The organism is Brevibacterium siliguriense (assembly GCF_900105315.1).
GTDB classification, from domain to species: domain Bacteria; phylum Actinomycetota; class Actinomycetes; order Actinomycetales; family Brevibacteriaceae; genus Brevibacterium; species Brevibacterium siliguriense.
This window is the reverse complement of record NZ_LT629766.1, coordinates 518,679-575,255: the sequence shown is the minus strand read 5'-3', so window position 1 is coordinate 575,255 and position 56,577 is coordinate 518,679. Positions and strand designations below refer to the sequence as shown.

Sequence of the window (56,577 nt, the reverse complement as noted above, 5' to 3'; positions counted from 1 at the left end):
AAGTGCTCGCGGACGAACTCACTCAGGACTGGGCGAACCAGGATCCGAACGAACTGCCCGACGATCCGGACGAACCTGTGGTCTCCGAACCCGTGGGCAAGAACGAGGCCTTCGGCATCTTCTACATTCCGCGCTTCGGGGACGACTACTACCGCACCGTCGCCGAGGGCGTCGACCTCGAACCCGTGCTCAACCGGATGGGCGTGGGCCGCTACCCGAACTCGGCGATGCCCGGCGAGGTCGGGAACTTCTCCGTCGCCGGCCACCGCGTGACCTACGGCAAACCGTTCAACCAGATCGCGAACCTGCGTCCGGGCGACGAGATCATCGTCCAGACGAAGGACGGCTTCTACACCTACACCTTCCGCAACTTCGACATCATCCTCCCTGATGCCGTCGAAGTGCTCTCACCCGTTCCCAATGAGCCCGACTTTAAGGGCAAGGACCGGATCCTGACGATGACGGCGTGCAACCCGATGTTCTCTGCCCGGGAACGTTACGTCGCCTACGCCGAATTCACGGACTGGACGCCCGCCGGCGACGGAGCGCCCGACAGCATCAAGGACTCGAAGGCCTACGACAAGGTCAGCAAGAACGGCGGTGCCTGATATGTACGCATTCATCTGGCGGATCCTCCCGGGCAACTGGGTCGTCAAACTCATCCTCGCCCTCATCCTCATCGCGGCCGTCGTGCTGCTGCTCATGCAGTACGTCTTCCCCGTGATCGCCCCCTACATGCCCTTCAACAACGCCACCGTCACCGATACCGGACAGCAATGACCTCAATCCTCGTCATCGACAACTACGACAGCTTCGTCTACACGCTCGTGTCCTACCTGCGTGAGCTCGGCGCGGACGTCGACGTCGTCCGCAACGACGACATCCCCGCCACTGCGATCGCCGAGACCGTGGCCGCCTACGACGGCGTGCTCCTGTCCCCGGGGCCCGGCGTACCCGCCGAATCCGGCGTCTGCCCGCCCCTGCTGTCCTGGGCGGAGACCTCGGGAATGCCCGTGTTCGGCGTCTGCCTGGGCCATCAGGCCCTCGGCGAGGTGTTCGGCGCCGAGGTGACCCACTCACCCGTGCTCATGCACGGCAAGACCTCGGTCATCACCCATGACGGCGAAGGCATCTTCTTCGGCTGTCCCAGCCCGCTGACCGTCACCCGCTACCATTCGCTGGCGATCGTCGACGAGACCCTCGACCTCGAGAAGTTCACCGTCACCGCCCGCACCGACGACGGCATCGTCATGGCTATCGAACATCGCGAGAAGCCCCTGTTCGGTGTCCAGTTCCACCCTGAATCCGTGCTCACCGAATGCGGATACCTCATGCTCGGCAATTGGCTCGAGGTGTGCGGCCTCGAAGGTGCCGCCCAGGCGGCTGTGGGGATGTCCCCGTTGGCGACCGCGATCGCCTGAGAATTCCCGCCGATCCCCGGTTACAGGGTTCTCGCCGAGGTGGCCGATCGTTATGATCGTGAGCACAGTGATCCCTGTGCTCAGTTGATCCGAAACCGCGCCGGGATCCGTGCACGCACACAGTTTCGTGCGCGACCGAGGAACAGGAGACAGCGACGATGTCAGAACCGACCTATCTGCGCGAAGAACCGTTCACCGAACTCACCGTCATCGAGGTCCCTGCCACTCCGGCAGCGGTCGTCGAGGCTCGCGAGATGCACATGTCAGACCTGCCGGAACTCTTCGACTCCGCGTTCTCCGGGCTCTTCCCCGTCCTCTCCGAAGCGGGAATCGAACCCGCCGGTCCGGCATTCGCCCTCTACACGCGGCAGCCGAGCGAAACGGTGGATCTGCAGGTGGGGATCCCCACCTCGACGGGGCTGAAGAATGCGCAGCCGATCGCCGGCGGTCATATCGTCATCCCCGCGGAGCTGCCCGGCGGATCCATGGCTGTGCGCAGCCACCTCGGTGGATATGACGTGCTCGGGGAATCCTGGGCGCAGCTGCTCAAGGACGCGGTGGCGGCCGGGCATCGTCCGGGACTGCCGTTCATCGAACTCTATGTCACCGAGCCCAGCCCTGAGGCGGATCCCGCCGATCTGCGCACTGATCTGTTCCTCACCTTGGACTGAGGGACGGCGTCTGAGAGACGGCGTCACAGACGCACGCAGATCTTTTCGGGAGACGAAAGCGGCCGGGCCAGTCGATGACCGACCCGACCGCTGTGCGTCGAGGGACCGAAGACCTCAGTTGCCGATGATGCCGTCGGACCAGTTGTCGAAGAGTCCTCCGCCGACTGAGTCCTTGTCCTTGTCCTTGTTGTCTTTGCCCTTGTCCTTCTTGTCTTTGTCGTCGTTTCCGCCGTCGTCGCCAGGGGCGGTCGGGATGCCGCCTGGGACTGACGGAATCGAAGGCGAGGGCTCCGGCGGCTTCTTGGCCACCTTCACGGTGATCTCCGAACCCTGCTTGACCTCGCTGCCGCCGGTCGCGGACTGTTCGAAGACCTTCTTGTCGGCGTGGTCGGCGGTCTCGACCTCTTCGGTCTTGCACGTGAGCTGGTACTCATCGCCCTCGAGGGTCTGGCAGGCCTCCTCGGCGGTCTGACCGGTGACATCGGGGACCTCGACCATGCCCGAGGACACGACGAGATCGACATTCGAATCGACGTCGACTTCCTGACCGTCGCCGGGCTTGGTCTCGATGACCACGCCCTTCTCCACATCCGGAGAATTCTGGGAGATATGGGTGCCGGCCTGCAGCTTCGCGTCGTTGATGATCTGCCGCGCCTCTTCTTCGGTCTTGCCGGAGACATCGGGGACCTTTACGGACTCGGGGCCCGACGAGATGACCAGCTTGACCACGCTGTCCTTCTCCACTCGCTGACCGCCGGGAGGATCCGTCTCGATCGCCTTGCCCTCATCGACTTCGGCACTGTACTTCTCGTCGCGGTCGACCCGCAGGCCCTGTTGGATGAGCGCGGCCTCGGCTTCATCGGCGTCCATGTTCGCCACATCCGTGACCTCGACCTGGACGATCGGCTCGGGCTTGTTGATCTCATATACCCACAGGGCCACGGCGGCCAGGGCGAGGAGGACGAAGATGCTGCCGATCCACACCCAGGCGCGTGAGCGCTTCTGCGGCGGCCGCTCCTCCTGGTTGGTCATGATCGTCGAGACGGGCCCGGTCTCCGGAGCCGCCTCGGCCTCGGAGGCATGGGCCATCGGAGCGGTCATGGGCGGCGCCATCATCGGATACGCCTGCGTGGCCTCGACGTCGTCCTCAAAGCTCATGGGACGGCCGTCGCGGGCGGCGAGGACGTCCTCACGGAAGGTGTAGGCGTCCTGGTAGCGGGCGTCGCGATCCTTTAGAAGAGCGTGGAGGAGGAGCCGATCGACGGCCGGTGGGATGTTCTGGTTGTAGAAACTCGGCGGCTGCGGGGTCTCTCCGACGTGTTGGTAGGCCACGGCCAGCTGGGAGTCGCCGACGAACGGGGGACGACCGGCCAGCAGCTCGTAGAGCAGGCAGGCGGTCGAGTACAGGTCAGAGCGGGCGTCGACGACTTCGCCCCGGGCCTGTTCGGGGGAGAGGTACTGGGCGGTGCCGACCACCGACTGGGTCTGGGTCAGTCCCGAATTGTCCTTCAGCGCTCGGGCGATCCCGAAGTCCATGACCTTGATGTCGCCCTCGGGGGTGAGCATGACGTTCGCAGGCTTGATGTCGCGGTGGACGATGCCGTTGCGGTGGGAGTACTCGAGCGGAGCGAGGACCCCGGCGATGACGTTGAGGGCTTCGTCGACGGTGAGTGTGCCGTGCTCGTTGAGGACCTCGCGCAGCGTCTGACCTTCGACGTATTCCATGACGATGAACGGCACGGACACGGACGAGCCGCCGGATTCGACGAACTCCTCTTCGCCCGAATCGTAGACGGAGACGATTCCGGGATGATTGAGACCTGCCGCGGACTGGGCCTCGCGTTTGAGCCTGGTGTGGAACGAAGGATCGCGGGCAAGATCGGAGCGCAGAAGCTTGATGGCTACGCGACGTCCGAGACGGTTGTCGACGCCCTCATGCACCTCTGCCATGCCCCCACGGCCGAGGAGCGCACGAACTTCGTAACGCCCCGACAGCACCTTGGGTTCACTCATGTATGTCCTCCGCTTGTCTCACCCGGTCTGTGGGTTCATTCTCACCTGAACCGGGTCGAATTTCAGTATCTCAAACTCGTCGTTTCGTCTGATCGCTGCTCTGAAATGATCAATGTCTATTCATTGCTGTTGTTTCCGTTCGGGTTGCCGCTGGCATCCGAGCCGCTCGCTGAGCCCGGATTGTCGCCTGACCCGTCGTTGCCGGTGTTCGGGTTCGAGCTACCCGAGGTGTCGGCCGAATCAGTCGATCCCGAGGTATCCGACTCGCCTGACGTGTCCGTCGAACTCGAGGAATCCGATTCGCTTGAGGTCTCGGAGCCCGAAGAGGAGTCCGTCGAACTCGAGGAATCCGAGCTCGTCTCGCTGTCCTTCGAATCGGATCCGGAATCCGAACCCTGATCCTGAGAATCCGACGAGGAACCGGAGCCCGAGCTCGACTCCGAATCGTTGCCCAGACCCGAGTCGGAACCGGAATCAGAGGCCGGTTCCTCGGGCTGCTCGGCGGGACCCGCGGAGACGTAGAGGGTCACGGTGTCGCCTTCTTCGAAGGTGAATCCGTTCTCGCCCTCGCCGACGTCCGCGACGGTTCCGGCGGCACGTTCCGAGTTGATATCGGTCGTTTCGACTTCGAGGCCCTTGTTCTCGAGGTTCTGCGTCGCCGAGGATTCCGTGAGTCCGATGTAATCGTTCTTATCGATCTCGATCGTCTTCGCGGCCTCCGAGGTGGGGGCGGACGTGGACGGTTCCGGTTCGGGTTCGGCATTGCCTCCGCCGAGGAAGAACCACAGCAGGGAGCCGACGGCGATGAGAGCGATGATCGCAAGGATCCAGATGAGGACGCGGCCCTTGTTCGACTGCTTGTCCTTCTCCAGATTCTGGTTCTGCGGGTCATTGGGGTCGATCTGTCCCGTGTTCGCAGCGGCGGCACCCGCTCCTGCAGCTCCGGCGCCGCCGATTCCGGCTGCGGCACCGTTCGGGTACACCTGGGTGGCGTCGTTCGACGAGGTGACGGGCAGGGTCTTCGTCGTGGCTGCCGGCTCCGGATTGTTGAAGACCTGGGTGAGTGCTTCGGACGCGGCGGCACCGTGACGCATCTGCGGCACGAGCTCCTCGGCTCCGGCGATGTCTCCGGCCGAGAGCGCCTCGGCGGCCTTGGCGACCTTGAACGCATCCGAGGGACGACGTTCGGGCTTCTTCTCCAGCAGGCAGTCGACGAAGCGGCGCAGCGGTTCGGAGACCGTGTCCGGCAGCGGCGGGTGCTGCTGGTTGACCTGGGCGATGGCGATGGCCACCTGCGAGTCACCGGTGAAGGGACGCTGACCGGCCAGGGCCTCGTAGGCGATGATGCCCAGGGCGTAGAGGTCGGAACCGGGCCCCGAACCCTTGCCGGTGGCCTGTTCCGGAGCGAGGTACTGGGCGGTGCCCATGACCTGCCCGGTCTTCGTCAGCGGTGCCTGGTCGGTGACCCGGGCGATGCCGAAGTCCGTGATCTTGACGCGGAAGTCCGGCGTCATGAGGATATTGCCGGGCTTGATGTCACGGTGGATGACGCCCACCTTGTGCGCGGCGCCGAGGGCTTGAGCGGCCTGGGTGACGATGGAGAGCGTATCGGTCTCGGACAGGGGCGCACTGCGTTCGATGATGGCCGACAGGGCCTCACCGGGCACGTATTCCATGACGAGGTAGGGCGAGCCCTGCTCGTCGCCGTAGTCGTAGACGCCGGCGATTCCCGGATCGGAGACCCGACCCATGTTCTGGGCCTCGGCACGGAACCGGGCGAGGAAGGTCGATTCGGAGAGGTACTCGTCCTTGAGGATCTTCGCGGCGACCTCACGGCCGAGCACGGAGTCCACACCCTTCCAGACCTCGCCCATGCCGCCGACGGCGATGCGGGAGGTGAGTTTGTAACGGTTGCCCAACAGGGTGCCTTCGACGGGTCTCATTTCTCGACCACCGCTTCCATCATGTTCTTCGCGATCGGTCCTGCGACCGTCGCACCATAAGCTTCATTGCCCGCGTTGCCGCCGTTCTCGACCACGACTGCGACCGCGACCTGAGGGTCATCGGCCGGGGCGAAGGAGATGAACCAGGCATGGGGTGCCGCGCCCTTGACGTGCTGGGCGGTGCCGGTCTTCGCAGCGACCTTCGTGTCGCCCATCTTCGCCACCGAGGCGGTGCCGTTCTCGACCACACCGGTCATCATGTCGGTGAGCTTGTCGGCCGTATCTCCGGACACGGGACGCGACATCTGCTTGGGACGGGTCTCGGAGATCGGTTCGAGGGTGTTTGCATTGAGCACCCTGTCGACGAGCTGAGGCTGCATCATCTTTCCGCCGTTGGCGATTCCCGCGGTCATCATCGCCATCTGCAGCGGAGTCGAACGGACCTCGTACTGGCCGAGCGAGGACTGAGCCAGCTGCGGCGGGTTGAGGTCGGACGGGAACGAGGACGGGGTGACGTTGAGCGGGATCTCGAGATCCTCGCCGAAGCCGAACTTCTCGGCCTGCTTCGCGATTGCGTCCTCTCCGAGGTCCATGCCGAGGGAGGCGAACGAGGTGTTGCAGGATTCGGCAAGCGAATCGGCCAGGGTCGGCTTGCCCCCGTTGCGGCAGGCTCCCGGATGCGAGTTGCCGATCGTCGCGGTCGTCTGCGGCAGGTCGAGCGTTGCGGGTCCGTTGAGCTGCGAATCGGGTTCGTAGTCACCGGATTCCAGGGCGGCCGCTGCGACGAGGACCTTGAACGTCGATCCTGGCGGGTACAGGTTGCCGCCGATCGCACGGTTGTAGGCGGGCTTGCCCTCGGCGGCTTCGAGGTTCTTGAAGGCCTGGCTGGCTTCGGTCGAGTCGTGGCTGGCCAGGGCATTGGGGTCCCAGCCCGGGGTCGAGGCCATGGCCAGGATCTTCCCGGTCTTCGGGTCGAGTGCCACGGCCGCACCGTTCTGGTTGCCCAGTCCGTCCCACGCAGCCTGCTGCACCTTCGGGTCGATCGTCAGCTCGACTGCGGCGCCGCGGGGCTGTTCACCGGTGAAGAAGCTGCCGACCTTGTCATAGAACAGGGCGTCGGAGTCGCCGGAGAGGTAGTCGCCGGCGGCGCGTTCCATGCCCGAGGCCCCGGACACGACGGAGTAGTAGCCGGTCAGCGAGGCATAGGCGCGCGGATCGAGGTTCTCAGAACCGTATTTGCGCTGGTACTTGTACTTGTCGTCGACAGGCTCCGAATACGCGATCGGGGTGCCGTCGACGAGGATCGGACCGCGATCGCGGGCCAGCTGGTCGAGGATCCGACGGTTGTTCAGCGGATTGTTGTTCAGCGAATCCGCGGTCACGTACTGCACCCAGCTCGTCGACCCGAACAGGAGCGCGAACATGACGAATCCGACGACGGCGATATGCGTCAATGGCTTCTTCATCGTTCACCTCCGGTGGGTCGTTGGTCGCTGGCATCGGTGTCGTTCTGTGTCCGGCCGCGTGGCCGTGCACGGTCACCTGCGGGCGGCAGGTTCGTCGTCGGGGCTTCGCCGTCGAACTCACGGGAGCCTGTTGGTGGCAGATTCGTCGTGGGGGCATCCTCGTCGACGGTGGGCCCCGAGGCGGCGGTGTCCCTGTCGCGGGCACCCGCGGAAACGCGTTCCGGATCCTCGGTGATGGTGAGGACTCCGGTGTGGAACTCCTCCACGGGGCGCCTGGCGTTGTCCGAGATCCGCAGCAGCAGGGCGATGATCATCCAGTTCGCGATGAGCGAGGAACCGCCCTGTGCGAGGAACGGCGTGGTCAGACCCGTCAGCGGGATGAGGCGCGTGACGCCGCCGACGACGACGAAGACCTGCAGGGCGATCGTGAACGACAGGCCCGTGGCCAGCAGAGTGCCGAAGCCGTCGCGCAGCTGCTGAGCGGTGCGGATTCCGCGCTGGAAGATGAAGAGGTAGCACAGCAGGATGACGAAGAGTCCGGCCAGGCCGATCTCCTCGCCGAAGCTGGCGTAGATGAAGTCGGATTCGGCGTAGGGGACCATATTCGGTCGCCCCTCACCGAAGCCGGTGCCGATGAGTCCGCCGTTGGACATGCCGAACAGGCCCTGCACGAGCTGGTAGGAACCACCGGGAGTCTTGTTGTACTCCTCGGCGGTCAGCGCATTGAGCCAACCGGACACACGCTGCCCCACATGGGAGAAGAGGAACGTCGCGGCAACCGCGCCGGCGGAGAAGAAGCCGAGGCCGAGGATGATCCACGAGACCTTCGAGGTGGCTACGTAGAGCATGGCGACGAAGAGACCGAAGAAGAGCAGCGAGGTGCCGAGGTCGCGTTCGAAGACGAGGACGCCGACGCTGGCGACCCAGGCGACGACGATGGGACCGAAGTCGCGCAGACGGGGGAAGCGGATGCCGAGGATCTTCGGCCCGGCGGCGACGAGCTGGTCCTTGTAGGTGACGAGGTAGCCGGCGAAGAAGATGGCGAGCAGGATCTTCGCGATCTCACCGGGCTGGAAGGACAGGGGGCCGACGCCGATCCAGATGCGGGCACCGTTGATGGTCTTGCCGATGCCCGGGATGAGCGGAAGCAGCAAGAAGACCAGAGCGCCGAACCCCGAGACGTAGGTATAGCGGCGCAGCCAGCGGTGGTCGCGGACGACGAAGATCACGACGATGGCCAGACCCACGCCGAGCGACATCCACACCAGCTGGGTCATCGCCGAACCGAGGTATTCGTCGCGGCCGAGGTCGACGCGGTAGATCATGGCCAGGCCGAGCCCGTTGAGCAGCACCGCGATCGGCACGAGAACCGGATCGGCGTATTTCGCCTTGATCCACACGATGATGTGGAGGACGACGCCCAGAGCCGCCAGCCATGCGGCATAGCCGTAGACATTGGCCGGGATGGTATCTTCGACACCGAGGCCGACCAGGGCATAAGCGCTGGTGGCGACGGCGATTGCCAGGATCAGGAGACCGAGCTCGGCCAGACGGTAGGTTCTGGGGCGCGCGGTCTGCGAGGGAGCCTGGTTCATCACTGCGACTCCCGGGTGATGGCGTCACTGGGGTCAGCGGACGTCGAATCCGGAGGCGAAGGGGCCGGGTCACTCGGACTCGTCGAGTCCTGTACGTCTCCGGACATGCCCGAAGAGCGATCGGATTCCTTGCGCAGATTGTCGATGATGCGATCGGCTTCATCGCGTGAACCGGCGGGAATCGAACCGCGGAGCCGGTCCTGGGAGTAGCTGTTGAGGCTGCCGACCTCGATGTCCGTGGTGTCGACGAGGCGGCTGAGTTCGATGGGCCCGAGCGTCGTGTCGAGGCCGCGGTAGAGGGAGACCTTGCCGTCGTCGTTGGCGACATAGTACTGGTGGCTGACGTAGTTATAGGCGAAGAATCCGCCGACGGCCAGCGCGACGATCACGATGGCGGTGATGATCCACCCGAGGTAGGACCTTTTCTCGACCTCGTCGTCGAGGTCGGCCTCCTCGTCTGCAGCGGTGTTGGTCCGCAGCTGCTGAGTGGTGCCGTCTTGAGCTTCGACGTCCTCGCCGTCCAGGGTCTGGATCGGTGCGGTGTCGGCGGACACGTCGCCGCCTTCGAAGGTCTCATGGGCTTCGGTGTCGACGGCCGCCTCGGCGTCGGGATTCGCACCGATCGCCGCGTAGCGTGGGTTGAGGTGGACGGAGCCGACGGACACGCCTTCGGCGGTCTCCACTTCGCCTTCGAGAACATCGCCGACGACGACGGTGACGTTGTCGGCGCCGCCGCCGGCCAGGGCCAGGTCGATGAGCTGACGGCAGGCCTCGTCGGGGTCGGCCACCTCTTTGAGCACTCGGGTGATGTCGTCGATGTCGGCGAAGCCGGTCAGACCGTCCGAGCACAGCATCCAGCGGTCGCCGACCTGAGCCTCGCGCAGGGACAGGTCGAGGTCGGGGGAGGCCCCGACGTCGCCCAGGACCTTCATCACGACCGAGCGCTGCGGATGGGTCTCGGCCTCCTCGGGGGTGATCCGGCCTTCGTCGACGAGCATCTGCACGAACGTGTGGTCGTGGGTGATCGGCTGGAGCTTGTCGTCGCGCAGCACATAGCCGCGGGAGTCTCCGATGTGGGCGAGAGCGAAGCGGTTGCCGGGGGCGCGCAGAACGGCGGTGACGGTGGTGCCCATTCCGGCGAGTTCGGGCTGTTCGCCGACACCGCGGCAGATGCGGTCATTGGCTTCGAGAATCGAGGTGCGCAGGATCTCCAGGGCGTCCTCGCCGCCGGGCTCGTGGTCGAGTTCGGCGAGGCGGGAGACGGTGATCGCCGAGGCGACATCTCCGCCGGCGTGGCCGCCCATTCCGTCGGCGATGAGCAGGAAATTGGGTCCCGCATAGCCGGAGTCCTGGTTGTTCTTACGCACCAGCCCGGTGTGAGACCGGGCTGCCGAACGGAGAGTGATGGTACCGCCGGTCGTCACGATTGGGTCTCCAGGGTCGTATGTCCGATGGTGATCCGGGTGCCGATGGCCAGCTGAATGGGCCCGGTCATGAGTGAGCCGTCGACGATGGTGCCGTTGGTCGAACCGAGGTCTTCGAGCATCCATGCTCCGTTCTTCGCCGAGATCCGCGCGTGGTGGCTGGAGGCGAAGTCGTCATTGATGATGATCGTGTTGTCGGGAGCCCGACCGAAGGTCACAGGAGCCCCGAGAGCATGAGCGTCTGCCCGGCCAGAGGGCCGTCGGTGACGCGGATGGTGCCCGGATGGGCGTGGGCGACCGGGGCCGCAGCCGGACGAGGTGCGGGAGCCGGACGGGACGGAGGCGTCGGGACGGACTTGGAGCCGCCTCGGCGGGATTTCCTTCCGGCGCGGGTCTTCCGGGGGCCGAAGATGTCGCGCCGGAGGACTCCGGCGACTCCGAAGACGAAGAGCCAGAGGATGATGAAGAATGCCAACCGGAAGACGGTGACGGTGAATTCGCTCACTGGGCGTCCCGCTCGTTGTAGTGGACCTCGGCCTCGCCGGCGAGGAGGACATCGCCGGCGGACAGGGTCGCCGATGTCAGTTTGCGACCGTGCAGCAGGGTGCCGTTCGTCGAACCGAGGTCATTGGCCACGGCGCGGTCGCCTTCGACGACGATCTCGAAGTGACGACGTGAGACGCCGGGATCGTCGATGACGAAGTCCGAGCTCGAGGAGGAACGGCCGAAGGTGTTCGTGCCCTGGCGCAGCATCTGCGTGCGACCGTCGATGGTCACGCTGGCTTCGATGGCGCGGGCGGGAGCGGGTGCCGGTGCGGGACGGGCGGCAGGGTTCGCGCGCGGTGCCGCGGCCGAACGCGCGGGTTCGGGGGTGCGGCGCGGGGTCACGGGTCGGGCGCCGGAGTTCGGTGACTCGCCGACGATCGGATTCGCACGCGAGATCGGATCGTAGCCGCCGCGGTTGGCCGGCTGAGCGGCGGGAGAGCCGTCGGGACGCTGGGTCGAGGACACGACGCGGTACATTCCCGTATCGAGGTCGTCGGCGAGAGCGAATTCGACGGAGACAGGGCCGACGAAGCTGTAGGCCTGTTCGACGGCGTGGTCTCCGACGATCTGGCGCAGATCGGAACGCAGCTCGGACTCGAGGCCGGAGAGGCGGTCGTGGTCGGTCGGTGAGAGCTCGATGACGTAGTGGTTGGCTGTCAGAGTGCGACCGCGGGAGACCACGGCAGCTTTGTTGTCGGCCTCACGACGCAGGGCCCCGGCGAGTTCGACGGGTTCGACCTGGGATCGGAAAGCCTTGGCGAAGGCGCCGTTGACGACGTTCTCCAGCCCCTTCTCGAAGCGATCGAGTAACCCCATGGCACCTCCTCATCAGGTGTTGCCGTAGCCGGACGAACTCTTCGCCAAGCGTATTTGAGTGCTCTGACCAGGTGGTCCTGATCACGTGCACTCTGGGCACATCAACACCCAATCCTAACGCGGTGTAGCTCTCAACTCACGTTACGCGAGTTCGCGGGGGAAGCTGTGCCGGGATTCCCTGCGCGCGTCCAGGGAAGAGTGAAGGTCGCCGGGGCTCGGACGGAGGGGCGAAAATGTGAAGGTGGACACGTTTAGGCTGTTTCGGCTTCCTCGGTTTTATGTTTCACCGTCTCCGATGCTAGAGTTTTACCTTGTTCGCGCGAGTGGCGGAATTGGTAGACGCGCTGGCTTCAGGTGCCAGTGGCCGCAAGGTCGTGGGGGTTCAAGTCCCCCCTCGCGCACAGCGAATGAGAAGCCCCTCACCGGGATCCGACAGGGTCAGGGTGAGGGGCTTGTTCGTGTCCTCCGATGAATGCGAAACGGTACAGGTTTCTCTGAACTGCACATGGAGGAACGTGTGCAGTTCAGAGAAACCTGTACCGTAACCGGCCCGAGGCGGTCGCGAGGCGGGCTCAGCCGCTGTGCGGGCGTCAGGCGCGCTCGTAGAGGCGGGCGCGGTCCCTGACTCCGGCGAAGCGGAACGGTCCTGCGGTCACCTTCGGAGTCGAGACGTCCTCGGTGCTGGAGAGCTCGGCGGCGTGGAGCGCACGATACGCGTCGATGGACAGCGGAACCCGGGCGTCGAGTGCGTCCGTGACGGACTGCCGGCGCGAATGCTGCTCGTAGCCGGGGACGACGCGGGCGGTGAAGAACTCGCCGACGCTGCCCGATCCGTAGCTGAAGAAACCGATGCGCCTGCCCGCGAGATCCTCATCGTGATCGAGCAGCGAGCACAGACCCGCATAGAGAGAAGCGGTATAGGAGTTGCCGAGGCGACGGTTGTACAGAGTGCTTGTGGCCAGTCCCGTGTCGCGCGGCCCGGCGGAATCTGCACCGGACGTACCGGCACCCGTGCCGTCACCCGTGCCGGAGGCCCCCGCGACGATCTCCGTATCGAGATCCTCACCGGTGAGTCCGGCGAGATGGACCTGCGCCTTCTTCGCCATCTTCGTGAACGGCTGGTGGTAGAGCACACGGTCGATCTCGGACATCGCCGGTCCGCTCTGTGCGGCCAGATCAGTCCAGGCTCCGGTGAGCGCATCGAGGTAGGCGGTCACCGACAGGGCCCCGTCGACGATCGCGGTCGTCGAATCGTTCGGGCGCCAGAAGTCATCGACATCGGCCGAGTTGAGACCCGAGACCGGCTCGATCTCCAGCAGCTTCGGATCTGCGGAGACGAGCATCGCTACGGCACCAGCGCCCTGAGTGGGCTCACCGGGGGTGTCGAGCTCATAGCGAGCGACATCCGAGGCGATGACGAGCACCCGCTGACCGGGAGAACGGGTGACGATGCCGACGGCGGCCTGCAGAGCGGCCGTCGCCGAATAGCACGCTTCCTTGAACTCGACCACGCGCATCTGCGACGGCAGGTCGAGCAGCGAGTGCACGGCCATTCCGGCAGCTTTCGACTGGTCGATGCCCGATTCGGTGGCGAACAGCAGGGTGCGGATGCCCTCGGTTCCGTTGCGCGCGATGATCGGCGCGGCGGCCGCGGCGGCCATGGTCACAACATCTTCATCGGGAGCCGGGAAGCTGAACTCGTCCTGGCCGAGGCCGAGGTGGAACTTCGCAGGATCGGTGCCGTTCGCCTCGGCGAAGTCATCGAGCCTGACGACATGATGGCTGGTGGCCAGCTCGATGTCGTCGATGCCGATCGGGGCAGTGCCCGCAGCAGTGTGTGATGTCATGCGGCCTCGCCGTCCTCTCGGTGCGCTGAATCTGTGGGGGTCTCGGCAGCGCGCTGTTCATCAGCTTTGCGTTCCATCTGACGGTGAGTGTCCATCAGCTCACCCGGGTTCGTCTGCGCAGCCAGCAGGGACAGCTCACCGCAGAGCACGGTGGCAGCCATGAGCGCTGCCAGACGACGCGAATTCGCTCCCGGCTCGCGTTCCTCACGGCAGCCGAGACGTTCCAGCGCCTCATCGACATGGGGCAGATCCTTGCCGTTGCCGATGGTGCCGACGATCAGGTGCGGCAGTGTCGTCGAGAAGTACAGGCCTTCGGGACGGTTCTCCGCATAGGTGATGCCCTGCGAGCCTTCGATGATGTTCGCCGCATCCTGACCCGTGGCCAGGTAGAACGCGAGCAGCATATTCGCATAGTGGGCGTTCGCCGAACGCAGGGCGCCCGCGATCGTCGAACCGACGAGGTCCTTGCGGATGACGATGTCCGTCATCTTCTGAGCGGTCGAGCGCAGACGACGCTCGACGACCTCGTGGGGCAGGAGGATCTCGGCGACGACATTGCGTCCGCGCCCGAGGATCCCGTTGACCGCGGTGGCCTTCTTGTCGGAGCAGTAGTTGCCGGAGACCGACCCGTAGTCGAGTCCGAGCTGCCACGACAGGATGCGCTCCATGAGCGAATCCGAGGCCTGGGTGACCATATTGTGGCCCGATGCGTCATTCGTGCGGAAGGCGAACCGGACGAAGAGCAGATTGCCGACGATCTCCGGATGGATCTCGAGGAGCCGGCAGTGATTGGAACCGGCTTCGACGACCGATTCGAGTTCGGGTGTCCGGTGGCGGATGGCCCGCGCGGCCGCCTCGGCGCCGATCGCGGATTCGGCCACGAATAGCACGGACCGCGTCATCCGCTCATCGACGATGACGGTGCGGATCCCGCCCTCGATCTCACGCGAGATCGACGCCCCGCGGCCGACGGAGGGCCACAGCGGGGTCTCATACGTTGCCAGGGGCACGGCCACCTCGGTGTGGGTGCCGTTCGGAGCCAGCGCTTCGCCGCTGACCCGCAGGGGACCGACCCATGTGGTGGGGATCCCGGTGATCGTGGTCTGCTGATTCACAGCTGATTCCTCCTCGAATGGACATCGCTACGGTGCGAGAGCGCGGTGACGTCGATTCCGCGCAGTCGGGCGAACTCGCCGAGGCGGCCCCGCGTGAGCAGGTCCGTACCCGTGAGGTCCGTGGATCGTTCGGCTCCGAGCAGCGCGAACAGAGCCGAGATCTGAGTCTTCCAGGTGCGCACGAGGCCGACGAGTCCGTCCGGACCGTGGTCGAGCACCGTCTGCAGGAACGTGCCGGCGACGCCGACGGCGCGAGCACCGCAGGCCAGTGCCTTCACGACATCATAGGGGTTGCGCACCCCGCCGGAGGCCAGGAGCACGCGGTTCGAGACTCCGTCGTCCATGGTCGTCTGGGTCGTCCACTCGGGCGGGGCGTCGAGCAGGCAGGCGAGTGCCGACTGGCCGAAGCCGGTGAGCATGGAGAAGTCATCGGCGGGCGATCGGTCGTTTTCGATGCGCAGGAAATCCGTGCCTCCGGCGCCGGAGACATCGGCGAACTGCACCCCGACTTCGGCGAGCAGGGTCAGGGTGCGGCGGCTGAGTCCGAATCCGACCTCCTTGACGACGACGGGCACCGGGCAGGCGGCGACGATGTCCTCGAGGCCGGAGAGCCAGGTGGAGAAGTCGCGGGTGCCTTCGGGCATCGCGGTCTCCTGCACGGGGTTGATGTGCAGCTGGAGCGCGTCAGCGCGCAGCAGTTCGACAGCGCGGCGGGCATCGTCGGCGCTGCGACCGGCGCCGAGGTTGCCCATGACGAAGCCGTCCGGGTTCTCCTCGCGGATGACGGTGAAGCCCTTTGCGGCCTCGGCATCGTCGAGGGCCACGCTCATCGAACCGCAGGCCATGGGCAGACCGGTCTCGGCGGCGGCGATGGCCAGATCCCGGTTGATCTTCGCCGTGGTCTCCGTGCCGCCGGTCATGCCGTTGACGTAGAAGGGCGTCGGCCAGGTCCATTCGCTTAAGTTCACGCTGAGGTCGACGCGTTCGGGACTCGTGCCCGAGAGCGCATGGTGGACGAATTCGAGGTCGTCGAAGTCGGTGCGGCGGGGACCTTCGGTCTGCTGCGCCGAGGCGAGGCGAACGTGGTCGTCCTTGCGGGAGGCCCGTGAGGCCTTGGTCTCCGGTGACTCAACCGATGCGGGGGTCTCAGAACTCATCGATCTCGCCTTCCTCTCGGTGGGCACCGAGGTCCAGGGGTCGGATTCCGGCGGCTTCCCAGCCGCTGAGAATGGTCTGTGCTTCGCTGTGTGAGTGGGCGAGTGCGATTCCGCAGTCGCCGCCGCCGGCACCCGAGGGCTTCGCGGCGGCACCGTGGGTTTCGGCGATCTCGCACAGATCGTGCAGGGCTTCGGTTTCGATGAGGCTGCCCGTGGAGTCGCTCAGTCGCCGCAGCAGGGCGCGCACGGAGCGGATCGTGGTCAGGCTGGCCTCGGCATCGTCGGCATCGAAGGCCGCCACGAGATCATCGACGAGCGTGTGGGACTCCGCGGCGAAGGAGACGAGCGGGGCCGGTTTCGGGGTCGATTCGGAGTGCTCGGAAGAGGCTTCGTCCGACCGTTCACTCGGGGTGTGGACGCGGGTGACGAGGTGTTCGGTCGACGCCGGTGTTCCGGTCCAGCCGACGAGGAGGTCGAGCGAGCTCGGCGGGGTGACCCGTCTGGCCGAGCAGCCGGCCCATTGCTCGCAGCTCATGGCGGACACGACTCCGTGTGCCTCACGGTGCGCGTGCAGGGCCGCCCGGTCGGGGGAGGAGTAGCGGATCCAACCGCCGAAGGTGCTGGCGGCGAGATCGCCGCCGGAGGCCTTCGTGGAGATCGCGATGGTCGCGAGGACGGCGAGCTTGAAGCGTTCGGTCAGGGTCAGGCCGAGGCGATAGAACTCATCGAGAGCGGCGATCGTCGCCACGGTCACCGCCGCCGAGGAGCCGAGACCGAACTTCCGGCCGTCGGCGTCATTGAGTTCGCTGGAGATCTCGAGATCGAAGTAGCGGGGGCTGGCACCCCGCCCCGAGCGCAGCTCTTCGACGGTGGAGATCGCCGAGAGCACATAGTCGAAGGGACGCTCATCGACGATGATGTGCTCACCGTCGTCTTCGCGTCGCCAGATGACGGGCGCCTGACCGTATTCGCTCGAATGGATGCGGCCGGCACCTTCGCTCTCGGTCAGCCGGACGGTGATGCACCGGTCGACGGCGATGAGCACGGCCGGCTGTCCGGGTCCGACGACAGCGTATTCGCCGGCGATGAACAGTTTGCCGGGCGCCCGGGTCTCGATCATGCCCGGCTGCCTTCACCCGCAGCCGTGGTTGCTGCGTCTGCGGGCGGGACTTCGTCATCGGCGGTGAGCAGGTGAGCTCCCGGTCCGGGACCCACGACGCGGACGTCGCCGAAGCCGGAGAGCTTCTCGGCCAGCGCCTCGGCGTCATGGGGGCGGACGATGACGGCGACGTTCGGGCCGGCATCGGCGGTCGAATAGGCTTCGATCCCGTTCTCGCGGGCCTCGGCGACGACGTCGAAGATCGCATGGCTGGTCGGATTGAGGAACCGGATCGGCGGCACCGTGGACTGGATGAGCCCGTGCATGCGCAGGGCGTGGGATTCGGTGATCTCACCGATGCGGGTGAAGTCCCCGGCCGCGCACGCGGCGACCATCTGCTCCAGATAGTCCTCGGTCGAGGACACCCACCCGGAGTAGAAGGGAGAGGTGGCGGCGGTCAGGCGCATGGCCTCGCGGGAGGACACGGCCTTCCTGGCCCGGTTGACGGTGACGATGATCATCCGCATATCCGGGGCGGGCACGGTCTCGGCGAAGGAGGAGGCATCGTCGCCGGCATGCCAGACGGCGATGCCGTCGGGGATCGAGCGGCAGGCCGAGCCCGAACCGCGGCGGGCCAGACGGCTGAGATCTTCGGCGGCGAGATCGAGGTCGAAGGCCGCGGCGGCTGCTGTGGCCAGAGCCGCGAATCCCGACGCCGAGGAGGCCAGACCGGCCCCCGTGGGCACGGAGTTGCGGGACCGGACGAGAACCCGGTCATCTCGTCCCGCCAGAGCCCGGACATGGTCGAGGAAAGTCGAGATCCGATCCGTCTGACCGGCATCGGCGAGTACGCCGTCGAGTTCGAGGACATCGGAGGAAGCGTCCGGGGCGGGCACCACGGTGGTCGTGGTCTCGAAATGGTCGAGAGTCAGCGACAGACTTCCCGCGGCGGGCAGGATGAGCTTCTCATCGGCCTTGCCCCAGTACTTGACCAGGGCGATGTTCGGATAGGCCCGCGCCGTCGTCGTTCTCATGTCGGTCTGACCTCCGTTGTCCAGGTGCGGGGTGCTCCCGCCTTGCGCAGGGCCTCGGCGAGCTCCTCAGCCGAATCATCGTCATCGGCCAGCGCCAGAACGCAGCCGCCGAGTCCGCCGCCGGTGAGCTTGGCTCCGCGGGCTCCGGCCGCGGTGGCGGCGTCGACGAGAGAGTCGAGGGTCGGAGTCGAGACTCCGATCTCGCCGAGGAGGCTGTGCGCTTCGATCATGCGTTCACCGATCGTCGCCCGATCACCGGAGCGGATGTCGTCGACGGCGGCGTCGGTGAGCGCTGCCAGACGGTCGATCATCCCCCCGATGCGGGTGGGATCGGCGTCACGGCGGGCACGGACCCCTCCGACCGCCTCGGCGGTGGACCCGTGATGACCGGAGTCCGCGAGGACGAAGACGAGGCGCTGACCGACGTCGATGGTCTGCGCGCACCCGGTCTGGAAGCGGATGGGGGCGGGTTTGGCCACGGCCCAGGCATCGATTCCGCTGGGTCGGCCATGGGCGACGGTCTCGGCCGCCTGCACGATCTCGTGGAGGGTGTTCTCGTCGAAGACCGTCGCATGCAGGTTCGCGACGGCGCGGGCCACGGAGGTGGCCACGGCTGCACTCGACCCCAAGCCGCGGCTGTGGGGGATCGCCGAACGGATGAGCAGCTCCACCTCGGCGTCGGGATCGCCCACGGCCTTGAGCGCGGCGTTCAGACCTGCGACGACGGGATCCATCGGCTCCGGAGCTGTCTGCGCGGTGCCGGAGAACAGCTGGCTCTCGATCCGGGTCTCCTGATGCGGTGACCGGCGGATATCGGCCTGGACTCCGAGCCCGTGCAGCGGCACGGCGACGGCAGGGGAGCCGTAGACGACCGCGTGTTCGCCGAAGAGGATCGCCTTCGCGTGAGCGAAGCCCTGAGAGGTGTCTTGGGGCGCCGGCGACGGTTCAGTCTGAGAGGAATTGTGCATGCAGAAGGGTTTCGGAGTCTGTGGATTGATTTCACCATCATATGCCGTACCCCCGCTCATCCCGAAGACGAGGTGACCTCCGTCTCAGGTGAGCCCTACCGAGGGGTAGGCGCGTTCGGCCGGGTCGGTGGTCAGGTCGAGGGCGCGCTGACGGGCAGAGACGGTGACGGCACGTTCGAGCGCGCTCGGCGGACTCGGTCATCGGCGAGCGATCAGGAGGAGCCATCCGGGCGGGACGGGCAGTCGCCGGGTCACGGTCTTCGTTTCGGTGTGGGGTGCGTGGAAGATCAGTGAGCAGCGCATGATTCGCTCCGTTCTGTGTGCGGCGACCGGATTTCGGTCGCTCACAGAGAAGACGATCGAATCGACGTCGATTCGACAGCTGTGCAGAATTCTTCCACGAATTCCTTCCGCCGAGGCGGCCTGATCCTCAGATGAGTCCGGTGTAGACCGATCCCGGGTTGAAGATGTTGTCCGGATCGAGGGCCTGCTTGATCCGGTGGTTGAGCTCCATGACGTCTTCGCCGAGGTAGGGCGCGAGCCACGGTGCCTTGAGCCGGCCGACGCCGTGCTCACCGGTGATCGTCCCGCCCAGCCCGGTCGCCAGATCCATGACCTCGCCATAGGCGATCTGTGCGCGCTTCTGCTGGTCCTCATCCTTCGGGTCGAGGACGAGCAGCGGATGCGTGTTGCCGTCGCCGGCGTGTGCGATGACGGCGATCGTCACATCGCGGTCGGCCGCGATCTTCTCGATGCCGAGCACGAGATCGCCGAGCTTCGGCAGCGGGACGCCGACGTCCTCGAGCAGCAGCGCCCCCTTCTTCTCCACAGCCGGGATCGCGATCCGGCGGGCCGTGACGAAGGCTTCGCCCTCCTCGGGATCGGCGGTGAGATAGCACTCGGACGCGTCGTTGTCGTTGCAGATGTCCTCGATGATCTTCGCCTGCACCGTGCAGTGCTCACCGGGTTCGTCGGACTGGATGACGAGCATGCCCTCGGCTTCACGATCGAGCCCCATCTTCAGCTCGTCCTCGACGGCGTTGATCGACGGCTTGTCCATGAATTCGAGCATCGAGGGGCGCATGGCCCTCGCGATCTCGAGCACGGCGTTCGTGGCATCGGCGAGCTTCGGGAACATCGCGACGACGGTCGTCGGGGGCAGCTGGGCAGGGATGAGACGCAGGGTCACCTCGGTGATCACGCCCAAGGTTCCCTCCGAGCCGACGAACAGCTTCGTCAGCGGCAGACCGGCGACGTCCTTGAGCCGGGGCCCGCCGAGCTCCACGGCCCGTCCGTCGGCGAGGACGACGGTCATGCCGAGGACGTAGTCCGTGGTCACGCCGTACTTCACACAGCAGAGTCCGCCGGCGTTCGTGGCGATGTTGCCGCCGATGGAGCAGAACTCGAAGGACGAGGGGTCCGGCGGGTACCACAGGCCGTGTTCGGCTGCGGCGGCCTTGACCTCGGCATTGAAAGCGCCCGGCTGGACCGTGGCCATGCGGGTGACCGGGTCGATGCTGATCTCACGCATCTTGTCCAGGGACAGCACGATTCCGCCGGCGATCGCGGAGCTGCCTCCCGACAGGCCGGATCCGGCACCGCGGGGCACGATCGGGATCTTCGCCTCGGCGGCGATGCGCACCACCGTCTGCACCTCCTCGGTGGAGGTCGCCCTGACCACGGCGACGGGCACCCCGGCATCGGGATCGTTCGCGCGGTCCCACCGGTAGGCGTCCATCGAATCGGGATCGGTGATGACGGCGTCGGCCGGCAGAGCGGAGGTGAGAGAGGAGACAACGTCCATGTTGTGGTTCATGCCTTTCGAGCGGAGTTCGGCACCCGGAATTCGCTCTTGACGTTACCAGGATCACGTTTGCCGCAGGCGGGCAGGGTCAGGGTGCGGACAGGAGTGCTGTCTCGGAGCGGACGGGCGATCGGATGACCGTCCGCGAGCCCCCCGCGGCGTAGGCTGGTTCCATGACCTCCGCCCCCGTCCAGCGGCCCGCCGTGTGCGTGGTGGGAACCGTGCCCGGCGAGGGTGTGCAGGGGCGTCGGATCGGGATCGTCGACCTCGACCGTGAAGGTCGGGAGTTCGACCGGATCGACCTCGCCGAGGAGGCCCTGCCCGACCATATCCGTGACCGTGAGAACGGGGCCGGGGGAGAGCAGAAGGAAGCGCGCCCGCGCTGGGTCTTCAGCGACACCCCGAAGTGGTATCCGCCGCTGCTGGCCGCCGGAGTGAGCATCGAGCGCTGCCATGATCTGCGACTGACTCATGCGGTCATCGCCCGCTCCGAACTCGTCACCGCGCCCGAGGCGCTGCGCGCTGCCGCCGACTGGGACGCCGCGCCCGCCGATGCCACCGCAGCCGACCACGCGGCCGCTCTCTTCGACGTCGACGCCGGTCGCGGATTCATCCCACAGGTTCCACACGATCTCGAGGCGGCCCTGGCCGAATACGCCCGGCAGACCACGGCGATCGAGAACGCGAGCGATCCAGGACGGCTGCGTCTGCTGTTGGCCGCGGAATCGGCGGGTGGGCTCGTCGCCGCAGAGATGCGCTCAGCCGGTGTGCCCTGGGACGAAGCCGAACACGACCGGATCCTCACCGAACTGCTCGGGCCCCGGCCGATTCGCGACGGGAAGCCTCAGAAGATGCTGGCCAAGGCCGAAGAGGTGCGGGCAGCCCTCGACGATCCGCGGGCCAACCTCGATTCGCCGAACCGCTTGCTCGCAGCCTTGCGCAATGCGGGAATCAACGTCGCCTCGACCTCGAAATGGGAACTGCGGACGAGCGAGCATCCGGCGATCGCGCCCCTGCTCGAGTACAAGAAGATGGCCCGACTTCTGTCGGCCAACGGCTGGCATTGGTGTGATGAATGGGTCGACGAGGGCCGCTACCGGCCGGTCTATGTGCCCGGCGGAGTCGTCACCGGGCGCTGGGCGGCCAGCGGGGGAGGAGCCCTGCAGATTCCGCGGCAGCTGCGCCCGGCGCTGCGTGCCGACAAAGGGTGGCGGCTCGTCTCCGCCGATGTCGCCCAGCTCGAACCCCGTGCGCTCGCCGCAATGTCCGGAGACCGGGCGATGGCCGCGGCCGGATTCGGCCGCGACCTCTACTCCGGGCTCGTCGACGCCGGCGTCGTGTCCACTCGGCACGAGGCGAAGATCGCCGTCCTCGGCGCGATGTACGGGTCGACGACGGGCGAGGCCGGAGCCTTGGTGCCGCGCCTGCGGCAGAACTTCCCCGCAGCCATGCACCTCGTCGACTCCGCCGCCGAGGCGGGACGAGCGGGTGGAGTCGTGTCCACCTGGTTGGGCCGGACCTCCCCGCCGCCTGGCGAGCGGTGGCAGAGACTGCAACGGGAGGCGAACCGCTTCGACGCCACCGTTGCCGATGAGCAGAGGGCGCGGCGAGCCGCTGGTGACCAGGGACGATTCACCCGCAACTTCGTCGTTCAGGGCACCGCGGCCGAATGGGCGCTGGCGTGGCTGGCCGACCTGCGGCTGCGCCTGGCCGAGCTGCCGGAGATCGGTGCGGCAGCGGACGGTGGGGCGGGCACCCGCCCGGCCGCTGCCTCGGGGCCGGTCTTCTCCCGCCGTGCCCACCTCGTCTTCTTCCTCCACGACGAGGTCATCGTCCATGCCCCGGCGCAGCAGGCCGATGAGGCGGCGCAAGCGATCAGGGCGGCAGCCGCCTCGGCGGGTCGATTGCTCTTCGGAGATGCCCCTGTCGACTTCCCCCTCGATCTGAGCATCGGTGAGCGGGCGCTCAAGGACTGACAGCGCCCTTGTTCAGCGTCGTCGGCCCGATGCTCTGCCGGGAATCAGTCGGGCCGAGTTGAGGATGAACGCGGTCTCGCTGCCGACGTGGATGAAGGCAGCGGCGACGGGGCTGAGCAGGCCGAAGGCCGCAAGACCCATGCCGATGAGGTCGATCGCGATCGTTCCGACGAAATTGACCATGACGATGCGACGGGCCCGGCGGGCGACGCTGACCGTGTGGACGAGATCGCTGAGGTCGGAGCTGATGAGCACGACGTCGGCCGATTCGCGGGCGAGGTCGGTGCCCGACCCCATCGCGATGCCGACATCCGCGCGGGCGAGTGCCGGGGCGTCGTTGACACCGTCGCCGACCATCGTGATCGAGCGCCCGGCGGTACGTTCGGCATCGACAGCCGCGAGCTTCTCCTCAGGAAGGAGTCCCGCCCTGACATCGTCGATGCCGATGTGTGCGGCGACGGCGCGAGCCGTCTCTGGACGGTCGCCGGTGATCATCATCGTCCGCAGTCCCATCCGTGACAGCTGTGCGACGGCGTCGACCGCGGACTCTCGGATCGCATCGGCGATGAAGATCGTGCCGGCATAGGCGCCATCGACGGAGACATGGATCTCTGTCGTCGTGGGATCGTCGGCTGAGGCACCGGTCGGCGCATCGGGGACGAGTCTGGTGCTGCCGACGGAGACCGTGTGCCCGTCGACGATCGCCGTCACGCCGTGGCCGGGTCGGTAGGCGAAGTCCTCCGCGGATGCGGGTGTGAGTCCGTGATCGAGTGCATGGGCGACAATGGCCTTGCCAAGCGGATGTTCGGAATACGACTCGGCGGTGGCCGCGAGTGAGAGGACCGTCTCGACGTCGAAACGGAGTATCGCGTCGCTGTCCGGGACGCTGATGCTGACAACAGCCGGCGCCCCTGTGGTCAGAGTGCCGGTCTTGTCGAAGACGACGGTGTCGATCGACGACAGCGCCTCGAGGTGAGCCCCGTCCTTGACGAACGCCCCGGAACGGGCGATCCGGGCGATTGCGGCGAGGACCGCCAGAGGTGTGCCGGCGGCGATTCCGCAGGCGCCGGCGACCACGACCACGGAGATCGTCGCGGTGAGGTCGCGAGTGAAGAGGTAGGTGACAACCGCTCCGATGAGTGCGAAGCCGACCAGCCAGGCCGCCAGCCGGTCGGCCAGGCGCTGGGCCGGGGGTTCGGACGACTGAGCCTCCTCGACGGCCGAGATGATGCGCCCGATCGAGGACTCGGCGCCGACGCGTTCCGCGCGGACGTCGAGAGCACCGACCTGATTGACAGACCCGGCGAAGACCTCATCGCCGGTGGTGACGTCGACGGGCAGAGGTTCGCCGGTGATGCGGGACTGGTCGAGTGACGAGGTGCCGAGCAGGATCCGACCGTCGACGGGGACGCGTTCGCCGGGAACGATGACGACGGTGTCGCCGACGACCACCTCGGCGAGGGGCACGGCGAGGACGGATCCGCTCCTGCGGACCTGCACGATTTCCGGCAGGAACGACATGAGATCGGTGAGGGCATCGCGGCCGCGGTCCATCGACAGATCCTCGAGGATCTCGGCCGCGAGGACGAACGCGGTGATGACCAGGGCTGTCGTCCATTCGCCGATCGCAGCGGCCGCGACGATCGCGATGAGCATCGACGCCTCCATGCTCATCCGGCGGTGGATGACATCCTCGACGGCCTCGACGGCGATCGGCCAGCAGCCGAGGACGATGCCGACGACCGCGATGACGGGCACGGCCGGCCATGGCCCGGTGACGCCGAGGGCGACCGCGACGGCGCAGGCGGCTACGGCGAGGGTTCGGGCGAGATCCCCGCGATCGATGCGGGAGAGCAGTTCCATGCCGGGGGCGGGCGAATCGGTGGGCGTCGAAGCTCGGCTGTGGGTGCTCACTGGTCGCCTCCGCTGACCTCCGCCGTCGTCGAGGGCGGCACGTCGGCGGTCACCGTGCCGTCGGCTGCGCGATGGTGGGCGGGCGCGCCGGAGACGACGTGCTGAGCCTGGAACACCGCATGGGCGACGAGTTCGCGGGCGTGTTCGTCGATGAGGGTGTAGAACGCGCGGTTGCCTTCGGGGCGGGCAGCGACGATCCTGCCCCAGCGGAGCTTGGCGAGATGCTGGGACACGACCGTCGGGGACTTTCCGACCGCCTCGGCGAGGTCATTGACCGACTTCTCGCCGTCGCGCAGCGCAAGGATGATCCGCACTCGGGTGGCATCGGAGAGGAGGGTGAATACCTCGGCGGCGAGATCGGCGAACTGGCTCTCCCCATCGAATGTGCACTTCTTAGTATCTGCGTACATGCTTAGATAGTAAGGTGATCGTCGGCGAGACGGCAAGAGGCGCGAAGGATAAGTCCATGTGATTGGAATAGACTGCGAGCCGCAGGAGCTGGACGATGTGGCCCAGCAACGGACACGGAATCCAAGGAGATCACATGAGCATCAGCGCCAAGGCGCTGCAGAAGACCGCGCCGGATCAGCCGTTCCGGGTGGCCACGATCGAGCGCCGGGATCCCCGACCCGATGACGTCGTCATCGACATCAGGGCCGCAGGCATCTGCCACAGCGACATCCACACCATCCGCAATGAATGGGGCGAGGCACACTTCCCGCTCACCGTCGGCCACGAGATCGCCGGTGTCGTCGAGGCCGTGGGCTCAGATGTCACGGCGTGGAAGGTCGGCGACCGCGTCGGCGTGGGCTGCATGGTGGATTCGTGCGGCGAATGCGAGGAATGCGCGGCCGGGCAGGAGCAGAACTGCCTCAACGGCAGCGTCGGCACCTACAATTCCACCGACGTCGACGGCACGATCACCCAGGGCGGTTACGCGCAGAAGGTCGTCGTCAGCGAACGCTTCGTCTGCCGCCTCCCCGAGGCACTCGACTTCGACGTCGCGGCCCCGCTGCTGTGCGCGGGCATCACCACGTATGCGCCGCTCAACCGCTGGGGTGCCGGTGAGCTGAAGAACGGCGCTCCGAAGCAGGTCGCTGTGCTCGGACTCGGCGGGCTCGGCCATATGGGCGTGCAGATCGCCGCGGCCATGGGCGCGCAGGTGACCGTGCTCTCGCGCACGCTGAAGAAGGAAGCCGCGTCGCTCGAACTCGGTGCGCAGCGGATGCTCGCGACCACCGAGGAGAATTTCTTCTCCGACCACGCCGGCGAGTTCGACCTCATCCTCAACACGATCAGCGCCGACATTCCCGTCAACCGCTACCTGCGTCTGCTGAAGCCGCGCGGGGTCATGGCTGTCGTGGGACTGCCGCCCGAGAAGCAGGAGTTCTCGTTCGGCGCCGTTATCGGCGGGGCCAAGGCGATCGCCGGATCGAACATCGGCGGCATCGCCGAGACTCAGGAGATGCTCGACTTCTGCGCCGAACATGGCATAGCCGCGAAGATCGAGACGATACCCGTCACCGAGGCGGACGCCGCCTACGACCGAGTCGTGGCCGGAGATGTGGTCTTTCGCGTCGTCATCGACACCGCGAGCTTCGACGCGGTCGAAGCCGTCTAGTCGGCTAAGGGGGAACGATCGGCCAGGGGGAACGATGACGGGCGCGAGGCGCAGGCTGCGGACGGTGCCCTTGGCGCTGCTCATCCTCTACACCGTGTTCATCGGCCTCGTCACGCTCACCCCGAATCAGCTGGACACGGGGCCCGGCTCGTTCATCGCGGGCCTGCTCGAGCTCCTCGCCTCCCACCGTGTCACGGCGTGGATCGACTACGACCTGCTTGAGAAGCTCGCGAATATCGGAATGTTCGTCCCCTTCGGCCTGCTCGTGGCCCTCCAGTGCGGCCGCAGCCGCTGGTGGGTCGGCTGGGTCGCGGGCATCGCGTTCACCTGCCTCATCGAGGGCACCCAGGCGACCCTGCTCTCACCCACGCGTTTCGCCACGATCAGCGACCTGGTGACGAACGGCCTCGGTGCCGGGATCGGTGCGGTGGCCGGGCTCATCGTCATGACCATCTGGCCGCCCGAACGCCACGATGTCGCCGTCGACCACGAGGTCCGGTGAGAGCCGCTCAGTCGTCCTCGGACTCGGCGAGTGCCGCGATGCACAGGCCGAGCGCCTCGGTGACCTTCGTCCGCGTGTCCGCGTCGAGCGGTGACTCCATGCGGGCGGTGACCGTCTCGACCCTGGAGGCCGCCTGGTCGAGCAGCTCAGCGCCGGCCGGGGTGAGGCGTGTGGGCAGGACGCGGCCGGATTCGGCCTTCGCCGGACGGGTGATGAGCTCGCGTTCCTGCAGTCCGCGCAGCAGAGTGTTCATCGTCTGCCGGGTGACGAAGGCACCGCGCGCGAGCTCGGAATTCGACGCTCCCGGTCGTCTGCGCAGCTGCTCGAGGCAGTTGTACTGCGGGGTGGTCAGCTCCAGCGGTCTGAGCGTTTCGTCCATTGTCGAACGCAGCGTCGATTGCAGACGTTTGAGCTGATAGCCGAGCAGCGACTCGAGGCTGTCCTCACCAGCGATGTTCTCAGCATTCTTCTCTTGACCCATGTAAGTATTCTGACATAGTGTGATGAGTGTCAGGATACTGACATCAAAAGAACATGGGGTCCGCGTCAGGTGGCGGGGTCCAGGCAGAGAAGGAGTGCATCATGAACGCGTCGATCAGCGCTGAGTCGGCCGATCCGGAGTCGGTCGGGGTGGAAGCAGGCACCGCACGGCCGGTTGGCTCAGTGAGCGGTCCGGATTTCATCGCCGTCCAGGTGCGTGACGTGGAGGCGGCCGCGGAGTTCTACGAATCGCAGCTCGGGCTCACCCGGGCCCCGGGCGCACCTCCCGGAGCGGTCGTGTTCACGACCTCGCCGATCCCCTTCGCCGTGCGCGAACCGCTGCCCGGCGTCGATCTCGACTCCGGAGACCGCCCGGGCAACGGGGTGGCACTGTGGCTGAGGTGCGATGATGCGCAGGCACTGCATGATTACCTCGCCGAGGCGGGGGTGGAGATCCTTCGTGCGCCGGCTCCCAGTCCCTTCGGGCTGACCTTCACGATCGCCGATCCCGACGGCTATGCGGTGACCCTGCACGACGCGGGGTGAAGTCAGCTCAGTGAGGCGACGATCTTCGCGATCCGTCGCTCGCGGGTCTCCTCGGCCTTCGCCGAGGTCACCTGTCGCACATGCTCCTTGCGCTTCGACGGAGCGAGCGCATCGAAATCCGCGCGGACATCGGCGGCGGCGAGAGCCTCGGCGAGGGAATCGGGAACCGGGGTCTCCCGGTTCGAGGTGTCGTGAGTCAGCGTCACCGCGTGGGTCTCACCGCCGGCTACGCCGATCTTCTCCCGGTGCTCCTTGGCCAGCGGAAGCAGGTACTTCCCGCCCATCACCGCGGTCGTCGACGGATAGGAATAGCCCGCGATCGTGACGATGACCGGCACCCGTCTGCCCACGCCGAAGCCGAGGACGATGTCCTCGGGAACCTCGATGCCGACATTGTTGCCCAGGGCGAGAAGTTCGGTGGTGAACGTGACCATGGGGCCTCCTCGGTGAGTGGACGTTCACGCCCGAGCGTAGGCCGATCAGTCCTCGTCGACAAGGTCGGAAGTCGATTCGGCGGTCGAGAAGGTCGGCCACCAGCAGCGCACCCGCTTGGCGTAGTCGCGGTATTCGTCGCCGAAGCGCTCGATCAGGTCGGCCTCCTCGTGGGGGCGGATGAGCCAATTCCACAGCAGTGAGCCGATGAGTGCGTACACGATGACGAGCCACGAACCGATGAGCAGGCCCATCGCCATCCCCTGGACGACGCCGGCGATGGCCATCGGGTTGCGGACGAAGGCGTAGGGTCCGCGGGCGACGAGGTGATGGGCCATCTGCGAGGGCAGGGGAGTGCCGGAGCCGAAGTTCGCGATCGCGCGGGCCGACCAGACTCCGATGACGCTGGAGACGGCGAGCAGGGCGAAGCCGACGACGATCAGGAGGATCGGGAATTTGTAGGCGAGGTTCCACCGGTCTTCGAAGGAATTGATGATGACCGGGATGATGATGAGGAAGACGCCCCAGAAGACGACGATCTGAATGGTCGTGTGCATCAGCAGCCGCGACCGGATGCGGGTATGCGAACTGTGGAACGCGAAGGGTCCGACCAGGAGCTTCTCGGATGGGATGCGTCCGACGATCATGAGCATGCCGGCGAGGAGGCTGCCGAGTGCGGCGAGGACCATGAGGACGGCGCCGAGTCCCGCCTCGGTGGTGGCGGTGGCATAGATGACCATGCCCAGCGCCACGAGCACGGTCCACGCGGTGGCGATCCACACCGCCCAACGGAAGTTGAGCGCGGCCAGGGCGGAGCCGATGACGAAGAGCGGAATGTCGACGATCGCGATGAGCAGCGGATTGATGCTGCCGAGCGTCGCGGCCGCCACACCGGGAATCATCGCGGTGCCCAGCCACCAGGCCGCTCCGGCGAGGGCCTGGAGGGCGAAGTACATGCGGCCGTGGAAGATGCGCAGTCGCTTCTTCGGTTTGTTCACTTCGGTGAGATGTCGATTCATGTGTGCACCGTCCCGCGGATGCAGATGGACGTGGCGCCGCCCACCCAGATCTCGTCGTCCTCGGCCGTGATGGAGACGACTCCGGAACGGCCGAGAGCGGTTCCCTGGGTCGCGGTATAGCTGTTTGGGGCCAGATTCCCACCGATGAGCCATTGGGCCACGGAGGCGTTGAGGCTGCCCGTCACCGGATCCTCGGCGGCTCCGACTCCGGGCACGAAGGCGCGGATCTCGTATTCGTGCGTCGAGGCGGCCGGATGAGCGCCGAGGACGCCGAGCTTCGCTTCGGGGATCGCCGAGAAGTCGGGGGTCAGAGCGAGCACCTGTTCGGCGCTGGCCAGTCGCACGGCTGCCCAGCCGGGTCCGTTGTCGGCCCACTGGTGGTCGAGGATCTCGGCGCGATCGACGCCGAGGGCTGTTGCGATCCGGTCGACGTAGGCATCGTCGAGCGGACCCGACCGGAGTCGATCTGGGGCGGCGAAAGCGAGGGCCTCGGAGGGCGCGTCGGTTGCCGCGGTCGGGGAATCGGCGGTCTGGTCGGTCGGGTCGCCTCGGTGAGGGGATCTGCGGATGTCGACGAGTCCGGCACCGCATTCCTGGACGATGCGATCGTCGTGCTTCGGGGCGCCGCCGGCGTCGAGCCAGGCCGCGGCCGAACCGAGGGTGGGGTGGCCGGCGAAAGGCAGCTCGCGATGCGGGGTGAAGATGCGCAGGCGGTAGTCGGCGGCGGGATCCTCGGGAGGGAGGACGAAGGTGGTTTCGGACAGGTTCGTCCAGTTCGCGATGCGGGCCATCTGCGTCTCATCGAGGCCATCGGCATCGACGATGACCGCGACGGGGTTGCCCTTGAAGGGCACGGCAGAGAAGACATCGACCTGGGCGAATCGGCGGTGCTGTGACAATGACACTCCTTCGCAAGAGGCGGACCACGCTGCGAGCGGGGGACTGCGCGGGCGCTTCTCACAGTGTAAAGGCCCAGGCCGGAGCGTCGGTGGATTGGCCCGCGGCGGCGCGGGGAGTGTCAGATCAGGGGCTGGGGCGCGGTCGACTCGGTCCGGCCGGTGATTGCATAATGAGGCATGCTCTCCGATGACACTGCGCGGAGTCGAGGTCTCCGCATCGGAATGCTCGGCGGCGGGTTCATGGGCCGCGTCCACAGCCGAGCCGCACGGTCGGCCGGAGCCGCGCTCGATACTGTCGCTTCGTCTCGACCGGAGAGATCGGCTCAGGCGGCGGCCGAGCTGGGTTTCGAGACCGCCGCGTCCGCCGACGACCTATTGGCGCGGTCCTTCGACGCCGTGCACATCTGCACTCCCAACGACGTTCACGCGGCCCAGTCCCTGCGGGCCCTGGATGCGGGGTCGAACATCATCTGCGAGAAGCCCTTGGCCACAGATTCTCATGATGCGCGTGCCGTGGCGGCCCGTGCCGCCGAGGTGGGGCTGCGTGGGACCGTGCCGTTCGTCTACCGGTACCACCCGATGGTGCGCGAAGCCCGCGCACGATTCCGCGAGGGGCAGGCGGGGACGCTGCTGACCGTCGACGCCGGATACCTGCAGGACTGGCTGCTCGGCTCGGGAGATGAGAACTGGCGCGTCGATTCCGATCAGGGCGGCCCCTCGCGAGCGTTCGCCGATATCGGCTCCCACCTCGTCGACCTCATCGAGTTCATCGTCGACGACCGGATTTCGTCTCTGGTGGCGACGACGAGGACCGTTCACCCCCGCCGAGGCGGCACCGCAGTGACCACGGAGGACACCGTGGCCGTGACGATCGAGTTCTCCGGCGGTGCCATCGGCTCGCTGTTGGTGTCCCAGTTGGCTCCCGGGCGCAAGAACGGGCTGACCGTGGAGATCGCCGGCACCGAGGCGAGCATGCGCTTCGAGCAGGAGCGGCCCGAGCAGCTGTGGTTCGGTCGGCGCACTGACAGTCGACTCCTCGTTCGCGATCCCGATTCCCTGTCAGCCGATGCCGCCCGCCTGTGCATGGTTCCGGCCGGACATCCCCAGGGATATCAGGATGCCTTCAACGCCTTCGTCGCGGACTCCTATGCCCACTTCGCCGGCGAACGGCCCGAAGGGCTGCCGACGCTTCGCGACGGGTTGCGCGCCGTGCTCGTGACGGAGGCCGTGCTGCGGTCGGTGCGGGAACGTTCGTGGGTCGATGTCGAGTCTCTCACTGTCGATGAGGCCTGACCTCCCGAATCGCTGAGGAGGTCCTGAGGGTCCTGTTCAGGCGCGGTTCGTAGACTGGGCCGCTATGGACTTCAAGCAGGCAACGGCGACGTGGTGGGACGCCATCACCTCGGGCTTCGGACGGCAGGACGGACTCGAGCTCGACGTCCTCGGGCTCGTCCTCGTCATCGGGGTTCCCGTGGTCGTGACCTTGACGCCGGGGATCTGGAGGTTCTTCGGACTGTTCGTGACCTTCGTCCACGAACTCGGTCACGCCTTCGCCGCTCTGATGACGGGTCGCGTGGTCAAGGGGATCTCGCTGAACTTCGACCATTCGGGGCAGATGAACTCCTTCGGTCGAGTCGGTTTCTCCGCCACCTGGGCGGGATTCTGGGGATATCCGGCACCTGGCGTGCTCGGACTCGTCCTGACCACCTCGGCGGTCTTCGGTTGGGCTCCCTTGGCGCTGTCGGTGGGGGCGCTGATCCTGTTGGTCGCGCTCATCTTCATCCGGAATCTCGCGGGTGCGGTCATCGCCGTGATCACGGCGATCGCGGCACAGCTCGTCGTCGTGTTCCTGCCTCTGGAATGGATCTCGATCTTCGTTGCGGCGCTCGGAACTGCGTTGACGATAGGTTCGCTCAAGGACCTCGTCAAGGTCATCCGCGTCCACACCCGCAGGCGCCATGTGCAGCAGTCCGATGCCTTCATCCTCGCCCAGGGTTCGTCGCTGCCCGCCGGTGCCTGGCTGACGCTGTTTGCGCTGGTCATCATCGTCTGTGCCCTCGCCACCGCAAGGGTTCTGTCTACGGCAGTGTCGGTCGGCGCGGTGTGACCGTGGCTGTTTCGGACCCCTTGCTTCGGGGGGGGGGGGGGGCGGGGCGGTCAGTTGGCGCGGATGTCGTACGTAGGACCGTAAGGCGGTGCGGATGCCCGTGATTCCACGTCAGTGCCAGGTGGCAGAATCGGGGTATGGCTCCACTTCCGAAATTCTCCGCTGTCCTCTTCGACTGTGACGGAGTCCTCGTCGACTCCGAGAGCATCACGAACAGCGTCCTCCATCAGATGCTGCGCGAACTCGGCTGGCAGCTGAGCGCCGACGAGTGCATTTCGCGATTCGTCGGCAAGATGCTCCGCGACGAGGCCGATGTCATCGAGGAGCACACCGGATTCCGCATCGACGTGGAGTGGATGACCGAGTTCCGGCGGCGCCGCAATGCCCAGCTCGCGGCCTCCCTTCAAGCGATTCCGGGGGCCGTCGATGCCGTTCACCGCATCGCCGAGATATATCCGGGCAGGATCGCCTGCGCTTCGGGGGCGGATCGTCCGAAGATCGAGTTGCAGCTGCGAAAGATCGGCCTCTTCGATGCCTTCGACGGTCGGATCTTCTCCGGCATGGAGCAGCCGAACTCGAAGCCTGCCCCCGACGTCTATCTCGCTGCGACTGATTCCTTGGGCATCGACCCCGCCGAGGCGGCTGTGATCGAAGACTCTCCCACCGGAGTGATCGCCGGCGCTGCGGCCGGATCCCGTGTGCTCGGGTTCTGCCCGGATTCTCCGGTTCATCAGAGCGCGGAAACGCTGTTGGCGGCGGGTGCTGCCGAGACCTTCAGTGCGATGGAGCAGCTGCCTGGACGGCTGACCGAGTAGGTCCGTGTCCTGCCGATCGGGCAGACGATGGAACTGCCGAGTGACGTGGTCAGTGACTAGCCGATTCGGTAGGTGCCTGGACGGCTGACTGATCCGGTGATGGGGGCGGTGCCGGTGTTCGCCCAGCCCGGGGCAATGCCATTCAGGGAGCCGAGTGTACCGAGTGTTCTTACCTCGGCTAGGACAACGTTGAATCATCAAAATTTATCAAACAGCATTCAAAATCGTAGAGATTCTCTTCGTAAACGAATTGTGATATTTATTTCTTCTCCTTGAGAGTAAAATAGAGCTAAGGCATTCACATCGACGTGAAAGGTGGCGAGACCGATGAAGGATCCTCGGGATCCGGGCAACAGCGGTCTCGATCCTGCCTCGAATGAATCAGTGTCCGGTTCCCCCGAGTCTGCGGTGAACCCCGCATCCTCGACTCAGATGCCTCTGATCGGCCCCGATTCGCCCCGCCGCCTCGACGTCGACCCCGATTCGCCGATGGCCGCGGTCGCCAGTCTGACTCAATTGAGCACGGGCGTTCGCCTCGCCGAATTCCAAGCTGTCGCCGGTCTGTTTCTGTCCGATACCATCGAGAAGCTCCGTTACGCCGCGGGCGACGAGATCTACTATCACTCGACGTTCACCGAAACGGCCGGCCGCTTCATCACGGCACGTGACGGACTGCTGCCCGAAGAGGACGACTTCGTGGATCCATGGACATCCACCGGCTTCGTTCTCGAAGGCCGCGCTCCCAACGAAGACGGCGTTGCCGACGAAACCGACGGCGCCGGTGAGATGGGTGCCGGTGATGGCCCCGATGATGACTCCAGGGCCGCGGAGACCATCGTCGAACAGTCGCTGGCCCCACCGACGAGTTCGCTCCCCAACTTCCCCAAGTTCGGGTTGCACAAATCCTTCAACAGCTGGGTCCACGACCTTGCCTCGCGTGAAGAAATCGCAGAACTGACCACGGTCCTCGGCTCGACGAGCGAGGGTGCCTACAACGAGATCACGAACGCCGTCACGCTGGCATTCGGGCTGCCGAAGTTCCTGCAGCGCTGCCTCGCCGGTGAGTTCACGATCGAACACGTGCTGGCGGCGACTCGGTCCATCAAAGACGTCGCCTTCGAATATCTGCCGCGCCTCGATGCCTACCTGGGCGACCGCCGAGCCGATATCACCCTGGAGACCTTCAAGAAGTCGCTCAATCTCAAGATCGCGGCGCTCGTGCCCGTCGATGACCGGACCGAGCTGGCCAAGAAGCGTCGCCGGGTTGACATCATGAACTACCCCGACGGCACCGCCTCGGTGACCCTGTCCGGACCCGCCGTGGAACTCAATGCCTTCTACCTGCGCATCGAGGCGTTCGCGCGAGCGATCCGCAACGGCAACATCTCGGCATTCACCGAGAAGGGCGTCGTGGGAGTCGACGTCGCCGATCAGGACAGCATCGCCGCACTCATGTTCGATATCGCCACTCGGGCGACCCCGCAGATGACCATCGCTGTGACGGCGCACGACACCACGACCGGTGAGACCACCACCAAAGAGATCGCCCTCGAGGCGGGCGACAAATCGGGCCCCACGGCTCCGATCACCGCAACCACGGTCGATCACGCCGCGCAGGAAGCGCAGCGCGAAGCGGAAACAGCAGCCAACCCCGGCGTCGACGTGAAGACCATCATCAAGCTCGTCATGCCCACCCACGGACAGTGGTTGCGGGAGCAGGCGAAGATGATGGTGACGGTTCCGTATCTCACCGCGGTGGGAAGGTCGGAGCTGCCGGGAACGTTCTCGGACGGAACCCCGGTGTCGCCCGACGCGGCACGGGCTTTGGCGGGAGGGAGCCCCACTTGGCATCGGATCCTCACCGATCCCGCTACCGGGACACCGATTGATGCCCGCTCACGCAGTTATCACATCCCTGCGGACATACGAGCCCCGCTGGTCGGCAGATGGCAGTCCTGCACTGCTCCGGGCTGCACCCGACGGGCGGAGACCTCGGAAGTCGACCACATCATTCCGTACGACCATGCCGATCCGGCCAGGGGCGGACAGACGACGTTCGAGAATCTCCATCCGCTGTGCAAACCCGATCACCAGGCGAAGACCGACCGCAGGTTCGCGGTGCGAATGACCGAGGACGGGGCAGTGGAGTATTCCTTCACCCGAGGCGTCGTCGCAACGATGTACCCGCCGGACAACCCGATCAATTCCGAGCATGCTCGACAGGTGGAGAACTATGCCCAACTGCCGAATCTGCTTGACGAACGGAACCACACAAACCTGGAACAGTTTCGCGACAAGGGGCATCCGAGTCCAGTGGGACGACTCGAATCGACGAATCCATCCTGCACTTCAGAACCCCGCACTTCAGGACGAGGGGACGAGTGTGCCCAGGCTGCCTGTACCACGGCTGCCGGAGCTGCCTGTGCCACGGCCGCCGGGATAGAGCGTTTTTCAAGCATCGACGTGGGCGAGTCGATTCCCGATGGCTCCGAGCCCAATCGAACCGGCGTGGCTGAGAGAGGGAAGCCTCGCGGATCACAGAAGTCGAAGCTCGGCCAGACGACAGCGTGGAAAGACTATTGGGATTCCGGGGATCCGCCACCGTTCTGACGATAGCCCGGACCTGACGGCGGCCCTGTCATGCAAGAGACCCCGGCCGCGCGCCTACACAGGCGGCGACCGGGGCTCAAGCGGACTCTCCAAGTTTAGTCCACAGGTCTAGTCCTCGTCTTCGCGTCCGGCCTCAGTTCCCTTCTTCGGCGATGAGGCGGCGGACGTCGTCCTGGCTGCGGACCTCACCTTTTTGGGCGGCGTCGATGACCTTCTCGTGCTGCTTCTCGGTGACAACGGGCACCTCTTCGCCGTTGCAGTCGACGATCTTGCCATTCTTGACGGTGTCGCCCTCCGTGAGGATCGCCTCGTTGTCGATGAGGCGCTGCAGCTCTTCCTTGCGGATGACTCGTCCGGTGCCGGCCACGAAGACCGAGCGGTCGGAACGATCTTTCGTCTTCACGCCGAGGTGGTTGAAGACGAGGTTGAGCAGCACTGCCATGAGGGTTGCCGAGGAGATTCCGGAGTGGAGGATGATGCCGACCCAATTCGGGAAAGCGTTGTAGAAATCGGGCTCGACAACCGGGATGATGCCGAATGCCAACGACACAGCCACGATGATCATATTGAGGTTGCCCTCGTATTCGACCTTCGACAGCGTGCGTATTCCCGACGCGGCGACCGTGCCGAACAGGACGATGCCCGCTCCGCCGAGAACCGGTGTGGGCACCGCTGCGACGACCCCGCCCATCACGGGCAGCAGGCCGAGGACCACGAGGATCGCACCACCGGCAGTGACGACGAAGCGCGACTTCACTCCCGTGATGGCGACCAGACCGACGTTCTGCGCAAATGCCGACTGCGTGAAGGAGTTGAAGACCGGCGAGACCGCCGAGGACAGCATGTCAGCCCGCAGACCTGAAGCGATGCGCTTGGAGTCGACCTTCGTGTCGACGATCTCTCCGACGGCGATGATGTCCGCAGTGGTCTCGGCGAAGGTGACGATGATGACGATGAACATCGAGATGATCGCGGCGGCCGAGAATGTCGGCATGCCAAATGCGAAAGGCTCGGGGAACGCGAAGACGCCCCGATCGAGCACATGGGAGAAATCGGCCCAGCCGAAGATGAGGCAGCCGATGGTGCCGATGACGATGGCCAGCAGAATCGACAGGCGGGAGATCACGGCGACCGGAATCCGGCTGAGGATGAGCACGATGGCCAGGGTGACCACAGCGATGAGGATATTGCGCATGCTGCCGTAATCGGCGGCCTCGGCATCCCCGCCCATGGCCCAGCCCGCGGCCACTGGCATGAGCGAGAGTCCGATCGTGGTGATGACCGTGCCGGTGACCACCGGCGGGAAGAACTTCACGATGAGTGCGAAGGCCGGGGCGACGATCAGGCCGATCACCGAGGCGACCAGCACCGATCCGAAGACAGCAGGCAGGCCGTCGCCGCCGGCCAGGATGGACGTCATCGTCGCGACGCCGGCGAACGACACGCCCTGGACCAGCGGCAGCTGCGAGCCGAAGAACGGTACACCGACCGACTGCAGAATCGTCGCCAGGCCGCCCATGAACAGACAGGAGGCGATGAGGAGGCTGATGCCATTGCCGTCGAGGCCCGCGGCATTGCCGATGATGAGGGGAACCGCGATGATTCCGCCGTACATGGTGAGCACGTGCTGCAGCCCGTAGGCAAAGGAGCTGCCGACCGAAAGCCGTTCGTCCTCCGGCCGGGCCGGTCTGCTCTCGACCGCGGATTTGCGGTCATTGCTGGGTGATTGATGGGATACCGACATCTATCTCTCCATTGAGTACGTCCTCGGGGCGAAGACCTCACTGTGACTAACCGACCTCAATGGCCGGTGTAGCGTGCGAGCGGGCATCAGATCGACCGAGGGATCGGTTGCATACTTCCGTTATGCGAAAGGAAAATTCCCTATCGCAAAACTCTAAAGGAATACCATTTGGCCCGCAAGCCGATTTTGTGACTCTCGGCACATGCTAGAGTTCACGAATGTCGCGTATCCCTCGACAATCTACTGATCGTTCGCTTAGTTCGATGGTGCTGGATCATCGTACCGTCTCGGCGACCGGTGGGTACAGTCGGGGATCCCTGATGGGATACCGACCGGCGGAGCAGCAGACGCCGGAAAACCTGAGCTGGTGGCGTCGGCCCCAGTTCTGTCGCCACTGACCAATAGTGCGCGCTCGCCGCGCACGGTTCAAGTGCTGAAAGGCGACACGATGTTCGACATCAACGAAACCGACGCAAGGGCAACAGAAGATCTCTCGGCACCGGGAAGGGCCCCGGCCGCAGAGGACCATTCAGATTCGGAACACTCCCAAGCATGCAGGACCGCGCCGTTGGCGCGACTCTGGCTGCGCGATCCACTGGCTGTCCACCTCGGTGCCGGCGTAGATCCGAGCCGAGCGGCCCGGGGAATCGTCATCGACCGGGCCACCGGGACCATCGTGGAACTCGTTCCCGTCGGTGGTGAACCATCGTCCGGGGGAGTCGACACTCTCGAGGTCATCGACGCCTCTGCCCACGTGATCACTCCCGGGCTGATCAATACGCATCATCACTTCTACCAGACGCTGACCCGCGCGTGGGCGCCCGTTGCCGATCTGCCGCTGTTCGGGTGGCTGCAGAACCTCTACCCCGTGTGGGCCCGGCTGACTCCGCGAGCCCTCAAGCTCGCCACGACCGTGGCTATGGCCGAGCTCCTCGAATCCGGATGCACGACTGCAGCCGACCATCACTACCTCTTCCCGACCGGCATGGACGAGGCCATCGACATCCAGGTCGACGTCGTCCGCCGCCTCGGCATGCGCGCCATGCTCACTCGCGGGTCGATGTCCCTGGGCGAGGACGACGGCGGACTGCCCCCGCAGCAGACCGTCCAGGACTCGGAAGTCATCCTCGATGATTCCCGCCGCCTCGTCGAGATCTACCACCAGCGAGGTCCCGGCGCTCAGATCCAGATCGGCTTCGCTCCGTGCTCCCCGTTCTCCGTGACCACCGAGCTCATGCGCGACAGTGCCGCCCTCGCCGCTGAACTCGATGTCCGCCTCCACACCCACTTGGCTGAGACCATCGACGAAGAGGACTTCTGTCGCGAAGCCTTCGGGCTGCGCACCGTCGACTACCTCGAATCCGTCGGCTGGCTGGGGGAGCGGACCTGGTTGGCGCACGGTGTGCACTTCGACTATTCGGAGATCGGCCGCCTCGGTGCTGCCGGGGTGTCCGTTGCGCACTGCCCGACCTCGAACATGCGACTGGCTTCGGGCATCGCTCGTGCCGTCGAGCTCGAGGACGCCGGGGTCAATGTGAGTCTCGGCGTCGACGGATCAGCGTCGAACGATGCCTCGAACCTCATCCGTGAAGTCCGGCAGGCTCTCTACATCCAGCGTCTGCGCTACGGCGCCGAGGCGGTTACCTGCGACCGCGTCCTCGACTGGGCGACGAAGGGATCGGCGGCGGCCCTCGGCCGTGACGACATCGGCACCATCGAGGTCGGAAAGCAGGCCGACTTTGCGATGTTCCGCCTCGACGGCCTCGCGTTCTCCGGATCGCACGATCCGATCCCCGCGCTCGTCCTCTGCGGTGCGGAGAAGGCCGATCGGGTGATGGTCGGCGGGCAGTGGCGGGTCATCGACGGCCACGCCATCGGTGCGGACGGACACGCACTCGATAAGGAAGCACTCATCGCAGCACATCAGGAGGAGGCACGCCGCCTCGTTGCGGGGTGAGGACCGGGGCGGCGGTCGCCTCGGCTATCCTGAATCGGGGCCGGACTCAGTCGTGGGGCTTGCGGAACACCTCGCGCAGGTGATCGCCGGTGAGGAAGTCGCCGACGCCGATCATGACCAGGCTGAACACGATCTGCTCGGTGATCATCCACACCGGATAGAGGCCCGGGATCGCGGCCATGACGAGGGTGATGACGGGGAAGATCTGCGTGAACAGGCGCAGCCGCTGGTACCCCCAGTAGAAGCCCTTGGTGGCGCGCCAGAAGAAGTAGAAGAGGGTCACTGTCATGCCGAGGACGACGATCGTTCGCATCCACACGGCGAACGGCACCGATTCGCCGGCCGTGGCGATGAGCATTGCAAAGACCACGGCTCCGAACCCGAGCGCGAGCTCGAATACGAGCAGCCAGGTGATCCACGCGAAGGCACGTTTCGTCCTCGGGTGCTTGAGGCCCTCTGCGGGCACGACGATGCCGGCTTTCCTGCCCCCGGCGAGGCGGTCGATCTTAGCGAGCATATTCTCCATGGGCATGCATTCCAGGCTAGCGGGATCACGGTCTCCGGAACTCATGTTTCGGGGAATCAGGACCCTGTGTGATGGAACATCAATCGAAAGTTGGGGATGCAGTTCAATCCTGTGGGTCAGGAAACCGCGCTCGCGCGCTGATGAAGTGGAAGCATGAAGAAGATATTCAATGCAGCTTTCACGTACATGATCATCGGCGTCGTCTCGGGACTGTTCTACCGCGAGTTCACCAAGGCCAATGACTTCCCCTCGGGTGAGTTCACGCAGCTCGGCGTCGTCCACACCCACCTGCTCACACTCGGCTTCATCGTCCTCCTCATCGTTCTCGCCCTCGACAAGGTGTTCGGACTCTCCGGCACGAAGCTGTTCTCGTGGTTCTTCTGGCTCTACAACGTCGGTGTGATCCTCACTGCGGGGGTGATGGTCTGGCACGGCTCGCTCACCGTCCTCGGCGAAGAGTCGAACGCCATGATCGCCGGAATCGCCGGCCTCGGTCACATCGCCCTGTCCGTCAGCCTCGTCCTGTTCTTCCTCGCCCTGCGGAAGAAGGTCGCCGCAGATAAGGCTGAGTCCGGTGCCGCCGAGGCGACTTCGCTGTCACGCTGATCGGCGCGGTCGCCGGGACCGGCCGGCTGGAATAGGGGCCGCGCTGCCTCAGGAATTCCGACTGGTGGGTGACAATGGTGGCATGAGCAGTGATTCCCCGCGCCGAGTGCGCATCCTCGCCATCGAGCACGAACGTGGCACCGGACCGCAGCGGTTCGGTGAGTGGCTGGTCGACGCCGGCGCCGAGGTGGTGGTGACCCGCCCGTACCTCGGTGAAGCGATCCCGGAACGCGGCTCGTTCGATGCGCTCATCGTCCTCGGCGGATCCGCCGGACCCACCGAGGATGTGGAGAATCCGTGGTTTCCCGAGGTCAGGGACCTGCTTCGCCGATCGATCGGTGGGGAGTTCCCCAGTCTCAACATCTGCCTCGGCGGGGAGATGCTCGCCGTCGCAGGCGATGCTCCGATTACCCGCCGTGCGCACCCGCAGATCGGGACCTACGAACTCAGCGCCACCTCGGCGGGGGAATCCGACTCCGTCTTCGGATCACTGGCCGGTCGGAGTCTGCCGTCGGTGCTCTTCCACCAGGAGGAGATGGCACTGCCCACCGGGGCAGACTTGCTCGTGACCGGCTCCGATGCTCCGGTCCAGGCCTTCCGCCTCGGCGAGTTCGCGTGGGGCACCCAGTTCCATCCGGAGACCGATGCCACGCAGATCGCCCGCTGGCTGGACGGCAACGATCTCTCCCTGCCGGCCGGCAAGACCGAGGCTTCGATCATCGCCGAGGTCGAGGCTCACGACTCCGCTCTCGTCGACAACGGTAGACGGTTGGCTCGGTCCTTCGTGGAATTCCTGGAGAGCCGGCATGCGGTGCGGAACCGATCCTCGGTGTCGCGGATTTCCATGTGAGAATCCTGTGAACGGAGGCCTTTATCTGAGTGAAATCTGAAAATAGGCTTGACGATTGTTAGGTTGATCACGGGTGCCGGTCCCGGACCAACCCTCCGGACGAAAGGCAATCTCGCACCCGCAGATATGACTTTCACAACTGAACATCTCGCCCAGACCGCAGTCGAGCCCGACCTCGTCACCGCCGGAGTCGATGAAGCCATCGAATCGTTCCTCGGGCCCGCGGCACAGGCCTTCAGCAGTATCGTCTTCTTCGAACTGCAGATCGGCTCGCTCGGCATCCCGCTCATCGTCGTGTGGCTCATGGCCGCCGCTGTCTTCCTCACCTTCTACCTCCGCTTCCAGCCGATCACCGGACTCCGATACTCCATCGGCATCATCCGCGGCCGCTTCACGCGAAAGACGGACCCGGGGCAGGTTTCGAGCTTCCAGGCGCTCGCTACCGAACTCTCGGGCACCGTCGGATTGGGCAACATCGCCGGTGTGGCTGTGGCGATCACGATCGGCGGTCCCGGCGCAGCTCTGTGGATCATCATCTTCGGCTTCTTCGCCATGACCGTGAAGATGGCTGAGGCGACACTCGGCGTGAAATATCGGCAGATCAACGAAGACGGTACAGTCTCCGGCGGACCGATGTACTATCTGCGGGCGGGGCTGGCCGAGATCGGTCGGCCCAAGCTCGGGAAGTTCCTCGCCGGATTCTATGCCCTCACCGCCGTGCTCGGTGTCATCGGCGCCGGCAATCTGTTCCAGGCGAATCAGGCGGCCGCGATCATCGTCCGAGCCACCGGCAGCGAGTCGAGCTTCTTCGCTGACAAACTCTGGCTCATCGGAGCGATCATCGCCGCCCTCACCGCTCTGGTCATCCTCGGCGGGATCAAGAAGATCGGACAGTGGACATCGAAGCTGACTCCGCTCATGGCGATCCTCTACTTCGTCTCGATCATCGTCATCCTCGTCCTCAATGCCGGACGGATCCCACATGCCTTCACGCTCATGTTCACGGGAGCCTTCAGCCCCAGCGGAGTCGCCGGAGGTGCCGTGGGCGTGGCGATCGTCGGCATCCAGCGGGCGCTGTTCTCCAACGCGGCCGGCATCGGGTCGGCCGGTATGGCCCATGCTGCGTCGAAGACGACGAAGCCTGCCACGGAAGGATTCGTGGCGATGTGGGAGCCCCTCATCGACTCCGTCATCATCTGCACTCTGACTTCGCTGGCGATCATCACCACCGGTCTCTACTCCGAGAGCACCGAGGACGGTATCGGCCTGACGGCGCAGGCGTTCGCCACAGTGTCGGGCTGGTTCCCGATCCTGCTCACCATCGCCGTGGTGCTCTTCGCCTTCTCGACGATCCTCGCCTACGGATACTACGGTCAGCAGGCGCTGGGGTATCTGACGAAGAACTCGAAGGTCGCTGACAAGGCCTACCAGGTGTTCTGGATCCTCGCCGTCATCGTCGGCGCCTCGATGTCGCTCGATTCGGTCATCGCCTTCTCCGACGCGATCTTCTTCCTCATGGCATTCCCGAATCTGCTCGGCGTCTACTTCCTGGCCCGCATCCTCCGACTTGAAGTCCTGCGGCTGCGTACGAAGATCGATGTCGGCGTCATGCGGGAGATCAGTCCCGTCGAGCTCCAGGTCGGGATGGGCGACCATGAGCCCACCCCGGAGCAGATCAGGGCCGCCGAGGCGGGGCGCAGGCGCAAACGCGACAAGCTTCGTGAAGTGCGCGATACCCTTCGTCGGAAGAAGCGGGAACGCGAGAAGGCCGCGGACTGAGTCCGCGGCCTTCGGGCCTTTCCGCCTCGGTGAGCTCACCGTCTCATCGCACGATCAGTCTTCGACTTCCTTGAGTTTCTGATCGGTGTTCGTGTAGGTGATCGAATCGGCGGTGGATCCGACGAGTCCCATCGTCACTCGCAGCAGTCCGGGCTCGACGTCGTCCATGGGCGGAGGGGTCTCCGGCCCGATGGTCAGCGACTTTCCGTCCTTCGTCGTGGCGGTGATCGAACCGATGTAGGTAGTGACATCGCCACTGAGCGTCATCGTGTCGGCCTTCGTCACCAGCCCTTCGTGCTCCTCGGGGGGTCGAACCGTGAGTGAGAAGCCGGTGATCTTGATCTCGTCGGCTCGGATCTTCAGCACCACAATGCTTCCGCCGTCAGCGGTGGGAACTGAGACGAAGGAGATGCTCTTCAGCCCTTTGAACGAAAGGCCGTCCGAGCCCATTGCGGCCGGAGTCTTCGTGAAGACCGGCGCGTTCTCATCCATCTGTGCATCGGACGGGAACTCGACGGTGCCCTCTTCCTCCGAATCCTCGTCCTCGGTCGGATCATCGCTGGGCTCATCGAGCCCCAGACCGCCGGGGTCGGTGGGTTCTTCGGACGGTTCGTCCGTCGGCTCCCCGCTCGGTTCATCCGTGGGATCCGGTGCGGGCACTGTGGGATCTGAGGTCGGTGGATCGCTTGGCTTCACCGGCATTCCGGGCGACACGTCGTCCGCGGGTGCGCGGTCTTCGGACTTGGTGGAATCATCGTCATCGCATGTGCCCACGAGTGAGCACAGCGGTGACGACTGGGCGGCTGTAACCGATCCCGCCCCGAGAGTCATCGGGAGGATCAGGACAGCTGCCGCCAGGATCGAGGCCGTGCGGCGGCTGGGTACCCTCATGCAGTCTCCCCCTCAGCGGCTTCGGACTCCTTCGGTCCGCGCGGTCCCATCCATGCGACCACGAGGATCGCTCCGATGGTGGACAGCAGCATTCCGATGATGAACCCGCCGAGGTTCACTCCGATGAGTGAATAGACTGCGAGGACGAGGCAGATGATCCCGTAGAACAGATGGTGCGTAGGTCGGAAGATCGACAGCAGGGCGAGGACGACGATGGCGATCGGGACGACAGTCGCCTGCAGTCCCTCGATGCCGAACTGGATCTGCATGTTGCCGAGGTCGAGCTGTCCGGAGAAGAACAGTTCGATTCCTCCGAGGACTGCCAGCACGCCCCCGATGAATGGACGCTGCCGACGCCAGTGTCTGAAGCCCCGGCGTTTCTCGGCGCCTTCGGTCATCTCGGCCCCCTCGCTGCTGTCAGCGTCCCCCGCCTCCGGCGTCGGGACGGCGAATTCTGCCGTCTCGACGCCGGATTCGGAATGGTCGCTCCGCTCATCGGCACGTCGACTTCGCCGGGACAGCGCAAGCAGGCTCGTCTTCTGCACGGTGTCCTCCTGTTCGGCGGCCCCCCGTCCATCGGTCGGCTGCCCGTTGGCTGCTGAGTCCCTCATCAGTCGCACGTCTCAGATCCGTCGGTGAGCTTCAGCGACATGTCCTTGAGGGTGAAGACCGAAGCCGTGGTCGACCAGGAGTCCTGCTTGAGGCCCTTGATGTTGATGGTGTCGGAGTCCTGGGCGAAGTCGCCCTTGCTGCCCTTGGCCTTCGTGTTGACATCGGAGGCGTCGACGCCGATGCGGATGTTCTTGAACTCGGCATCGCCCTCGAGGCCGGTCATGCCGATCTGCAGGTCTTTCGCCGAGGCGGGTGTGCCCTTGCCGCCGGCCTTGATGAGGATGCCCACCTTGCCCAGAGGCGTCTCCTGGACGGCCGACTGGCAGAGGTTCTCCAGAGTCGCGTCCTTGATGTTCGCGGTGACGACAGCGTGCTTGCCGCCTTCTGCGTCCTTCGCGACACCGCTGTACTGGGAGAATCCGGTTCCGTTGAGCTCGGTCGAGGCGATCTTGAACTGAGTGCCGGAGATGGCGAACGAGACCGGGACCGCGCCTTGTGCCACTCCGCCCATGAGTATGGCCGAGACGACGCCGGTGGGAATCGCGACCATGGCGATGCGACCGGCGTGAGATGAGACGAGCCTGCGGATGAGGCTGGGATTGCGGAACTTCATTGATCCTCCTTGACCACCGACGGCACGGTCGGCATCAGCGTGTGATGTAAGTTACTACGGGGTGTTACCCGACAGTATCGCGGGTGAAGTTTGAGCGTCAACATCTTAAGTCGACGGCGTCCTCGCGGGGTAGAGTCCGGTCGGTCGTGCAACGGCCTGCAAAGCTTACCTGTTACATCGGATGAGATGACATCATTCCAGATCAGGGGACGTAGTCGAGGTAACTCGGCCCCAGGCTCGGCCCGCGCTCGACGGCTCGGAGGCTCGGGGGCGGATGACGAAAGCCGACCCGGGGCGGCGAATGAACAAAACTTTCAAAACTCAGCATTCAGAACTCAGCGGCGAGAGCCGCACGCAGGGCGATGATCCGCGGAGTCCGGGCGCTTCCGCGCGGACCTCGGGTTCGAATCCTGCCCTCCTGCATTCGGCGCGGGACCAGTGCCCGGCGCGGGTATCGGATGGCTCATCGCTGGGGACCTTCGGTGAGGTCCGTCTCTTCTGCCTGGTCCGCGTCGTCGGTCCAGTCGGCGAGGACGGCGGCCTTGATCGCCTCGAGGTGTTTGCGAGTGCGGTGGGAGGCTTCGAGGCCGTAGCCGCGACGGACCGCATCGAGGATGTCCGCGTGTTCGTCGTGGTCGCGCAGGCGGTCGTAGCTTGTGCGCGCCGCCTGCTGGGTGCGGGAGTGGATGGCCAGCAGGGACACGAGCATCTCGTGCAACGCGCGGTTGCCCGAAGCGCGAGCGAGCTCGGCGATGCCGGGTTCGACGGCGATGCGGGCGCCGAGGAGTTCGATGGCCGCCGCGAGGTCGATGGGCACATAGTCGCGCGGAATGTTGATTCGATGGCTGCGCTCGCCGTCATGCGTGGTGAGGGTTCTGATACAAGTCATCAGATGACTAGCAATATGAACGCGGATGCAGGGGTGCCGAGTCGTGTGACTCAGGCCTCGTGAGGCGCATCTCCCTCGATCGTCGACCAGTTCGCGCGCGTCAGTGCGACGGCATGTGCATGCTCACCAGCCCGGACGGCGGCGATGATCTCGGTGTGCTGTTCCGGTGAGGCCGATCCCTTCACCGATTCGAAGTGGAGGAACTCTGCACGGCGGAGCGTGGCGGTGACGACCTCGAGGTGCTCGGGGATGAGGGGATTGCCGGATCGATTGAGAGCCACCTCGTGGAAGTCGTCATCGGCCGCGATGGCCGCCTCGGCGTCGCCGGCGGCGAGGGCCGCGCCCAATCGGTCATTCGCCCGCTCCATCTGGTCGAGTGCCGCTTCGTCGAGAGCGGGGAAGGCGAGGTCGATCGCCAGACCGTGGAGTTCGGCGGCGATCTGCCGGGCTGCGAGGATGAGTTCCGGATCCTCTGGGGCCACGCGCGTCATCCGGCCCGGCTCCGCCACGACGAGTCCGGCCTGCGCCAACCGTTGGAGTGCCTCGCGCACGGGCGTTCTGGACACCTGGAGCCAGGCGCCGAGCTCCTGATCGCGCAGCTGTTCCCCCGGGGCGAGCTGGCCGCGGACGATGGCGTCGCGGATCGACCGATAGACGTCATCGCGCAGCAGGCTGCGCGGCGGGGCGGGGGAATCCGTGGGGATCGGCACGCTCGGTCACCTTGTCTCTGAGTGGGTAGGTCTCGTCCCGCGGGATGGGACTCGAACTCTGACCCCATTGTAACCATCAGCAGAATGCAATATATTGCATATCACTGGATGCGATCCAGGACACATCGCACGAGAGAGCGATCGCCCCGAAGCGAACGCTTCAGAGAACAGAGGACACCATGGCCATCACCGACTTCGAACGCTATCCACTCACCTTCGGGCCGAGCCCCGTGCACGAACTCCCGCGACTGAGCGACCACCTCGGCGGGGCCCGCGTCTGGGCCAAACGGGAAGACGTCAACTCCGGACTCGCCTTCGGAGGCAACAAGACCCGCAAGCTCGAGTACATCGTGCCCGACGTCCTCGCCTCGGGTGCGGACACCCTCGTCTCGATCGGCGGCTACCAGTCCAACCACACCCGCCAGGTCGCCGCCGTCGCCGCTCACCTGGGACTGAAGGCGCGCCTCGTGCAGGAACGCTGGGTCGACTGGGAGGACCCGGTCAACGACAAGGTCGGCAACATCGAACTCTCGCGCATCATGGGAGCCGACGTCCGCCTCGACTCGGCCGGATTCGACATCGGCATCCGCTCGAGCTGGGAGAACGCCCTGGCCGAGGTCGAAGAAGCCGGCGGCGCGCCCTACCCGATCCCGGCCGGCGCCTCCGAGCACAAGTTCGGCGGACTCGGCTTTGCGAATTGGGCGTATGAAGTCGCCGAACAGGAGAAGGAACTTGGCGTCTTCTTCGACACCATCGTCGTGTGCGCCGTGACCGGCTCGACGCACGCCGGAATGATCGCCGGATTCGCGGCCCTCGAAGCCGCTGGCGGACCGAAGCGCAAGGTCATCGGCATCGATGCCTCGGCCACGATCGAGAAGACCCGCGACCAGGTGAAGAGGATCGCGAACACCACTGCCGAACTCATCGGCCTCGGGCGTGAGATCACCGATGACGAGGTCGATATCCGCACCGGTTGGGAAGGCCCGGCATACGGCATCCCCGACGAGACGACCGTGAACGCGATCCGCACCACCGCCCAGCTCGAAGGCGTCATCCTCGACCCCGTCTACGAGGGCAAGTCGATGGCAGGGCTCCTCGACCTCGTTGGAGACGGCACGATCGGCAAGGACTCGACCGTCCTCTACGCCCACCTCGGCGGACAGCTCGCCCTCAACGCCTACTCCTCTATCTTCTGACGATGACGACCGCACAGGAACCGAGCGCTCAGGACACGGACCGCCACCAATTCGAGACCTCCCTTCAGGTCAGCCCGCCGGGGGCGAACGACCGTCCGCTGCGGGCCTCGGCCTCCGGCGACGAGGAGGTGCTCGACGAGATCGCCCAGCGGGTGCTGTGGCTGGCGACGTCGATCATCGACCGCGCCAACCGGGGGAGGATCAATCCGGACGGGGTCAAGGTCGGCGGCCACCAGTCGTCGTCGGCCTCGATGACCGGGATCATGACGGCACTGTGGTTCACCCGATTGCGTTCGATCGACCGCGTCTCGGTCAAACCGCATGCCTCGCCGGTCCTCCATGCGATCAACTATCTGCTCGGCGACCTCGGCGAAGAATACCTCGATACGCTGCGCAGCCGTGGGGGACTCCAGCCCTATCCGTCCCGGACGAAGGACCCGGACACGGTGGACTTCTCCACCGGGTCCGTGGGCATCGGTGCGACCGCCCCGATCTGGGCGGCGCTGTCCCACCGCTACGTCTCCGATCGGTTCCCCGAAACCCCGGAAGCCGGCCGCTTCTACTCCCTGCTCGGCGACGCTGAGATGGACGAGGGGGCGGTATGGGAGGCGATCATCGATCCGGAGGTGCGCAGCCTCGGCGAGATCGTGTGGATCGTCGATCTCAACCGTCAGTCGCTCGATCGGGTCATTCCCGACGTTCAGATCCGCCGCCTGCAGGGCATGTTCGATGCCGCCGGCTGGCAGGTGCTCACCTGCCCGTGGGGGCGCCGACTCGAAGCCGTGTTCGCGGCGCCCGGCGGCGGGGCGCTCAAGGACCGGCTCGTGCAGATGCCCAACCCCGAATACCAGCGGCTGCTGCGTGCCCACCCGTCCGAGATCCACGACCGGCTGCTCTCGGGGCTCACCGACACCGAGGCGGCCGCCCTGTCCGCGATCATCGACGACTTCGACGCGGACGATCTCGCCTCCCTCATCCGTGACCTGGGCGGACATGATCTCGGTCAGCTCATCTCGACGTTCGACGCCATCGACGACGATCGGCCGACGGTCGTCTTCGCCTATACGATCAAGGGCAAGGGTCTGGCCACGGAGGGGCATCCCGGCAACCATGCCGCGCAGCTGACCGAGACGCAGATGCGCGAGCTCGCGGCCGCCTCGGGGATGGATCTGGACGATCCGTGGGTCGCTTTCGCGCCCGAAACTCCCGCCGGCCGATTCTGTGCCGAGACCGCGCAGCGTCTGCGTCGGGAGCCGATCACCGACCACGCTGTGGCCGAGGTGCCCGCCGAACTGGGCTTCACCCCGCGGCCGACGATCTCCACGCAGGCCGCACTCGGTCGGTTCCTCTCCGATCTCAAGCACGTCGCCCCCGAGGTGGCGCAGCGGGTCGTGACCCTGTCTCCGGACGTTGCGACCTCGACGAACCTCGGCGGATGGATCAACAAGACGGGGATCTGGTCTCCGGCTGGCCGTCATGACTGGTTCGCCGACGACCGCGAACGCGTGCTGCGCTGGCAGGAGGGAGCGAGCGGTCAGCACATCGAGCTCGGCATCGCCGAGGTCAATCTCGTCTCCCTGGCCGGAGAGCTCGGGTCTGTCGGACAGCGGTGGGGACAGCCGCTGCTGCCGATCGCAACCATCTACGATCCCTTCATCAACCGGGCCCTGGAACCGTGGACGTTCAGCCTCTACGCGGGTGGGCGTTCGATCGTGGTCGGCACTCCCGCGGGTGTGACGCTCGCGCCCGAGGGTGGGGCACACCAGTCGTTCAACACACCTTCGGTGACCCTGGAGATCCCGGGCCTGACGAGCTGGGAGCCCGCCTTCGCCCAGGACCTCGAGTGGACTCTGCTCGAGGCGCTGCGCGAGCTTGCCGCTCCGGAGGGCGACTCCGCCTACTTCCGGCTGACGACGAGGCCGGTGGAGCAGGATCTCGCGGGGATTCCCGCGGACCCGCTGCTGCGGGAGCGCCGCCGTGACCAGGTCATCGCCGGCGGCTACCGGCTCTCGGCCAGATCGGCCGCCGAGGACGAGGTCACGCTCGTCGGGGTCGGGGCCATCATGACCGAGGTGATCGCGGCGGCGGCCCGGTTGGAAGCCCTGGGGATCCGGGTAGGAATCGTCTGCCTGAGCTCACCGTCGAAGGTCTTCCGGTCGATGCAGGAGCGGGCGCAGGTCCGTGCCAGCCACCGCTCGGCCATTGCCGACGAGCTCTTCCCCGCGGAGCATCCGGCTCCGCTGGTCACCGTCCTAGACGGACACCCGCATGCTCTCGCGTTCCTGTCGGGAGTGCGCGGGGATCGCATACGGAACCTCGGGGTCACCGACTTCGGTCAGGCCTCCTCGGTGGGGGAGGCCCACGAGATCCACGGGATCGACACGGACTCGATCGTGCGTGCCGGGCTCGACCTCGTCGGGCGGTGAGTCCGCGAACGACGCCGGCGGATCCGAGAACGATATGGGATCGCAACCTTGTGAAATCTTTACAGACAATTCATGGGGTACAGTCAGAAAACGTACTGCTTATGACTTCAGTCACTTCGTCGATCGACGTTGGAAAGTGATGTGACCGTGATGGACGCTCTCACCGAGCTCTTGGCCTCGATCAGCGGCTTCGTCTGGGGCCCGTTCCTGCTCATCCCGCTCCTGCTCGGCACGGGGCTGTACCTGACGTTCCGACTCGGCGGTCTGCAGTTCACCAAGCTGCTGCCGGCGCTGAACCTGGGCATCCTCAAACGCAAGGACGCCGGGTCCGAGGGCGACATCTCGCAGTTCCAGGCCCTGACCACGGCGTTGGCGGCGACTGTCGGAACCGGCAATATCGTCGGTGTGGCCACTGCCATCGGCATCGGTGGACCCGGGGCTCTGTTCTGGATGTGGATGACAGGTCTGCTCGGCATGGTCACGAAGTATGCCGAAGGTTTCCTCGCCGTGCGCTTCCGCGGCACCGATGACGCCGGTGAGAAGTCCGGCGGCCCGCAGTACTACCTCGAGAGGGGGATCAAGGGCCCCTTCGGCAAGGTTCTGGGGCTGATGTTCGCGATCTTCGCGGTGCTCGCCTGCTTCGGCATCGGCAATATGACGCAGGGCAACTCGATCGCGGCGAATGTGGAGTCGAGTTGGTCGGTCCCCGCCTGGGCCACCGGAGCGGTGCTCACGGTTCTCACGCTCGTCGTCCTCGTCGGCGGGATCAAATCCATCGGCCGAGTTACGGCCGGACTGGTGCCGATCATGATCGTCTTCTACGTCCTCGGCGCGATCTACATCCTCATCGCGAACATCGGTGCCCTGCCGTCGGCCTTCGCGCAGATCTTCACCGAAGCCTTCACCGGAACCTCGGCGGTGGGCGGATTCGCGGGCTCGGCGATCATCGTCGTCGTCCAGATGGGTGTCGCCCGCGGTCTGTTCTCGAACGAGTCGGGTCTCGGTTCGGCTCCGATCGCAGCCGCCGCGGCGAAGACCTCGCACCCGGTGCGTCAGGGACTGGTGTCGATGACGCAGACTTTCATTGACACGATCATCGTCGTCAGCTTCACGGGCCTGACGATCATCGCGACCGGCACCTGGGACGAGATCGACCCGGAGACCGGAGAGCAGATCTCTGCCGCGCTCATGACCGGTGAGGCCTTCTCCCACGGTCTGCCCGGCCACTGGGGTCACTGGGTCGTCACGCTCGGCATCGTCCTCTTCGCTTTCTCCACGCTGCTCGGATGGTCGTACTACGGTGACCGCAACGTCGAGCGCCTCGTCGGCCGGCGCGGAGTCCTGCCGTTCCGCATCGTCTTCTCCCTCGTCGTCTTCATCGGCTGCACCACCGAACTCGAGCCGGTGTGGAACTTCTCGGACGTGATGAACGGCCTCATGGCCCTGCCGAACCTGCTCGGCATCCTCATCCTCTCGGGCCTCATCGCACGGGAGACGAAGTATTATCTCAAGCACGACCCGCAGCTGCGGGCGGACAAGGACACGATCGAATCGTTCATGGTCGACCAGCCCGGCTGGGCCGAGTGGAAGGCCGGCGACGTCATAGGCTCCTCCCGTCGCTTCGACTGATCACTTCGCCGAGGCGGCAGACCGAGTTCCGGTCGACCCTGTCCTCGTCGGTGCGGCCGCTCCTTCGTGGGGCGGCCGGTTCGCTTTCAGGCTGGCGTTGCCGGGCCGAGCCGGCCATACGGAATCCGTCGCATCGAATTCGGAATCCGTACCACCTTGGCGATGGTGGTCCCGGCGGTTCGGAACTGATGAATCCCCCAGGTTTAGGCACTTGTTGCGCGAGTCACGTATTGATAGCGTGGGTGGCAGGCATACGTATTCCGTCGATTCGGACGGCGAAGAGGTATGCAATTGCTTCAGCGGCGCCAACAGGCGCACAAGTCAAAGGAGTCTGGAATGAGCAACGTAGGCAGTGCTGCAGGCGGCTACCGTGTCGAGAACCCGGCCACCGGTGAAGTCGTCGAGAAGTTCGACAATGCCACCGACGAAGAGGTCCAGCAGGTCCTCGAATCCGCACACAAGGGCTACCTCGAATGGCGTGAGAAGACGATCGAGGAACGCGCTGTGATCGTCAACAAGGTCGCTGCTCTCTTCGGTGAGCGCAAGGAAGAACTTGCGAAGATCATCGCCGAGGAGATGGGCAAGCCCACCGCCGAGGGTGAGGAAGAGGCCGAGTTCTGCGAGGCGATCTTCAACTACTACGCCGACAACGGATCGAAATTCGCTGCCGATGAGCCGATCGAATCGATGTCGGGCGGCAAAGCCTTCATCCAGCGCCGCCCCGTCGGCCCGCTGCTGGGCATCATGCCCTGGAACTTCCCCTACTACCAGGTCGCCCGCTTCGCTGCACCGAACCTCGTGCTCGGCAACACGATCATCCTCAAGCACGCGGAGATCTGCCCCCGCTCCTCGGCGAAGATCGCCGAGCTCATGAAGGAGGCCGGTGTCCCTGACGGCGTGTACACCAACATCTACGCCACCCACGAGCAGATCGAGACGATCATCGCCGACGACCGTGTCGAGGGCGTGTCCCTGACCGGTTCTGAGCGCGCAGGATCGGCCGTGGCTGCGACCGCGGGCAAGTATCTGAAGAAGGCCGTGCTCGAGCTCGGCGGCTCCGACCCCTACATCATCCTCGACACCGATGACATGAACGAGGCCGTCGACACCGCGTGGGGCACCCGCCTGTACAACACCGGCCAGGTCTGCAACGCGAACAAGCGGATGATCGTCATGGACGATATCTACGACGACTTCGTGTCCGGGCTGACTGAACGCGCCCAGTCCTGGGAGAAGGGCACCCCTGCCGAGGCGGGCGACGGCAAGTACTCGCCCCTGTCCTCGCGTTCGGCCGCCGAGAACCTGCGCAAGCAGCTCGACCGCGCCGTCGAGCAGGGTGCGACCCTCGTCGGCGGCGAACTCGCCACCGACGGCTCGGCCTATGTCACCCCGGCCGTGCTCACCGGAGTCACCTCGGAGATGGACGCCTACCGCGAGGAGCTCTTCGGCCCTGTGGCCACCGTGTACAAGGTCAGCAGCGACGACGAGGCTCTGGCCCTGGCCAATGACTCGCGCTTCGGCCTCGGCGGCGCCGTGTTCGCCAAGGACGAGGAGCGCGCCGCGAAGCTCGCGCAGCGCCTCGACGTCGGCATGTCGAACGTCAACACCCCGGCCGGTGAAGGTGCCGAGATCCCGTTCGGCGGCACCAAGCGCTCGGGCTTCGGTCGCGAGCTCGGCCCCTACGGCATGGACGAGTTCGTCAATAAGCGCATGTACTACGTGGCTGACTGATAGGCGGCTGAGCCTCGTCCGTCGGTATACGGGCTGAGTGTCGAGAAGCGTGTTTGCGCACGCGTGTCTCGACGCTCAGCCCGTTTTTGCTGTCCTGTCCCTCACTTCGATGAAGGCGAACGGTCCGGTCGCAGGCTCGCGGTCACCTCTGTCGGACTGAGTCCGGAGTCGGTGAACCAGCGGGCAGCTGCCTTCTCGGCGATGCCCTCGGCCTGATCGATCAGGTGGCGTCCGCTTTCGGTGAGGACGAACTCACCGGACTCTGCGCGCGAGAGCCAGCCGAGTTTGACGAGGGGACCGCCTGAGCGGATGGTCTGCGACCGCGTCTCGCCCATCGCCTCGGCGAGGTCCTCGCGGTTGAGTCCTTGAGGTCGTGCGCCGATGAACCGCAGCCGGCGGAGGTCTGTGAAGCTGAGCCCCACACGTGAGAGTGCGGCGCCGATCGCGGAATCGAGGGAACTCGCCGCCGAGACCAGGGCGAGGGCGTCTTCGAGGTGCGGTGAGTCTGGGGAATCCTGGTTCGGGCTCTCTGAACTCATCGGCGGGCCCTCGGGCGCACCTTGAAGTCTTCGACGCACACGGCAGAGACACTCATGGTCGTTCCGCCCAGGCCGCGCGAGGCGAGATCAGCGGCGGAGAGTTCCTCGGCTCGGATGCCCGCCAGTGTTTCGGCATCATCGCGGTCCGCCTCGTCGCTGGTGACCAGGTATCGGTGCTGATAGTTCACGAGTTCGGGCGTGTAGAGGAACGTTCCCTCGGGAGAGAAGCTCGCGGAGAGCATGTCGTGGTCGTCCTGTGCCGCCCGGAGGCTGAGGCGCTGCTCCTCGTCGAGTCCGGAGAAGCGGCCGCGAACGGTGATGCGGAAATTCCAGGTCATGAAGTGGTCTCCTCGAGTCGGGTGGCGTGGTCGAACAGGGCGACGATCTCGTGAGTCTCGATGCCAGGATGGGTGGGCACGGCTGCGTCGAGGACCGAGCGCAGGGACAGAGCCATCGTGGTCGGGTCGAAGTCGCGCATCTCGCCGCGACGCTGTCCTTCCTCGAAGAGAGTCACGAGATCGGTGACGGATTCGGCCGCACGCTGACCATAGGGTTGGCCGTGTGACGCTGCCGCGGCGGGCCTGCTGAGGTAGCCCACCGCCGCGATGATGGCTGCGGCTCGAGTCGGTTCGCGACGACAGTAATCGATGTGCGTGGAGATATAGGCCGCGAGCCGGTCGTTGGCTGACCCCGGCGAGTGGAGCGCTCGGGTGAGTTCGGGTCCGAGGTCCTCGACGATGAACTGCACGACCTCGGCGGCGAGCTCGTCCTTGTCGGAGAAGTTCCCGTGGACTGCGCCGCGACTGAATCCGGCGTTCTCCGCGACAGCGATGAGAGCGGTTGCTCGCACCCCGTGGTCGGCGAAGAGCGAAATCGCCGATTCGATGAGTCGCCGACGGGTCGCTTCCTGACTTTCCCTGCGCGTCATGCGCCGCGGTGCTGAGGTCATTGAATTCAGTATACACTGATGTATTTGAATACTGCAAAGTATGTGGATCGGATGGAAGCAGACAGTCCTCCTTCTGACTCTCGAAGCCGTCAGCGTCGCTCCTATACTGAGGATCGGTGCCCGGAGTCGGGCCCGCGAGCAACGAGTTCGAGGAGGACGGACATGCCCATCACATCGAGGATCCTCGAGGTCGCGGCCGCCGATCCGGACCGATCAGCCCTGGTGGGAAGCCCTAGCGAAGCCGAGAGCAGGGCGGGCGCAGAGGGCACACACTCCCTCACCTACGCGCAGCTCGCCCGAGATTCGCGTACGTTGTTCGCCGCCGTCGACGCCCTACATAGCGCTCAGACCGCCCCGCCGACTCCTGCTCCCGAAACCCGCGACATCCCGATCACGGCAGTCAGCCTCACCTCGGCGCTCGAGACCTCCCGCATCATCGCGGGCCTCGCCGGCTTTCGCGCGGTCTCGGCCACCATCGACCCCCGCTGGCCGCTGAGCCACCAGGTCGGAGTCATCACGACCACGGGAATCGGCCTCGTCATCAGCGACTCGGGCGTCCTCGCCGAGGCGCTCGCCGCCGCCGGCTGGACCGGAACCGTCATCACCGCAGCCGAGCTCCATGCCTGCGAGGCCGCCGTCGATCCCGTCGACACCGCACCGCCGACCGTCCGCGAGCCGTCCGAGCCTTTCCTTATGCTCTTCTCCTCCGGCACGACGAGCAACCCGAAGGCCTTCATCAAAACCCGCCAGCAGTACCGCGACAACGTGGACGTGTCCTCGGCTCACCTCGAACCTTTCCCCGGGGTGGCCACCCTGGCACCGGGCCCCGTGTCCTACAGCCTCACCCTCTACGCCGTCATCGAAAGCCTCGCCACCGGCGGCAGCGTCCACGTCGCCGATGATTTCGACCCTTTCACTATGGGCTCGCGCATCACCGACGAAGCCATCACCCGCATCGTCGCCGTGCCCGCCGTGGTCAAGGCCCTCGCCGAGGCGGCCCGCCGAACGCCAGCCCGCTTCCGCGGTCTCGACCTCGTCGTCACCGGGGGAGCGAACCTGCCGGCATCCATCCGTTCGGCACTCGCCGACG

Annotated in this window: 52 protein-coding genes and 1 tRNA gene (2 of these 53 running past the window's edge); 22 read left to right on the top strand and 31 right to left on the bottom strand. The window is 65.7% G+C overall.

The genetic code is table 11. The features are described from left to right. From BLU88_RS02445 to BLU88_RS02430, 4 genes are all read left to right on the top strand, one after another. A protein-coding gene (locus tag BLU88_RS02445; protein ID WP_092017071.1) for a class E sortase crosses the window boundary here: on the top strand, positions 1-608 show its 3' portion. Its footprint begins 436 nt before the window's first position; only the last 608 of its 1,044 coding nucleotides appear in the window; the start codon falls outside the window, past its left edge; its stop codon occupies positions 606-608. 1 nt (position 609) lies between these two features. After that, positions 610-780, top strand: coding sequence for a hypothetical protein (locus BLU88_RS18270; protein WP_092009707.1), 171 nt, complete (start codon positions 610-612; stop codon positions 778-780). Continuing rightward, positions 777-1,421 carry an anthranilate synthase component II gene (locus BLU88_RS02435; protein WP_092009705.1) on the top strand — a complete coding sequence of 215 codons (645 nt, stop codon included), beginning with the start codon at positions 777-779 and terminating at the stop codon, positions 1,419-1,421. The genes BLU88_RS18270 and BLU88_RS02435 overlap by 4 nt, the downstream gene beginning before the upstream one ends. A gap of 158 nt (positions 1,422-1,579) precedes the next feature. Further along, positions 1,580-2,092, top strand: coding sequence for a GyrI-like domain-containing protein (locus BLU88_RS02430; protein WP_092009703.1), 513 nt, complete (start codon positions 1,580-1,582; stop codon positions 2,090-2,092). Between the two features lie 114 nt (positions 2,093-2,206). Here the strand turns inward: BLU88_RS02430 and pknB are convergent, their stop codons facing one another. The 8 genes from pknB to BLU88_RS02395 all read right to left on the bottom strand — a co-directional run bounded on the left by pknB (position 2,207) and on the right by BLU88_RS02395 (position 11,895). Beyond that, positions 2,207-4,105: a Stk1 family PASTA domain-containing Ser/Thr kinase gene (gene pknB / locus BLU88_RS02425; RefSeq protein WP_092009700.1), complete on the bottom strand. Its 1,899-nt coding sequence runs from the start codon at positions 4,103-4,105 to the stop codon at positions 2,207-2,209. A gap of 116 nt (positions 4,106-4,221) precedes the next feature. Continuing rightward, complete coding sequence (locus BLU88_RS02420; RefSeq protein ID WP_092009698.1) at positions 4,222-6,048, bottom strand: protein kinase domain-containing protein; 1,827 nt, start codon at positions 6,046-6,048, stop codon at positions 4,222-4,224. Next, positions 6,045-7,514 carry a peptidoglycan D,D-transpeptidase FtsI family protein gene (locus BLU88_RS02415; RefSeq protein WP_092009695.1) on the bottom strand — a complete coding sequence of 490 codons (1,470 nt, stop codon included), beginning with the start codon at positions 7,512-7,514 and terminating at the stop codon, positions 6,045-6,047. Before BLU88_RS02415 ends, BLU88_RS02420 begins: the two co-directional genes overlap by 4 nt. Further along, entirely contained in the window at positions 7,511-9,109 is a 1,599-nt protein-coding gene (locus BLU88_RS02410; protein WP_231939541.1) for an FtsW/RodA/SpoVE family cell cycle protein, read from the bottom strand. The genes BLU88_RS02415 and BLU88_RS02410 overlap by 4 nt, the downstream gene beginning before the upstream one ends. Beyond that, positions 9,109-10,476 carry a PP2C family protein-serine/threonine phosphatase gene (locus BLU88_RS02405; protein ID WP_231939540.1) on the bottom strand — a complete coding sequence of 456 codons (1,368 nt, stop codon included), beginning with the start codon at positions 10,474-10,476 and terminating at the stop codon, positions 9,109-9,111. Before BLU88_RS02405 ends, BLU88_RS02410 begins: the two co-directional genes overlap by 1 nt. Before the next feature lie 53 nt (positions 10,477-10,529). Next, the gene (locus tag BLU88_RS18465; RefSeq protein WP_231939539.1) at positions 10,530-10,751 is read right to left on the bottom strand and encodes an FHA domain-containing protein; all 222 of its coding nucleotides are present in this window, start codon (positions 10,749-10,751) and stop codon (positions 10,530-10,532) included. Next, on the bottom strand, positions 10,748-11,038 hold the full coding sequence (locus BLU88_RS18460) for a hypothetical protein (RefSeq protein ID WP_231939538.1): 291 nt from the start codon (positions 11,036-11,038) through the stop codon (positions 10,748-10,750). The genes BLU88_RS18465 and BLU88_RS18460 overlap by 4 nt, the downstream gene beginning before the upstream one ends. After that, positions 11,035-11,895, bottom strand: coding sequence for a DUF3662 and FHA domain-containing protein (locus BLU88_RS02395; protein WP_092009691.1), 861 nt, complete (start codon positions 11,893-11,895; stop codon positions 11,035-11,037). The genes BLU88_RS18460 and BLU88_RS02395 overlap by 4 nt, the downstream gene beginning before the upstream one ends. Before the next feature lie 317 nt (positions 11,896-12,212). Here BLU88_RS02395 and BLU88_RS02390 point away from each other — a divergent pair. Beyond that, positions 12,213-12,296, top strand: a tRNA-Leu gene (locus tag BLU88_RS02390). 189 nt (positions 12,297-12,485) lie between these two features. On the opposite strand, the gene BLU88_RS02385 is transcribed toward BLU88_RS02390, so the two are convergent. The 7 genes from BLU88_RS02385 to BLU88_RS02355 all read right to left on the bottom strand — a co-directional run bounded on the left by BLU88_RS02385 (position 12,486) and on the right by BLU88_RS02355 (position 20,931). Further along, on the bottom strand, positions 12,486-13,742 hold the full coding sequence (locus BLU88_RS02385) for a hydroxymethylglutaryl-CoA synthase (protein WP_092009688.1): 1,257 nt from the start codon (positions 13,740-13,742) through the stop codon (positions 12,486-12,488). Beyond that, positions 13,739-14,857 carry a hydroxymethylglutaryl-CoA reductase gene (locus BLU88_RS02380; RefSeq protein WP_092009686.1) on the bottom strand — a complete coding sequence of 373 codons (1,119 nt, stop codon included), beginning with the start codon at positions 14,855-14,857 and terminating at the stop codon, positions 13,739-13,741. The genes BLU88_RS02385 and BLU88_RS02380 overlap by 4 nt, the downstream gene beginning before the upstream one ends. After that, a complete protein-coding gene (gene fni, locus BLU88_RS02375; protein WP_092009684.1) occupies positions 14,854-16,014 on the bottom strand; it encodes a type 2 isopentenyl-diphosphate Delta-isomerase in 1,161 nt (386 codons plus the stop codon). Before fni ends, BLU88_RS02380 begins: the two co-directional genes overlap by 4 nt. Continuing rightward, the gene (locus BLU88_RS02370) at positions 16,004-17,134 is read right to left on the bottom strand and encodes a phosphomevalonate kinase (RefSeq protein WP_092009682.1); all 1,131 of its coding nucleotides are present in this window, start codon (positions 17,132-17,134) and stop codon (positions 16,004-16,006) included. Before BLU88_RS02370 ends, fni begins: the two co-directional genes overlap by 11 nt. Further along, positions 17,131-18,147, bottom strand: a complete 1,017-nt coding sequence (mvaD, locus tag BLU88_RS02365; RefSeq protein WP_092009680.1) for a diphosphomevalonate decarboxylase — start codon at positions 18,145-18,147, stop codon at positions 17,131-17,133. The genes BLU88_RS02370 and mvaD overlap by 4 nt, the downstream gene beginning before the upstream one ends. Beyond that, on the bottom strand, positions 18,144-19,115 hold the full coding sequence (gene mvk, locus BLU88_RS02360) for a mevalonate kinase (protein ID WP_157688938.1): 972 nt from the start codon (positions 19,113-19,115) through the stop codon (positions 18,144-18,146). Before mvk ends, mvaD begins: the two co-directional genes overlap by 4 nt. A gap of 430 nt (positions 19,116-19,545) precedes the next feature. After that, on the bottom strand, positions 19,546-20,931 hold the full coding sequence (locus BLU88_RS02355) for an FAD-binding oxidoreductase (protein ID WP_231939537.1): 1,386 nt from the start codon (positions 20,929-20,931) through the stop codon (positions 19,546-19,548). Between the two features lie 161 nt (positions 20,932-21,092). Between BLU88_RS02355 and BLU88_RS02350 the strand changes: the two genes are divergently transcribed. Further along, entirely contained in the window at positions 21,093-22,895 is a 1,803-nt protein-coding gene (locus BLU88_RS02350; protein WP_092009676.1) for a bifunctional 3'-5' exonuclease/DNA polymerase, read from the top strand. A 12-nt stretch (positions 22,896-22,907) separates the two neighbouring features. On the opposite strand, the gene BLU88_RS02345 is transcribed toward BLU88_RS02350, so the two are convergent. Together BLU88_RS02345 and BLU88_RS02340 are read right to left on the bottom strand one after the other, a co-directional pair. Next, positions 22,908-24,809, bottom strand: coding sequence for a heavy metal translocating P-type ATPase (locus tag BLU88_RS02345; protein WP_197678179.1), 1,902 nt, complete (start codon positions 24,807-24,809; stop codon positions 22,908-22,910). Further along, the gene (locus BLU88_RS02340; protein WP_092009674.1) at positions 24,806-25,219 is read right to left on the bottom strand and encodes an ArsR/SmtB family transcription factor; all 414 of its coding nucleotides are present in this window, start codon (positions 25,217-25,219) and stop codon (positions 24,806-24,808) included. Before BLU88_RS02340 ends, BLU88_RS02345 begins: the two co-directional genes overlap by 4 nt. Positions 25,220-25,353: 134 nt before the next feature. Here BLU88_RS02340 and BLU88_RS02335 point away from each other — a divergent pair, with 134 nt between their 5' ends. Then, positions 25,354-26,430, top strand: a complete 1,077-nt coding sequence (locus BLU88_RS02335; protein WP_092009672.1) for an NAD(P)-dependent alcohol dehydrogenase — start codon at positions 25,354-25,356, stop codon at positions 26,428-26,430. Positions 26,431-26,464: 34 nt separating this feature from the next. Further along, positions 26,465-26,932 carry a VanZ family protein gene (locus tag BLU88_RS02330; RefSeq protein ID WP_231939536.1) on the top strand — a complete coding sequence of 156 codons (468 nt, stop codon included), beginning with the start codon at positions 26,465-26,467 and terminating at the stop codon, positions 26,930-26,932. A 7-nt stretch (positions 26,933-26,939) separates the two neighbouring features. On the opposite strand, the gene BLU88_RS02325 is transcribed toward BLU88_RS02330, so the two are convergent. Continuing rightward, positions 26,940-27,413, bottom strand: a complete 474-nt coding sequence (locus tag BLU88_RS02325; protein ID WP_092009670.1) for a MarR family winged helix-turn-helix transcriptional regulator — start codon at positions 27,411-27,413, stop codon at positions 26,940-26,942. Positions 27,414-27,514: 101 nt separating this feature from the next. Here BLU88_RS02325 and BLU88_RS02320 point away from each other — a divergent pair, with 101 nt between their 5' ends. Beyond that, positions 27,515-27,958: a VOC family protein gene (locus BLU88_RS02320; RefSeq protein WP_092009668.1), complete on the top strand. Its 444-nt coding sequence runs from the start codon at positions 27,515-27,517 to the stop codon at positions 27,956-27,958. 2 nt (positions 27,959-27,960) lie between these two features. On the opposite strand, the gene BLU88_RS02315 is transcribed toward BLU88_RS02320, so the two are convergent. The 3 genes from BLU88_RS02315 to BLU88_RS02305 are packed head-to-tail and all read right to left on the bottom strand — an operon-like array spanning position 27,961 to position 30,308. Beyond that, positions 27,961-28,392 carry a YdeI/OmpD-associated family protein gene (locus tag BLU88_RS02315; RefSeq protein WP_092009666.1) on the bottom strand — a complete coding sequence of 144 codons (432 nt, stop codon included), beginning with the start codon at positions 28,390-28,392 and terminating at the stop codon, positions 27,961-27,963. A gap of 45 nt (positions 28,393-28,437) precedes the next feature. Continuing rightward, positions 28,438-29,409: a methyltransferase family protein gene (locus tag BLU88_RS02310; protein ID WP_092009664.1), complete on the bottom strand. Its 972-nt coding sequence runs from the start codon at positions 29,407-29,409 to the stop codon at positions 28,438-28,440. Continuing rightward, positions 29,406-30,308 (bottom strand): PhzF family phenazine biosynthesis protein, encoded by a 903-nt coding sequence (locus BLU88_RS02305; protein ID WP_092009662.1) that lies wholly within the window; start codon positions 30,306-30,308, stop codon positions 29,406-29,408. The genes BLU88_RS02310 and BLU88_RS02305 overlap by 4 nt, the downstream gene beginning before the upstream one ends. Before the next feature lie 177 nt (positions 30,309-30,485). Between BLU88_RS02305 and BLU88_RS02300 the strand changes: the two genes are divergently transcribed. The 4 genes from BLU88_RS02300 to BLU88_RS02285 all read left to right on the top strand — a co-directional run bounded on the left by BLU88_RS02300 (position 30,486) and on the right by BLU88_RS02285 (position 35,840). Beyond that, positions 30,486-31,601, top strand: coding sequence for a Gfo/Idh/MocA family protein (locus BLU88_RS02300; protein WP_092009660.1), 1,116 nt, complete (start codon positions 30,486-30,488; stop codon positions 31,599-31,601). Between the two features lie 64 nt (positions 31,602-31,665). After that, on the top strand, positions 31,666-32,415 hold the full coding sequence (locus BLU88_RS02295) for a M50 family metallopeptidase (protein ID WP_092009658.1): 750 nt from the start codon (positions 31,666-31,668) through the stop codon (positions 32,413-32,415). Positions 32,416-32,552: 137 nt separating this feature from the next. Next, positions 32,553-33,230: an HAD family hydrolase gene (locus BLU88_RS02290; RefSeq protein ID WP_092009656.1), complete on the top strand. Its 678-nt coding sequence runs from the start codon at positions 32,553-32,555 to the stop codon at positions 33,228-33,230. Between the two features lie 327 nt (positions 33,231-33,557). Beyond that, positions 33,558-35,840, top strand: coding sequence for an HNH endonuclease signature motif containing protein (locus BLU88_RS02285; protein ID WP_092009654.1), 2,283 nt, complete (start codon positions 33,558-33,560; stop codon positions 35,838-35,840). Between the two features lie 133 nt (positions 35,841-35,973). Here BLU88_RS02285 and BLU88_RS02280 read toward each other — a convergent pair whose 3' ends face one another. Then, on the bottom strand, positions 35,974-37,584 hold the full coding sequence (locus BLU88_RS02280; RefSeq protein ID WP_092009652.1) for a nucleobase:cation symporter-2 family protein: 1,611 nt from the start codon (positions 37,582-37,584) through the stop codon (positions 35,974-35,976). Positions 37,585-38,152: 568 nt separating this feature from the next. Here BLU88_RS02280 and BLU88_RS02275 point away from each other — a divergent pair. Beyond that, positions 38,153-39,541: an 8-oxoguanine deaminase gene (locus BLU88_RS02275; protein ID WP_231939535.1), complete on the top strand. Its 1,389-nt coding sequence runs from the start codon at positions 38,153-38,155 to the stop codon at positions 39,539-39,541. A gap of 46 nt (positions 39,542-39,587) precedes the next feature. Here the strand turns inward: BLU88_RS02275 and BLU88_RS02270 are convergent, their stop codons facing one another. After that, a complete protein-coding gene (locus tag BLU88_RS02270; RefSeq protein ID WP_092009650.1) occupies positions 39,588-40,073 on the bottom strand; it encodes a hypothetical protein in 486 nt (161 codons plus the stop codon). 147 nt (positions 40,074-40,220) lie between these two features. On the opposite strand from BLU88_RS02270, the gene BLU88_RS02265 reads away from it, so the two are divergent. The 3 genes from BLU88_RS02265 (at position 40,221) to BLU88_RS02255 (ending at position 43,302) form a co-directional block, all read left to right on the top strand. Next, entirely contained in the window at positions 40,221-40,673 is a 453-nt protein-coding gene (locus tag BLU88_RS02265) for a DUF2871 domain-containing protein (protein WP_092009648.1), read from the top strand. 82 nt (positions 40,674-40,755) lie between these two features. Continuing rightward, complete coding sequence (locus BLU88_RS02260; protein ID WP_092009646.1) at positions 40,756-41,523, top strand: type 1 glutamine amidotransferase; 768 nt, start codon at positions 40,756-40,758, stop codon at positions 41,521-41,523. A 126-nt stretch (positions 41,524-41,649) separates the two neighbouring features. Then, positions 41,650-43,302 carry an alanine/glycine:cation symporter family protein gene (locus BLU88_RS02255; RefSeq protein ID WP_092017064.1) on the top strand — a complete coding sequence of 551 codons (1,653 nt, stop codon included), beginning with the start codon at positions 41,650-41,652 and terminating at the stop codon, positions 43,300-43,302. 54 nt (positions 43,303-43,356) lie between these two features. Here the strand turns inward: BLU88_RS02255 and BLU88_RS02250 are convergent, their stop codons facing one another. From BLU88_RS02250 to BLU88_RS02230, 5 genes are all read right to left on the bottom strand, one after another. Then, positions 43,357-44,193, bottom strand: a complete 837-nt coding sequence (locus BLU88_RS02250; RefSeq protein WP_092009644.1) for a hypothetical protein — start codon at positions 44,191-44,193, stop codon at positions 43,357-43,359. Beyond that, positions 44,190-44,804, bottom strand: a complete 615-nt coding sequence (locus BLU88_RS18345) for a DUF6114 domain-containing protein (protein WP_197678178.1) — start codon at positions 44,802-44,804, stop codon at positions 44,190-44,192. Before BLU88_RS18345 ends, BLU88_RS02250 begins: the two co-directional genes overlap by 4 nt. After that, a complete protein-coding gene (locus tag BLU88_RS02240) occupies positions 44,804-45,418 on the bottom strand; it encodes a DUF6230 family protein (protein ID WP_092009642.1) in 615 nt (204 codons plus the stop codon). Before BLU88_RS02240 ends, BLU88_RS18345 begins: the two co-directional genes overlap by 1 nt. Before the next feature lie 463 nt (positions 45,419-45,881). Continuing rightward, on the bottom strand, positions 45,882-46,307 hold the full coding sequence (locus BLU88_RS02235; protein ID WP_157688935.1) for an FCD domain-containing protein: 426 nt from the start codon (positions 46,305-46,307) through the stop codon (positions 45,882-45,884). A gap of 50 nt (positions 46,308-46,357) precedes the next feature. Further along, on the bottom strand, positions 46,358-47,017 hold the full coding sequence (locus BLU88_RS02230; RefSeq protein ID WP_092009638.1) for a GntR family transcriptional regulator: 660 nt from the start codon (positions 47,015-47,017) through the stop codon (positions 46,358-46,360). A 179-nt stretch (positions 47,018-47,196) separates the two neighbouring features. Here BLU88_RS02230 and BLU88_RS02225 point away from each other — a divergent pair, with 179 nt between their 5' ends. The 4 genes from BLU88_RS02225 (at position 47,197) to BLU88_RS02210 (ending at position 53,999) form a co-directional block, all read left to right on the top strand. Then, on the top strand, positions 47,197-48,213 hold the full coding sequence (locus tag BLU88_RS02225; RefSeq protein WP_092009636.1) for a 1-aminocyclopropane-1-carboxylate deaminase: 1,017 nt from the start codon (positions 47,197-47,199) through the stop codon (positions 48,211-48,213). A gap of 2 nt (positions 48,214-48,215) precedes the next feature. Next, entirely contained in the window at positions 48,216-50,639 is a 2,424-nt protein-coding gene (locus BLU88_RS02220; RefSeq protein WP_092009634.1) for a transketolase-like TK C-terminal-containing protein, read from the top strand. A gap of 150 nt (positions 50,640-50,789) precedes the next feature. After that, a complete protein-coding gene (locus BLU88_RS02215) occupies positions 50,790-52,268 on the top strand; it encodes an alanine/glycine:cation symporter family protein (protein WP_092017062.1) in 1,479 nt (492 codons plus the stop codon). A gap of 336 nt (positions 52,269-52,604) precedes the next feature. Then, the gene (locus BLU88_RS02210) at positions 52,605-53,999 is read left to right on the top strand and encodes an NAD-dependent succinate-semialdehyde dehydrogenase (RefSeq protein ID WP_092009632.1); all 1,395 of its coding nucleotides are present in this window, start codon (positions 52,605-52,607) and stop codon (positions 53,997-53,999) included. Between the two features lie 101 nt (positions 54,000-54,100). On the opposite strand, the gene BLU88_RS02205 is transcribed toward BLU88_RS02210, so the two are convergent. From BLU88_RS02205 to BLU88_RS02195, 3 genes are read right to left on the bottom strand one after another with little or no spacing between them, the layout of a single operon-like run. Continuing rightward, entirely contained in the window at positions 54,101-54,538 is a 438-nt protein-coding gene (locus tag BLU88_RS02205) for a MarR family winged helix-turn-helix transcriptional regulator (protein WP_092009630.1), read from the bottom strand. Next, positions 54,535-54,876, bottom strand: coding sequence for a DUF6204 family protein (locus tag BLU88_RS02200; RefSeq protein ID WP_092009628.1), 342 nt, complete (start codon positions 54,874-54,876; stop codon positions 54,535-54,537). The genes BLU88_RS02205 and BLU88_RS02200 overlap by 4 nt, the downstream gene beginning before the upstream one ends. Then, positions 54,873-55,487 carry a TetR/AcrR family transcriptional regulator gene (locus BLU88_RS02195; protein ID WP_092009625.1) on the bottom strand — a complete coding sequence of 205 codons (615 nt, stop codon included), beginning with the start codon at positions 55,485-55,487 and terminating at the stop codon, positions 54,873-54,875. Before BLU88_RS02195 ends, BLU88_RS02200 begins: the two co-directional genes overlap by 4 nt. Before the next feature lie 162 nt (positions 55,488-55,649). Between BLU88_RS02195 and BLU88_RS02190 the strand changes: the two genes are divergently transcribed. Then, on the top strand, positions 55,650-56,577 hold the 5' portion of the coding sequence (locus BLU88_RS02190) for a class I adenylate-forming enzyme family protein (protein WP_092009623.1). It continues 683 nt past the right edge of the window; the window shows 928 of its 1,611 coding nt (coding positions 1-928); its start codon is at positions 55,650-55,652; its stop codon lies off the right edge, out of view.

Coding starts and splice junctions, on each gene's coding strand:
- BLU88_RS18270 (WP_092009707.1), top strand. CDS start 610: ATGTACGCATTCATCTGGCGGATCCTCCCGGGCAACTGGGTCGTCAAA.
- BLU88_RS02435 (WP_092009705.1), top strand. CDS start 777: ATGACCTCAATCCTCGTCATCGACAACTACGACAGCTTCGTCTACACG.
- BLU88_RS02430 (WP_092009703.1), top strand. CDS start 1,580: ATGTCAGAACCGACCTATCTGCGCGAAGAACCGTTCACCGAACTCACC.
- pknB (WP_092009700.1), bottom strand. CDS start 4,105: ATGAGTGAACCCAAGGTGCTGTCGGGGCGTTACGAAGTTCGTGCGCTC.
- BLU88_RS02420 (WP_092009698.1), bottom strand. CDS start 6,048: ATGAGACCCGTCGAAGGCACCCTGTTGGGCAACCGTTACAAACTCACC.
- BLU88_RS02415 (WP_092009695.1), bottom strand. CDS start 7,514: ATGAAGAAGCCATTGACGCATATCGCCGTCGTCGGATTCGTCATGTTC.
- BLU88_RS02410 (WP_231939541.1), bottom strand. CDS start 9,109: ATGAACCAGGCTCCCTCGCAGACCGCGCGCCCCAGAACCTACCGTCTG.
- BLU88_RS02395 (WP_092009691.1), bottom strand. CDS start 11,895: ATGGGGTTACTCGATCGCTTCGAGAAGGGGCTGGAGAACGTCGTCAAC.
- BLU88_RS02385 (WP_092009688.1), bottom strand. CDS start 13,742: ATGACATCACACACTGCTGCGGGCACTGCCCCGATCGGCATCGACGAC.
- fni (WP_092009684.1), bottom strand. CDS start 16,014: ATGAGTTCTGAGACCCCCGCATCGGTTGAGTCACCGGAGACCAAGGCC.
- BLU88_RS02370 (WP_092009682.1), bottom strand. CDS start 17,134: ATGATCGAGACCCGGGCGCCCGGCAAACTGTTCATCGCCGGCGAATAC.
- mvaD (WP_092009680.1), bottom strand. CDS start 18,147: ATGAGAACGACGACGGCGCGGGCCTATCCGAACATCGCCCTGGTCAAG.
- mvk (WP_157688938.1), bottom strand. CDS start 19,115: ATGCACAATTCCTCTCAGACTGAACCGTCGCCGGCGCCCCAAGACACC.
- BLU88_RS02355 (WP_231939537.1), bottom strand. CDS start 20,931: ATGAACCACAACATGGACGTTGTCTCCTCTCTCACCTCCGCTCTGCCG.
- BLU88_RS02350 (WP_092009676.1), top strand. CDS start 21,093: ATGACCTCCGCCCCCGTCCAGCGGCCCGCCGTGTGCGTGGTGGGAACC.
- BLU88_RS02340 (WP_092009674.1), bottom strand. CDS start 25,219: ATGTACGCAGATACTAAGAAGTGCACATTCGATGGGGAGAGCCAGTTC.
- BLU88_RS02335 (WP_092009672.1), top strand. CDS start 25,354: ATGAGCATCAGCGCCAAGGCGCTGCAGAAGACCGCGCCGGATCAGCCG.
- BLU88_RS02330 (WP_231939536.1), top strand. CDS start 26,465: ATGACGGGCGCGAGGCGCAGGCTGCGGACGGTGCCCTTGGCGCTGCTC.
- BLU88_RS02325 (WP_092009670.1), bottom strand. CDS start 27,413: ATGGGTCAAGAGAAGAATGCTGAGAACATCGCTGGTGAGGACAGCCTC.
- BLU88_RS02320 (WP_092009668.1), top strand. CDS start 27,515: ATGAACGCGTCGATCAGCGCTGAGTCGGCCGATCCGGAGTCGGTCGGG.
- BLU88_RS02315 (WP_092009666.1), bottom strand. CDS start 28,392: ATGGTCACGTTCACCACCGAACTTCTCGCCCTGGGCAACAATGTCGGC.
- BLU88_RS02310 (WP_092009664.1), bottom strand. CDS start 29,409: ATGAATCGACATCTCACCGAAGTGAACAAACCGAAGAAGCGACTGCGC.
- BLU88_RS02300 (WP_092009660.1), top strand. CDS start 30,486: ATGCTCTCCGATGACACTGCGCGGAGTCGAGGTCTCCGCATCGGAATG.
- BLU88_RS02295 (WP_092009658.1), top strand. CDS start 31,666: ATGGACTTCAAGCAGGCAACGGCGACGTGGTGGGACGCCATCACCTCG.
- BLU88_RS02290 (WP_092009656.1), top strand. CDS start 32,553: ATGGCTCCACTTCCGAAATTCTCCGCTGTCCTCTTCGACTGTGACGGA.
- BLU88_RS02285 (WP_092009654.1), top strand. CDS start 33,558: ATGAAGGATCCTCGGGATCCGGGCAACAGCGGTCTCGATCCTGCCTCG.
- BLU88_RS02280 (WP_092009652.1), bottom strand. CDS start 37,584: ATGTCGGTATCCCATCAATCACCCAGCAATGACCGCAAATCCGCGGTC.
- BLU88_RS02270 (WP_092009650.1), bottom strand. CDS start 40,073: ATGCCCATGGAGAATATGCTCGCTAAGATCGACCGCCTCGCCGGGGGC.
- BLU88_RS02265 (WP_092009648.1), top strand. CDS start 40,221: ATGAAGAAGATATTCAATGCAGCTTTCACGTACATGATCATCGGCGTC.
- BLU88_RS02260 (WP_092009646.1), top strand. CDS start 40,756: ATGAGCAGTGATTCCCCGCGCCGAGTGCGCATCCTCGCCATCGAGCAC.
- BLU88_RS02255 (WP_092017064.1), top strand. CDS start 41,650: ATGACTTTCACAACTGAACATCTCGCCCAGACCGCAGTCGAGCCCGAC.
- BLU88_RS02250 (WP_092009644.1), bottom strand. CDS start 44,193: ATGAGGGTACCCAGCCGCCGCACGGCCTCGATCCTGGCGGCAGCTGTC.
- BLU88_RS18345 (WP_197678178.1), bottom strand. CDS start 44,804: ATGAGGGACTCAGCAGCCAACGGGCAGCCGACCGATGGACGGGGGGCC.
- BLU88_RS02240 (WP_092009642.1), bottom strand. CDS start 45,418: ATGAAGTTCCGCAATCCCAGCCTCATCCGCAGGCTCGTCTCATCTCAC.
- BLU88_RS02235 (WP_157688935.1), bottom strand. CDS start 46,307: ATGACTTGTATCAGAACCCTCACCACGCATGACGGCGAGCGCAGCCAT.
- BLU88_RS02225 (WP_092009636.1), top strand. CDS start 47,197: ATGGCCATCACCGACTTCGAACGCTATCCACTCACCTTCGGGCCGAGC.
- BLU88_RS02220 (WP_092009634.1), top strand. CDS start 48,216: ATGACGACCGCACAGGAACCGAGCGCTCAGGACACGGACCGCCACCAA.
- BLU88_RS02215 (WP_092017062.1), top strand. CDS start 50,790: ATGGACGCTCTCACCGAGCTCTTGGCCTCGATCAGCGGCTTCGTCTGG.
- BLU88_RS02210 (WP_092009632.1), top strand. CDS start 52,605: ATGAGCAACGTAGGCAGTGCTGCAGGCGGCTACCGTGTCGAGAACCCG.
- BLU88_RS02205 (WP_092009630.1), bottom strand. CDS start 54,538: ATGAGTTCAGAGAGCCCGAACCAGGATTCCCCAGACTCACCGCACCTC.
- BLU88_RS02200 (WP_092009628.1), bottom strand. CDS start 54,876: ATGACCTGGAATTTCCGCATCACCGTTCGCGGCCGCTTCTCCGGACTC.
- BLU88_RS02195 (WP_092009625.1), bottom strand. CDS start 55,487: ATGACCTCAGCACCGCGGCGCATGACGCGCAGGGAAAGTCAGGAAGCG.